The sequence below is a fragment of the Thalassovita sp. genome, from assembly GCF_034670005.1.
In the GTDB taxonomy this organism is placed as follows: domain Bacteria; phylum Pseudomonadota; class Alphaproteobacteria; order Rhodobacterales; family Rhodobacteraceae; genus Thalassobius.
The window spans coordinates 115,344-160,875 of record NZ_JAXMOH010000009.1 but is presented as its reverse complement, the minus strand read 5'-3'; the positions used below and the strand labels follow the sequence as shown (position 1 = coordinate 160,875).

The following is a 45,532-nucleotide window of genomic DNA, read 5'->3' as shown; positions in this document are numbered from 1 at the left end:
ACCGCCCCCATACGAGCCTCGACGGGCTCACCCCGTGGGAATATCATCAACGGTCGAAAGAGAACCAAAACCTGAACAGAGCTAACTTATAATCGAGGACTCTCAGGGGAGCACGTCAGGATCGATAGCTGATTTTTCGGAGTCAATAATTAGCTGACGAATGCGGCGGTGATAGTCTCGCGCGGGATCATATGGAATATTGCTTTGTCGCCAGGCTTGAAGCGCTGTTGTTGCCTTTGGTTCGCCTGTTTGTGCCACAAAATCTAGAAACTTAGTGAAGCTAACTCTAATCATATTACCTGTTTTTCAAATGAAATGCTGTTCTTTAGGACAACCTTGCAGGTTTGTGATTTTTTCATCAACTATTTTTTGTTGTATTTCACTTCCTCCGCTTCACGCCGCCCCGTTGCCCCGGCCGTCCCGCCGTTGACCGCCCGCGCGCGGCGCCTGCCGCCTCGACGGCCTGATCCACAACCGATTGCCGCGCCAGCGGGTCGTCGGAAATCGCAAGGTCGACCGCTTCCAGCCGCTTGATCTCGTCGCGCAGCCTTGCGGCTTCCTCGAATTCCAGGTTCTCGGCGGCCTTGCGCATGTCGGTGCGCAATCCGTCCAGATGCGCCTCGAGATTGGCGCCGTGCATCGGTTTGTCGATCTTGGCCGTGATCCGTGACTGATCGGTATCGCCCTTGTAGAGCCCGGCCAGAATATCCTCGACATTCTTCTTCACCGTGGCCGGGGTAATCCCGTGTTCTTCGTTATAAGCGATCTGCTTGGTCCGCCGCCGTTCGGTTTCCGACAGCGCCCGTTCCATCGACCCGGTGATCCGGTCGGCATACATGATGACGCGGCCGTCGGCGTTCCGCGCCGCCCGTCCGATGGTCTGCACCAGCGAGGTTTCGGAACGTAGGAAGCCTTCCTTGTCGGCGTCCAGAATGGCGACCAGCCCGCATTCGGGAATATCCAGTCCTTCGCGCAGCAGGTTGATGCCGATCAGCACGTCGAAAGCCCCCAGCCGCAGATCGCGCAGGATCTCGATCCGTTCGATCGTGTCGATATCCGAATGCATATAGCGCACGCGGATGCCCTGTTCATGCATGTATTCGGTCAGGTCCTCGGCCATGCGTTTGGTCAGGGTCGTCACCAAGGTGCGCATGCCATCGGCGGCCACTTTGCGCACTTCGTCCAGCAGGTCGTCCACCTGCATATCGACGGGACGGATTTCCACCACCGGGTCCAGCAGGCCGGTCGGGCGGATCACCTGTTCGGTGAACACGCCGCCGGTCTGTTCCAGTTCCCACGCCGCCGGGGTGGCCGAAACGAACACCGATTGCGGCCGCATCGCGTCCCATTCCTCGAACTTCAGCGGCCGGTTATCCATGCAGGACGGCAACCGGAACCCGTGTTCGGCCAGCGTCATCTTGCGCCGGAAGTCACCTTTGTACATGCCGCCGATCTGCGGCACGGAAACGTGGGATTCATCGGCGAAAACGATCGCCTCGTCAGGGATGAATTCGAACAGGGTGGGCGGCGGTTCGCCCGGGGCGCGGCCGGTCAGGTAGCGCGAATAATTCTCGATACCGTTGCAGACCCCGGTGGCTTCCAGCATTTCCAGATCGAAATTGGTGCGTTGTTCCAGCCGCTGCGCCTCCAGCAGCTTGGCCTCGCCCACGAGTTGATCCAGCCGCTGGCGCAGTTCCTTCTTGATGCCCTGGATGGCCTGTTGCATCGTGGGCTTCGGGGTCACGTAATGCGAATTCGCATAGATACGGATGCGATCGAACGTGTCGGTTTTTTCTCCCGTAAGCGGATCGAATTCGGTGATCGTTTCCAGCTCTTCGCCAAAAAACGACAGTTTCCAGGCCCGGTCATCCAGGTGGGCGGGCCAGATTTCCAGAACGTCGCCGCGCACCCGGAAGCTGCCACGCTGAAACCCTGCATCGTTGCGGCGGTATTGCTGGGCAACCAGATCGGTGATGATCTGACGCTGGTCATAGTCGTTCCCGGCCATCAGGTCCTGCGTCATCGCGCCATAGGTTTCCACCGACCCGATGCCATAAATGCAACTAACTGAGGCGACGATGATCACGTCATCGCGTTCCAACAGCGCCCGTGTGGCCGAATGGCGCATGCGGTCGATCTGTTCGTTGATCTGGGATTCTTTCTCGATATAGGTGTCGGACCGGGCCACATAGGCCTCGGGCTGGTAATAGTCGTAATAGGATACGAAATATTCCACCGCGTTTTCAGGAAAGAAGCCCTTGAATTCCCCATATAATTGCGCTGCCAGTGTCTTGTTCGGGGCAAGGATGATTGCAGGGCGTTGCGTTTCCTCAATCACTTTGGCCATGGTAAACGTCTTGCCCGTGCCAGTGGCTCCCAGCAGGACCTGATCGCGTTCACCGGCATTGACCCCCGAAGTCAGTTCGGCAATCGCCGTCGGCTGATCCCCGGCGGGGCTGAAATCGGTGTGCATCACGAACCGTTTGCCACCTTCCAGCTTGTCACGGGATTTCACATCTGGGGCTGGGGCGTGCAGCAGGGGGGACGATTTGTCGGAATGGGCATAGGGCATGGGAGTCTCCGGCGGTTGCTGCAAGATTTGATCACTTTTTGTTCTACTTCAACCCCCAACCGGTGAAACAGGATCGGAAGCTCACAGTTATGGTGCCGGTGGCAGGCAGGGTCAGGACTTGGGCGCGCGGTGGAACCGCAACCCGTGCCTGAATTATCTACACCTTGCTGAAAGCGTGTTGTCAGCAGCTTTCCTGCTCTTGCAAAAATGCCGCGTATTCACGATAAGACAGCAAAGAAGAGGAGTCGCGGATGCGAGCACGTATCTACCAACCCGCCCGCAATGCCATGCAATCGGGAATGGCCAAAACCCGGCAATGGGTTCTGGATTATGAACCGGCTGAAGCGCGCGAAGTCGACCCGCTGATGGGCTGGACGTCCAGCGCGGATACCCAGACCCAGGTCCGGCTGAAATTCGACAGCAAGGACGCGGCGCTGGATTATGCCAAGGAACACGGGTTGGACGCGGTGGTTGTCGCCCCTCATGGACGCAAAGCCAACCTGCGTGCAGGCGGCTATGGCGAAAATTTCGCTACCAATCGCCGGGCCCCTTGGACCCACTGACCTACTTAATCATTCTAGGTCTAATTGAGCCGGTATCGTGTTCATGGTCCGGCGAAACAGTCTCTCTCGAGGCATCCACTGTGGTATCACAGATAAGGATGAAACAGTCGCCAAATGTGCTTTTGCGCGCCAGGGGATTGAAATGGCATCTCGGGAGGACTTGGTAAGCGTATCAAGAGCATGACATGCTTGCCCACTGCCGCGTGACCGTTTAAACGTCGCGCGGGGATGCTCCCTTAGCTCAACTGGATAGAGCAGTCGACTTCTAATCGGTTGGTCAAGTCCAAATTTTGCTTTGAATTAAAGGTGATTAGCAAGTAGTAGATTATCGCGGACTGTTTTGCAGACCGCTTTCAGCGGCTCCGTAGCTCAACTGGATAGAGCAAGGACCTTCTAAGTCCGAGGTTGAGGGTTCAAGTCCTTCCGGGGCCGCCAAAATCTAAGCTTGTTGGGATATTAGCGTTTCATCGCGCAATGTCAAAACCCCATGTTCACGACCTCTCAATGAGAAGCGTTGTATGGAAAAACTACCTTATCTGATTTCAGCACCCGTGGGGTGAACTGCAGAAGCTGGTAGAGTGGCAGTGCATATCTGTATCTGAACTTTTTTCGATTGGTGATGTGAAGATCATCAACGTACATGAGCAGAATTTTTCCATCGTGAATGCCCCTCTTTGTGAGGGCATTCACGATGGAAAAACTGCCCGGTGAAATTCTCTGGACGTTTGGTTTATACCTGTGTCGCCCTCACTAAGGATGACCTGAAAAAAAGTCTCAACCCCAACGTGACAATTTTACGAGTAAGTCACGTGGCCGTAGAAAAAATTTGAAACCGAAAGAAGCTTAGGCTGCTTTGGACCATCCGAACTTCGGTTTCATGCGATCATCTGAGCGAGACCGCTTCGAACCGTAATCCGGGAGGGCTGGAGATCAAATAACACAGATAGCTTAAACCATATGGTCAAGGCCCACACAGGCAACACGTGTCTTTGAAAGGCTGGTAGACATGCGGCGAAGAGAATTTTGATAAGTGAAATCCAATCAGCGCTCTGGGTCACCTGATTTCCAGATCCTGCGCGGGCCCTCTTGTGAGGCCGCGCAGATCCGCAAACTCCGGTGAAGCAGAGCCAACAAATACCAACATAAGCCAGACCAATAGACGATGCTGCTGCTACAGCGTGTCTGGCCAGACAGCCTTTGGAAAGGAGGAAAACAGGCTTCTTGAGCTGCCGCTTGGAGCAGCATTTCTCGGGATGAAACCGATGACTTTCTACAGAACTTTCTCAACCAAACAAACTTTTCTCAAACTCGCACACGTCGGGCAGTTTCTCAGCGAACATGGGACTGATTTAGCTCGGGCGGCTCACAGGCTCGGAGGGCCTGCCGCCAGTGCACGCGTGTTTCTGCTCTGTGAAGCTGTTCGTCACACGAGGCACCTGACACGTGCGCAAAGCAGCCAACTTGTGGACTTTCACCAGTTACTGACGCTGGAGCATGTCAGCGATCCGGACCGGATCGAAAGCGTTCTCTTTGCACAGATCAACTCTGCCTCGGTTTTCGTCGAAGAGTGTTGTGTGCTCGCCGAGAAACTGGGCTGTTTGCTTCGGAGCATTGCCGAGAGCGAACCGAACGAGAACAAGAACAAGAACAAGAACGGCTTAATCCTGGCACCCCAAAAGATGTCAAAAGTCGCGTGATCCCCCAGAGCCGGCCCGTGCAGGGCTGGCTATCTTGAAGGGGCGGCCATCCAGGACGTCCCAATGAACGACAATTAAAAATAGGGGTATCACGACGATGCACGTACTTTACAACAAGCAAGGCATGGATGATCTGGCAGCCGAAGCCGTAGGCTTGGGAAGGCAGGTCGCAGAGCGGGCCAAGGCGCTTCACCTTGGCGACACCGCAAAGGATGTTGCTTTCGTGTCGCGCTGCCTTGCGCGCCTGAAAGATCGCCAGCCTTTCGATGAGGGAGACGAAGGTGGCTTTGATGCCGTCATGGATATTCTGGAGCGCAGTATTGCTTCAGAATTCCGGGGCAGTGAGGTGCGGTACGAGGAAACCGGCTACGATGACTTCGGCCCACGCGGCGAAACCCGTGACACTCCAGTTTATTCTGATCGCGGCAATGAACTGATCGAGCTGCAATATCTTTTTCAAGATTTTCTCAACAGCCGTGACAGTGTACTCGACCACGTCGCTGCCCACCGCTGTTTGCTTGATATCATGAGCAGTTAAGATTTTGCAGGAAACCGGATCATGTAGTTTGATCGGGTTTCCTGCCCCTCCAGGGCAGCTAAACGGTACAGCAGCACTCGCGCGCGTTGGCCAATTTCTGATTTAACGAAGGAAATAAAGCAATAAAAAACAATAGGATAAATGTTGAAGATTAAAGCATACTGGCTATGTTTGGTGTCAAGATGTGCACGATGCATGATTTCAAAAGGAAGGATATACTCAACGATCGATCAACCGAGCTGCCATTAGCTTTCCCTGGATAACCGATAGTGAAAAGCATTTTATTGGGGGAAGGAGCTTAATCTTTGGTCACTCCATCGGCCAAGCCCAAATTTCTTCAGCGTTTTTGACAGGCCATCACGGCCGTCCGGATCAAGAGAGTCCGCATCAACCAACGCACTGCTACTAAATGAAGGAGTTTCAAAATGGGTTATCAACCACGTGGAACGTCTGGCATGACACCAAAGCTCAGCCTGCGCGATTTGCATGAAATTAGGGATGTTGTTCAAGAATGCATCAGCCTTTTCATCGATCAATTTGAGCCAAAGGAGCATGCTCCTGAGCCTGAATACCTCACGACAAGGGAGGTCGCGGAAATTACCAAATACTCCAAGGCTGCCCTTGAGGCTTATCGTGGGAAAAATGATGGGCCTCCATTTTACAAACAAGGCGCGAATGTCCGTTACCGCTCGGACGAGGTGCGCAATTGGATGGAAGAAAACAGGTACGAGTAAAAATCTGGAGGGGCCTGCAGTGACGCATGCTCGTTCGGGTAGCACCAAGCATTTTCTCGGCGGTAACCGCGCCGAGAAAATGCTCGGCTGCCAATGCAATTCGCAACGGCGGTCCGTTTGGAAATCTGCCAACACCGGTAACACACTGCAGACCGAGGGGTAGGCGACCGAAGAGGAACGGTTGCGTTGATTATCGCGGTGCCCCCACCGCCGTTGGCGACAGGTTATCGGTATTGGTACCGCCGGAGGTCTTCGGAATCGCACAGGTTTGCGAGGCCATCTCCTCAGAATTCACATCTTGGCCTCAGCGCGAAAGGCGATGCAATGACATCTGATTTCAGAACGTTCTTGGACTTGCCAAAATCGATTTTACGCCCACTCACGTTGGATGAAGTCGCTGCGATTGTTGATGTCGATCGTAACCGCTCCGTTGATACCGCGGCTTATGCGGCTTGACTGTCCGGTGCGGATGCCCGAACGCGATGTGATGACCGGCATTGGTCCTGTGTCCGTGAAGGTGCCGCGCGTTCGGGATCGCGGAGCGGGCGAAGACAAGATCACCTTCACGCCCAGCATCCTGCCGCGGTATCTGCGCAAGGCGAAATCGGTCGAGGAACTGCTGCCCTGGCTTTACCTCAAGGGTGTGTCCACGGGCGATTTCACCGAGGCGCTGGAAGCACTGCTGGGCCCGAATGCCAAGGGCCTGTCGGCCAAGACGATCACGCGGCTGAAGGCCGACTGGTGGAAAGACTATGAAGCCTGGCAGAAACGCGACCTCGGTTCGCGGCGGTTTCTCTACATCTGGGCGGACGGGGTCTATTTCAAACCGCGCATGGCCGAGGAAAAACAATGCGTTCTGGTGGTTGTCGGGGCCGATGAATATGGCCGCAAGGAGCTGCTGGCCATGGCCGACGGCTTCCGCGAAAGCACGCAGAGCTGGCGCGAGGTGCTGCTCGATCTCAAGCGTCGCGGCCTGAAGCAGGCCCCCAAACTGGCCATTGGCGACGGCGCGCTCGGCTTCTGGACCGCGCTGCGCGAGGTATTTGCGACGACGCGGGAGCAGCGGTGCTGGGTCCACAAGACGATGAACGTGCTCAATGCGCTGCCGAAATCGGTGCAGGCCAGGGCGAAGGCGCATCTGCACGACATCTGGCAGGCCGAGACAAAAGCCAAAGCCAACGTCGCCTTCGACTTCTTTGTCGAAACCTACGGCGTGAAATGGGACAAGGCGGTGGCCAAGCTGGTCAAGGACCGGGAGGCGCTACTGACCTTCTACGACTACCCGGCCGAGCACTGGAAGCACATCCGGACATCAAATCCGATCGAGAGCACCTTCGCGACCGTCCGGCACCGCACGAAACGAGCCAAGGGGTGCCTCAGCCGCAAGACCGGTCTGGCCATGGCCTTCCAGCTGATGATGTCGGCGCAGAAGAAATGGCGAAAGCTCGACGGTCAAAACCGCCTGCCCGAGATCATTCAGGGGATTGAGTTCCGCGACGGGATCCGCCAACTTCAAACCGCCGCCTGATCATGCGTCACCAACTTTTGCCCATATCTCATCATGCCAGAAGCGTCGCCGCTCCGCCCCAAGAATTTCGCCACGCATCACAGGCCCCGCATAAGAGACGTCAGTAATGACGTCATTAACGACGTCTCTTAGATCATCGCCCCAGCCTCAGGCAGGCGGTGCCAATGGCGCGGTTACTGTCGATCGTAAGGTTGTGCTCCAGATGATCAAGGAAGGTGATATTCCTAAATCTGCACTTTCCAGATCCAAAAACACTGTTATTGGTTCGCAACCAATGCTCAAGCCAATCGCATGTCCAATAGTGCTGTTTCAACTGACCACTGGGCACCATTTAGGTTCTCAGCTACGCCGTCGATTGGTTCGCGAGATTGGCAATGTCGCGAAAGGCTCCTCACGTCAGGGTGTTTTTGAAGAGGGTGCCTTGCGCGTTGATCTGACCGGTGCTGTCACGAAGACGGTTTCAAGAATGGCTGCATTGGCAAGTGCCGAGGCGGCAGTCATCTTCAATCCTGATATCCGAGGAGGGCTGCCTGTAATGCGTGGTACGCGAATTGGCGTCTATGAAGCAGCTGATATCTACAAGGTTGAGGCAGTTCATTACATTCTGGAAAATTTTCCAAGCCTGACCGAAGAACGTCTCGAACAGGCAAGCATTTATACAAAAGCTCACCCACTCATAAAGATCGCAAGCTGAGTTGGCGTTCTCTGGGTATTGGTAGTGACCTGTCAAAACCTCGGCAAATTGGCCGTGATCTTTCCTACACCCCGGCAGATGCGCAAAGCCTCACAAGAATAGCGCTTGGACGCGACTCAGATCGGCATTTTGAGCATCAGCAACACGTTGTCGTTCAATGGAAAGGGCGGAAAGCCGGCATTCGCTGCAATGGCGGTGAATGGCGGCTTGCAGACCTAATGAAGGAGCGCGTCAACCGCGAATGGGACAACGCGAGTTCCTTCTCGCACCTCGCATCCATATACGACATTGCGATGTCATAATCTCCGATGCGACGACCGTCATTGGCGCTTGCCATGATAAAAAGTCGCTTGAGGCCGCTTGGCATCGAAGAATGCTTCAAGGCGTTCAGCATTTTCTTCAACTAACCTCTTCGCTTGCGCGGGCAGTTCACAACTTGCTCGCACAAAATCATCTAAACCGATTGGTTCAAGCGTCGGAGCGGATGTCAGGCGGAGCATTCGGTCTCGCCCTATTAGCAATCCGGCTTGCCCCAGAGCGTTTTGGCTTTGCAGATGCATCGCGCTTTCGATGATCGTTCTCCAGTGGAACATGCCGCCGCGTTTGGTCTGACCATCAGTCATACGGAGATCTTGATCGCCACAACCAAGGCTCAGGATTTCGATTTTGTGCCTGTCGACGTTGAAACAACTCATGGCATCCACCAGCGCCACCATGACGGGGTTGTTCGCCCAAACACCGCCATCGGCGAAGTGCCGGTTGCCGTTTCGATAGGTCGAGAAGAATGTCGGCGCAGCGGACGTCGCCAATGCCACCGTGACCAGTTCTTCCTGCCAGTCGAGGCGAAAATCAGGGTGGTGCGGGGTCTTGAGGACGGTGACCTCGTTGAACCCATCGAAGGTAGGAATGTTCAAACGCACATTGACCGAGCACAGTGTCCTGTTGCCAAAGCGATCTCGAAGAGCTCGTTCCAAGGGTTCGCGGTTGTATCGATAAACGGCAAGATCGCGGGCAAACTGATAAGCGGATCGCATCGCGCGACCAAGTCGAGTTGGCGGCGTCCAAGGCCGGGGAAATATTTCCGACCCGTGGCGCATATAGATTTCCAGAACCTCCTCGGCGCGCATTCCTGCTGCCATGCCGAGCGCGATTATTCCTCCGGTTGAAGTGCCGGCGATCATGTCGAAGTAGCTGCCTGCCGAACCGCCCTTCAAGAAACGACGCTCGCATTCCGCCAGCACCGCCGCAGGCAGAATGCCTTTTATGCCACCGCCATCAATGGACAGTATGCGAAGATCATCTGCGGGCCATTCGAGTTGATCTCGACGGTGAAAGATTGTGCCCTGCGAGCGGCGGGATTGAGGTTGTGCCATGAAATCTCTCCATAAGTACCGCCAACCTGGATCGCCCGCCTGACTGACTTCTGATGTGTTTGCCCGTCCCAAACCATTTTCCCGAAGCCAGCCAGCTTTCGTAGCAGCTCAGCCAGTTGGACGCCCAGGGAATGATAGTATTACTGATCAGGTCATCTGGCGTCCACTGATCCGCTTCGTCGTCGAAGAGGCAGAGGAATGGCCCTGTACGCTCTGTTCGCGGATGTGACACGTAAACATGCGGTAGGGACCCTTCTTTGTTACCGAAGCGCCTTTGCAATGTCGGTTCAAGAATCTCAACCAGTGGCTGCAGGTACAGGTTTGATCTGCCTTCGAGCAGTAGGGGTTCAGAATATTCTACCCGCAGCCGGTACGTCGTTTTGTGTGGCTGCAGATGCCCCTCCCAAACACAAGTTCGCTGGCTCAGCCGATCGCATGACCATTCGGGATAGACATCGGCCATGTCCGCAATCTGATCACCAACAGTTATCATCAGGTACAGTGCCCCCCATGTTCGTATTCGCGCGTGCAGGCCTCACAAGGCCTGGTGCGGATGCGATCCCAGCACCCAGAGCTGGAGCAGCCAGGGACGAAACTGGTGGCGCAGGTTTCAAATGCCCACTCGGTGTCATGCCGAGCGCGCCATGTTCGAGCTGGACAGTCTGTGCGCGATGATAGGCCTGCAGAGCGGTCTCACCGGCCTTTTCGCCGAACAGATCGTCGAATGTCGATTGGATAACCGCAGGATCGAATCCAACCCGCTTCAGGTTTTCGAGGCGTTCGATGAGGGTGAGCAAGTCCGTAGCCCAAAGCTGCTGGTCGCTCCTTTGAGCCGGCCACCGATCAGTAAAGAGATCCGGATAATGTGCGGGATTGCGAACTTCAAGTAACCGCAGGTTCTGTTCGGCATTGCGGATCTGCCAGCGCATACGCTTGGCAATCGCAATCACTTCATCGACCAGGCTATCGTTTGCAGGGCCGGCATCGATTGCAATCGCTGCTATAATGACGGCCGGGGGTTTGCGTTTACCACGGTGATCGTCGTGCTTGCGATACCGTTTGTCGCGGAACCTCTTGATCAGTTGGAGGGCAACCACGCGAGGCGATTTCTGGTCGAGGGGGACATGCACCGGCATCGGTTGGGTATCTGCCTTTTGCAACGCCAAACCAGACGTCTCATTTGACAGCCGCGTGGCCAGTTCGGTGTAGGTTTGGCCATCGACAAGGTAACGACGGGCATCGAAACGTTTCTGAAACGCTTCACTGATCTCGATGTGAGCATTGAAGTGGTTGGCAAACCCCTTCGGATTGATCTCCTTGTGGTACCGCTCGTCCGTCTCAGGCTTGTAGTGAAACAAGGTTGCCACGCGTTCGGGGGTCCCGTCGATTCGAACGACCGGCATCAGATCGACCGTGACGCCGTCCGGGTAGGTAACCGTGACACAGCGACTGTTTTTCACAATCGGATAGTCGTAGTACTTGCTGCCTTTTTCGCCCTTGATCGCTTTGTACAATTGTTCGAGCACCCACGCCGGGTCGGTGCCAGGAGCGATCGCGATTTCGAGTACTGCATCAACGTCGTGCTGGTCGGTCTTCAGGCGTGACCGCGTCGCGGCGTGAATTGCAAAGCTGCCAGAAGGGTAGATCTCAAGGACCGAGTCTTCGAGAGGGCTGCCTGGGCGATCGACATGCCGTGCGAGCCCCTGAAAATGGCGGTCGGCTTCATCGTGCATGGTGCGGGTGATCTGGATAGCACGTGCAACGTCCATTAGTGCACCCTCTACCGGATCGATCTCCAGGCTGCGGGCGAAATCTTCGAGGTTCGTCCTGATATTCATGTTCTTCTGCCTCCTTAGGCTTGACGGACTCTCTGATCTGTCCTACGTTTATTGACGGTTTCGTAGGATTAAAAGCTATAAAAGAAGCCGCGATCAAGCGGCATGTCTCCTACGATAACGTCATAGTAACAGATTCGGGAGCGTCATGTCAAACTTAACGGATTCAAATAGTGGTTTCGGAGACAGACTGCGAAAAGCCAGAGAGGCGCGGAGGATCAACCAGACGGAACTCGCAGGCAAGACCGGGCTACAACCATCCGCAATTGGCCACTTCGAAAAGGAACGAAGAAAGCCGTCATTTGCCAACATCAGGGCACTTGCAAAGGCATTAAACGTAACATCCGACTACTTGCTCGGAAGGACAAACGACATGGCGGGAGCAACGACGGTCTTTCGTGGAGAGGAAAATTTGTCCGACGGTGATCGCGATCACATCCAGATGATGATCGACCTTATGAATAAGCGAAAGTCGGAAAAATGAGCAAATTTCGAATTCAAATGGCGCGGCGCCAAGGGGAGCGCAAAACAAAAGAAAAAGGCTACGATGCTTTCCCCGTTGATCCCTTTGCGATCGCGGAGAGCGAAGACATCTTTGTCGAGCCCAAGGATCCCGGCCGGGTTGGCGTGAGCGGCGGGATCATCTTCCATGATGAGAGCGTTGGCATTTTCTACGCGACCGATATCAAGAGCGAAGGGTTTCGCAGGTTCACCGTGGCTCACGAGCTTGGCCACTATTTTCTTGAGGGGCATCCCGAAGAAATCCTGAAGACCGCCCCGATCCACATGTCCAGGGCTGGGTTTTCACAGGGTACCAGTTCAATAGAGCTTGAGGCGGATCATTTTGCATCTGGTCTGCTTATGCCATCCATCCTTGTCGGCAAAGCACTCGGGGGCAGCCGAGTCGGCTTGGACGGGATCCTTGCGCTTAGCCATTTAGCTGAGTGCTCGCTTACAGCATCTGCGATCCGGGCCGCCGAATGCTGCGACTATCCCATGGCGGTCATTGTCAGCTCAGCCGACAAGGTCGCATATGCGTTCTTGTCGGAAAGCTTCAAGAAACTCGACAAGCTCACCTTTTTCAAAAAAGGGATGCCGCTGCCCAAGACCCATACTTTGCGGTTCAATGCCGATCTGCAGAATATCCATCTGGCACGCTCCATTTGCGGACAAACGAGCCTTGCAGAGTGGTTTTCCTGTGAGCGACAACTTGCCTTGGATGAAGAAGTGATTGGGCTTGGCAGTTATGGTTTCACATTGACGGTCCTTTCGAGCGAGGAAATGGCCGATGACCCCAATGATGAATCTTACGAAGAAGAACTATCGCTGCAAAAAAGCTGGACCCCAAGGTTTGCGTACGGCAGATAGGGCGTCATCAAGTGGTTACGTCAAAAGGCAGAGCATCATAAATGAATTCACGACGGGCATGATGCCACAATGCTGTCACCCGTTCACGAGATGCTCAGTTCCAGCAATTGGCTGTTCGCGCCGATCAAAAATAAGGGTGACTTCCAGTCATTCGCTACCGGTGCGGGGCAGACATGCCAAGATGTTAGGAGTGACCTTCAAACAACATCGAAATGTTAAACTTCTGTGCAATGACGCAAGGTGGCGATGAGCTCAGAATGGAAAATGCCGCGTGATGAAAGTATCGCTCGTTTGTCAGGCTTCATACGCTAAAAAATGATAAAACTTGAAAAGTAGCTACTCCAGAACAAGCTCTCCAGACGCAATCGCCTGTTGAACAAGTTGGAAGTAGTCCTCCACCGGAATGCCTGTGCCGCCACCTTCTGCTCGCGCGACCAGTTCATATAAGACTGCGTAGTGAACTTTAACGTGGTCATTATCCAATTGCACGCGTTCTAAGTCTGGGAATATCGAGTCTTTCAGCATCCCATTGTCCAGAACGTGAGCGGTGCCTTCAAAACCTTGCGGCACTCCGTTGGTGTGGCAATGCACGACGGTACTTGCCAGAATGTCCGCAAGTTGAACCGAAGGATGGGATCGAGAATCGGCAAAATTAACTGGCTCAGACATTTCCCAGCCGAGCGGGTCATTAGGCTTCATCATTCGAGCTCTTGCTATTGCCGCATCCATTGCGTCGCCATTTAGTTCCGCCGCGATAGCCCTTAACGGCTTGCTCTCATCACAAATGACAGTAAGTGGCTCCTTGTGCCGCCCCCAGTGATTGAGGTGGCTCCAAAGCGCTGAAGCTGACAGGTCAAGAGTCCACGTTCCCTTGTCAACTGTATGATGCTGAACCTCACGGACTTCCTTGGCAATGGTTTTGCGATGAGCTGTCGCGAATCTGCGAATGAGTTCAAAAGGATGCTGTTGTGATTCTGTGACCTGAGCTTTACTGGCGAACAATGAGGGTGCTTTGGATAGGTCCTTTGATCGCATCATATTTTGGAACTCTGCGAGCGTAGCCTTCACTTCAGTGCTGTCACTTTGGAACCAGAGATAGCAGTACATTGCTATGAATAAATGAAACTCTTTTTCATAAAATATGCTTGGATCATCTTGGAAAACGGGCTCGAAAACATACTCGAAAACCCAGCCACAGAGCGCCAATAATTTGTCGTGGGCGTTTATTGCGAAGCGGCCGGAAAGGCTTTCTACCAAGTGAGTTATCAATCTCCTACCTTGATTGCTTGCCATGAGTTTTGAAGCTTTTAGCTCTGGCATCTGGACAGGATGTTCCTTGCGTGCTGCATCGATTAGTAGCCATGCTTCGTCATCGGAAATATTGATTGAAGCAAACGCAAAATATCGTTGATCGTTTGCCAATAGGTCCGGCCCGGTAAACCCGGCTTCATCGCAAGCAAGCAACATGAAAGTTTCTCCTAAGCGTTAATGCTTGATAAAGTTGACAAGTCAATTTAAGTGATCGTAGCGAGGCTCTGCTTGCAATTCTGTATAAGTATCTGTCATTTGACCACTGAACTTTGCCCGAAAATTCAGTTTTCCTCTCTTGCGCCGCCTTTCATTTGCAAGGTTCTCCGAATAGATTGATGTTGAAGTGAAATAGGACCTTGGGGCCACTGTGGGGGCAGTTAAGTTGATCCACGTTGCGGTTGCTTGCCCCTAAAATGCTGCTCTGGCTTGCTTCAAGCCTGACGATGTTGCGGAGCATATGTTTGGTATTTATGTTCAAAAAACTTGAACAGCTCATCGGTTCGGACTTCTAATTCCGCATCATCGTATTTCGCCTCGGGCAGCCCGGTGTGCTCGTCATACAAAAGATCGTAGATTTCCTGCCGAATCCCGGCTCGTGTAGACTCCTTTTGGAAAGCATCATGAACCTGCTCCATGCGGCGTTTGATCGACTCCAATATGGCTATCGACGCTGACTTAATTTGCTTTATTTCCTCCCCGGAAAGATCTTCCCGAAAGAGGACGTCAAAGATCGGCTTCTGGTCGGCCGACAATCCCATAGCCACGTGGGCTTTCGCCTCTGCCTCCATCTCCGCAGCAAGACGCATGAGAGCCTCGAATGTCGCCTCGATTGTGTTCTTGTCCTTCTCTTTGTTGTATTCCTTGATGATCTTGTCGAACCGCTCTTCGAAATCCGTCAGGGTCGGATTTGCTGCCAACATTTTTGCCAATCGATTTCTCACTACTTCACGGAGGTCCTGAGTATCGCTGGCTTTTCTCTCGCTTTTCGCAAACTCCTTACGCAGAAGATCAAAGTTCACCTTCGAAATATCAAAGATGCGATCGCCCTCGGTGTCTGGAGTTATTTGGATTGCGTCGGCGACAATGGCGTTGAGTTTCTGGATGATCGCTGTCGTATCAGCGTCCGCCTTATCATCCTGGAGGGAGCTATAAATGTAGTTGATCGCTTGGTACGATCCTTTGAAATCCTCTGCCCATGCAAAAGTTAAGCATGCCTTGTATTTCCTGAAAACAGCCCGCGCGACAATTTCAAAGCCTTTCCGGGTTTCATCGTTCTGGTTGATAGTCTCTTTTGCATCTTTAAGAGCCTTGAGCTTGTCAAAGCCTTCGGCCTTGCGCAGCCGGTCCAAATCGAACCCACCATCTTTCAGGCGTTCTCCGACCAGCGCAATTGCTTCGACGAGTTCGTTTCTCAGCTTTTCCTCTGGATTTACAGGATCGACGTCGGGCCCAGGCTCATCTGGGCCACCAAGAGTTCCACCTCCTGTATGGCCAGCAAAAGTCGCAAGGGCTTTTCGAAGGTTTTTCAGGATGCCGCAGTAGTCGACGATTAGTCCGTTGTTCTTGCCTTCCTTCACGCGGTTGGCTCGCGCAATGGCCTGCATTAGGGTGTGCGCCTGCAGAGGCTTGTCGAGGTATAGAGTCGAAAGAGAAGGCACGTCGAAGCCAGTCAGCCACATGGCGCAGACGATCACAATGCGGAAGGGATGCTCTTCCCGTTTGAACGCTGTCTCGACATCCAGCCGCTTCTCGATTTCGCGGCCACCGACTTTCTCCTTAACCGTGAAGCCATCCTTCATTCGCTTGCGATGTGGAATGATGTCGAGGCCCCAGTCTTTGAACTTCTTGATCTCATTCTGCTCGTCGCTGACAACAACGGCCATCTCGGTCTCACGCATCCAGGCAATCTTGGCCTCGCGCTGAAGCCGTTCTTGGTCGTCGGCGATGGAACCGAGTTCAGCCTCCAGCGCTGCGATCTGGGCCTCCCACTCGGCCTGAATGTAGTTGAACATTCGAACGGCCGTGACCTTGTCGATGGCGACATACATCGCCTTGCCACTTTCCCAATTGGTCGAGAAGTGCCAGGCGAAATCTTTCGCCACATGCTTCAGGCGCGGCTCTGCTGTGACGACGTGATACTCGCGTTTCAGATCATCTGACAGTTTCGCGGCCACATCTGGGTCATCCACCTCAGCTTCGGCCAGTGCATCAGCCAAGCGGCCATTCAGATCTGCCCCCGCGATCTTTAGCTTGTCGCCACGCGCGTCGTAAAACAGCGGCAAAGTCGCTCCATCCTCGATGGCATCCTGGAAGTCGTAGGTGGACAGATACCCACCAAACACCTGCCTGGTGATCTCGTCATTGGCGAACAGCGGCGTGCCGGTGAAGCCGATGAAGCTGGCGTTAGGCAGCCCCTTGCGCATGTTCAGCGCAAGCATCCCGTATTGTGTCCTGTGCGCCTCATCTGTCACGACAATCAGCTTGTCACTGGTCGAATAGACCCCGTTCCCGGCCTCATCATCGGTGAACTTCTGGATCATCGTGAAGACGACCTTCTTCTGCTGTCCCAGCAACTCGCGCAGGTTCTTTGCAGAGGACGCGCGGCAGGCGTCCTTGTCATTGTTGGCAAGCCCGACGGAGGCAAAGGTCTTGTAGATCTGGTTGTCCAGATCGGTGCGGTCGGTCAGGATCAGGAAGGTGAAATCGCCGCCCAGCTTGCGGTGGACCTTCTGGGTGAACAGCGCCATCGAGAAGGACTTGCCCGACCCCTGGGTATGCCAGAACACACCCAACTTGCGCTCCAGATCCTCCCGGGTCTTCACGGCCTCCACGGCCCGGTTCACGCCCAGATACTGGTGGTTCTTGGCGATGATCTTTGCCAGCCCGTTGGCACCGTCTGCGAACAGGATGAAATTCTCAAACAGGTCCAAGAACCGGCGTTTATCGCAGACGATCTTTAGCAGCGCTTCCATCGGCAGGCGCGCATCGCGCCGGTCACGCTCATCCAGCTTCAGCCATTCCGCGAAATGCGCGTATTCGGCGCTGATCGAGCCCATCCGCCCCTCTTCGCCATTCCCGAGGATGACGAAGGCGTTGAAGTGGAACAGATGCGGGACCGTGTCTTTGTAGTCGCTCAGGTTTTCGGCATAGGCGCGGCGCAGATCCTTGTCGGGGCGCTTGAGCTCGCAGAACATCAAAGGCAGCCCGTTGACGAAACCCACGATGTCAGCTCGCCGACGATGGGCATAGCCGCGGATCCACATCTCGCGCACACAAAGGAAATCGTTGTTCTCGGGCGTGTCGAAATCAAAGACGCGCAGGTGTTCGACGCGGGGCTCATTGTTCTGCCGGAATTTGACCTGCACGCCGTCGCGGAGCAGTTCGTATTTCTCCTGGTTGGTCTTCAGCAGGGATTGCGAGGCGAAGGTCTCGGTGATCTGGCGCAGGGCCTGAGCGTAAGCGTCGTCCGGCAGGCTTGGGTTCAGGGTGACCAGCGCGTCGGACAGGTAACGGGTCAGGATAACGTCCTTGTCGGACTTGCGGCCCAGCGTGCCCTCGGGGCCGAAGGTCTCGCTGTTCCACGCCATGACGGATCGCCAGCCATGCTCATCGGCCAGATAATCGGCCATGGTCTTTTGGACTAAAAGGTCTTCAGTGAAATCGTTCATGGTCAGATACTACTCTGGGATGGGAAGGCGTCCATCCATTAAACGCGGAAGGAGAAGATCGCGGGCTTCTGTGAGTTTTTGGTTTTGTCCCCGTAACGTTCGGACCTGATCAAAGATCGCCTTTGCTTGATCGGAGAAGATCTTCGCCATTTCTAATGTCGGAACGATAATTTCCTGTTCCTTCAGGAACTTGAAGTGGCGTGCATACGCATAATTGGATAGATCAACATTGATCAGTGAAAAATAGAACAGTTCCTGAGGAAGGCGTTCTTCGTTTGATTGGATGATCTGGGTTCCGTCCGCGCCCCGAGCGAAAGGAAAGTCTACGAATTTCAGTGCTCGGGTGTGATCCCCAAACACAATTAGTGGTAGGCCATCATGATAAATCGCCTCCCTGTTATCGGTATATCCGCCAATAAAATCCTGCCCCTGATCCACGCAAGGCCACTGGCCGTATGCTTGATATTCATCTTTTCGGACTTTGGGCTTCGATTTCAAGCGAGTGATTAGGTCTTTCACTTTCCGCACTTCCCACCCCTCAGGCAGGCCATCGACGAACTTGGTGGTCTCGGAGCCGGGGAAGCGGAAATGGACGAACCATTCGCGATACAAAAGCCGCGCCGCCTGCTCCAACAACGCAATCCGCCGCCGGTTGTTCTCGATCAGGTCATCATAGGCCGAAAGCACCCCCGCAATCCGTTCTTGAGTGGGGAGATGTTTTACGATTGTAATGCGATGACCTCGAAGTGCTGCAAGGCTGATATATTGCTGTGCGGATCCTGCTTTTAAGTTTATCAACTTCTTTTTGAAGGCAGGATTTCGAAAGAGGTAGAAAAAGTACAGTTCATTGACTATTGACCGATTAGGTCGCAACAACGCCACGTTTTTTATTGAAAAAGTATACCCATGCGGAACCTGAGCGGAATCGCCGACTGAACCAATGTTCGACATGAGGATGTCGCCCGCTTGTGGCTCGACGCGTTTAATACATAGTCTGTGATCTTCTTCAGAGATGAAATCACAGTTTTCGAAGTCAATGACCCCAGAAGATATGTGTTTTCCTTTAATGAAAGGGACGCCTGACGGCTTTAGTTTCGGCGAGTCATGCGTGCCATCTGTTACAAGCTCGCAGACCTCAGACAGAGAGATTTCAATTTGGTCGACGCTCATAAAATCAACTCTTCAAAATTCTTCGCGATGGTCTCGGCCAGTTCCCCTGCTTCGGCATTTAGGGTCTCCAGTTCATCGTGGATCTCCTTGATCGCCTCTTCGAAGTCAAAATCCTCATCATCCTCTTCGGGAGCCACACCCACATAGCGGCCCGGTGTCAAGCTGTAGTCATTCTCGGCCAGTTCGGCCTGATCGACCAGCTTCACCAGCCCTTCGACATCGCGCAGCCGCCCTTCGGGGAAGCGCGACAGCAGCCAGTCTGCCTGCCCCTCGAAATAGCGAAAGCGTTTCAGCGCCCCGCTGGCCGTCAGGTGAATTTCAGGATCGCCTGTCAGCGCCACTCGTGCCTCGGCAATCGCCTCCAGATGCTTCTTGCCGTCCGAGATAATCTTGCGCATGGCGGCCAAGGCTTTCTTGGCTTCGCCCTCATCTCTGATCGCCTCGACCTTGGCTTTCAGGGTCTCAGACGCTTTCTCCTGCGCCTTCTGGGCAAGCTTTGACAGATGGTCGATTTCCTTGATCAAGGTCTTCGCCTGATCCGCCAACGGCTGCATCGCCGTCCATGCCGCTGTCAGCGCGTCGATGGAGGCATCAGGCTGTGTCAGCGCGGCGGCAGCCTTCCCATAGGCCCGTGCATCGGCGGTCAACTTCTCGACCCCGGTTTTCAACTCGGTGGTGTCTGTATGCGCGGTGAAATGGGTGCAAGCCTTGGCCAGGACATCGAGCAGCTCGGCAAAGTCGGTCTGCTGCGCCTCGTCCCGCGCCGTGGACAGATAGCCCTGCACCAACCCCGCAAAGCGGTCTTCCTGCCCACGGTAGAGCCAGACGATGGAGGTGAGGTTCTTTTCCTGTTCAGGCGAGAAATCACAGATCTTGCGTGTCACCTTGCGGAAAACCTGGCGCGCATCCAGCATCAGCACCTTGTCGCGCAAGTGCTCGGGCTTGCCCTTGTCCATAAACCAGATCTCGCAGGGCACGGTGCGCGTGTAGAAAAAGTTGCCCCGGATCGCGAGCATGACATCCATGTCGCCGGTCTTGACCATCGCTTCGCGGACCTTGGCCTCTTGCCCGCCCGCAGAGGACGCCTGAGACGACATGACGATGCCGGCGCGGCCGGTGTCGGACAGGTAGGAATGGAAGAAGGACATCCAGACGTAGTTGCCGTTCGAGACCTTGCCCCCTTTGTTGACGCCAGGGAGGCCGAAGGAGAGGCGCTTGTCGTCCTTCATCTTCTCTGCGTCGATTTCGTCGACGTTGAAGGGCGGGTTGGCCATGACGTAGTCGAAGGGCGCATGGGATTTGTGCGGGTCTTCGTAGTAGCTGATGGCTTTCTGGATGTCGCCTTCGAGCCCGTGGACGGCGAGGTTCATCTTGGCCAGGCGGATGGTCGTGGGGTTCTTTTCCATTCCGTAGAAGGTCAGGCGTTCGTTCGGGTTGGCCTTCATCGTTTCGACGAAGTGGGCAGATTGCACGAACATGCCGCCAGAGCCGCAGGCTGGGTCGATAACCTTGCCGCGTGTGGGCTCAATGATGTTGACGATGGTTTCGACGATGCTGATCGGCGTGAAGAATTCACCGTTGTCGTGGGCCTTCTGGTCCGCGAACTGAGTCAGGAAGTATTCGTAGATCCGGCCGAAGACGTCGCCGTCGGCCTTCTGCAGGGCAGGGTCGTTGAAGATGCGCAGAACCTGGCGCAGCGCGTCTTCGTCAAGCTCGGCGTATTCCTGTTTCGGCAGGAGGCCTTGGAGGGTGGCGTAGTCTTCCTCGATCGATTTCATCGCGGCGATGACAGCCGTCGACGCGGTTTCGCTTTCTGGGAGGCTGACCAGGAAGTCGAACTGGGCGTTGTCCCGCAGAAAAATGGATGAACGCGCCGAAAAATCTTCCTTGGTCAGGGCGCGCGTCTTGCCACCGCGTGACGGCAGGGTTGGGATAATCTCATCCCGGACCTTGAGAAAGCGCGAGTACGCGTGGCGCAGGAAGATCAGACCCATGACAGGCATGAAGTATTCGTTGCTGGCGAAGTTCGAGTTGGCTCGAAGAGAGTCCGCAGCGCCCCAAAGGCGCTGTTCCAGTTTGCCGATATGCTCCAAGGTCTGCCTCGTCTAAATGTATGATTTTCCCGTATGCTATCGAAACAATCTGGTGGCTGCCAGTCTGACCTTGCCAACGTGGTCACTCATCTTATGTGGGGTTTCTTTTTCAGATCGAATGCCAGGGAGACATAGGAGTGAGAAATCGACGAAGTTACACTTTTGTCATAAATGGGATCATTCTGGGCAGTTTTCCCAATTTGCACCATGTAGTAATCCGTCAATTTTCTGAGATATCAGATTTTGATATCTGAGGCTGTCATGGCGAGATAGCGCCCCGCCAGTCAATTTATGTTCGCTTCGAATATTTAGATTTTCTTGCAAGAAGTCATCGGGAATTCCAAGATCTTTGACGATCGAAAGATATGTATTTCTTAGTACATGCCCTGTGCGTCCCATCATCTTTTTTTCACGGCAAATGACCGGTCGAGCTGAGTTTTGTGAGTTTGAGAACAAATATTTCCCGTTCGGGTAGAGTAAGGTCGAAATTTCGCATGCCTCACTTGCGAACCTTTCAAGTTGGGTGGAAAGCGGATACTCGATGGAACGATCGTCGGCAATTGCACCTAAGGGAAAGCGGATTATTGATTCCTCAGAGCATACCCAGTCTCGGTGTATTCTGACCATCGCAGATGGTTTGAGCCCTGAATATAGATGGAAAAAGTGCATTTTCTGACGATGGACGCTATGGAGGTTTTCTATATCAACGCGCCACTGGGGTAACTGACTGTGTGGGATGATATTTTCCTTGCAGAAGTCGTGCCTTTGAAGGCCGATGAAGTCCACGATACGCGCCGGTTCGATATTTGGGGAATTGTCGACATCCAGTTCAAGCAGTTTTGCCATAAGGCGAGCACAGATCTTGGCTGAAGATGCCCCCTCGCGATCTTTGATATCATTTAGAACTTGAAGCGCGTCATCAGTGTCGATCTGCACCATCTCCTTGTTTTCCCACGGTTCAAAATAGTGTTTGGCTCGACGCAGGTTGAGGTTCCGATCTGATCGGTTGGAGTTTTTGTGAATTTCTCTGATGGCTTCCTTTGCCCATTCAGGAAAGGAAACGACGCAAGGTTCGGGTTCTTCGTCGGGCAAGGGCTGCTTGATGCTCTGGATCGTACGAAGTGCTTTTTCGCGCGCGGTATCTGCGCTAAATTCAGCATGCGTACCCAAAGTGCGCCGAACCGAATGCCGACGCCCGTCTTTGGTAATGTCTACTTGAATTTTGAAGGACTTTCTTGATTCCGAAACAGATAAGAAAAAGCCCCTTATTTCTATATCCCTGATGATGAAGTCACTGCCTTTCCATTCGGAAGACGCGACGAGCTTATCGGTTATCTTAGTTTCCATATAATCATCGACCCTGATTTACACTGATTTTGATGGAATGGCTGCGTCAGAAATCATCTTGATCCCCAACGCAGCGTTCTATTTCAGCGCTTCAGCATGTGCTTTTCGATGTGATGAGAAATCAGCCTTTGATCATCAAGGAGCTGCCCAAAAAGTTGTGGCTGGTCGATGTAGCGCCCACGAATACCTTTAATTTTGTGCCCCATAAGAAGATCCCCATTGCGGTCAGACACCTTAACCAACGCCGCCATCGTGCGGAATGTCCTGCGCAAAGTATGTCCTGTTCGGTAATCCAACGCTTTCTCACTTACCGCCCCAATTGGCGTGACTTTACCGGTTTTATTAATTGTCGGAAATAACCACGGAGAACGAGGGTATATGCGTTTGCTGCAACTTGATGCCTCCTTTAAGGTTTTGAGCAATTGATCCGAAACTGGAATTGAAAGATCCTCACCGCTTTTCATTGCCCTGGCGGGGATATGCAGGCAGCTCCTGCCTTCGTCGAGCCAATCGTGTTCGATCTGGGATGCGCTGGCCGTGCGAAGGCCCGAGTAAAGCATTGTTTGGTGGAGGCCCCGGCGGATGGGGTTCTTGATGGTTTGTAGAGCTTCGTACCAGCCTGAAAGCTCATCAGTGGTCATTGTTCTTCCGTCTTTCGGTTTTGGATTATTGTATTCGAAACCTTCGAGAGGATTATGGTCGATTGTTCCTTCCGGTGTTCTGGGACGAATGTAACGGAAAGAGGACGAAAGCAGTTTGAAAGCTTTGTCGGCGGAGAGGGCACCGTGGTTATCGGTCAGTTTCTTGTGAAGGTTATACGCTTCATGCAACTTATAATCTGCGGCAAGTTCGTTGTGGATAGCCTTCAGGTAGCTGCTCGAAGTTTGGCGGTAGCTTTCCAGAGTGGCTCGGCGGCGATGCTTTTCTTGCCGTGAAGCAATGAAAGTATCTACCATTTCTTTAATACTGGTTTCGCAGGTTTCAACTGACCTGAATGGGTCGGTCCCGGCCTTAATCTGCGACAAGAAAGTCGTTGCCTGCATTCTTGCCTCGCGCAGGGATATTTGTTGGACGCTGGCAAAGGCTTGGTTGATGCTTCTTACTTTTTTCTTCTGACCTGGTGTGCCAACCCAGAGATCTGCTTTTACTTTGAAGGTTTTGGTGTGCTTGTTGATGGCGACATAGAACCCAGCCAAAGAAGCATCGACGAGCCTTACTTCTTTACCCTTCCAGTGGGTGTTTTTAATGAGGGTTTCTGTTAAGCGTGTTTTCATGTTTTCGACTTTCCTAATGTGACGCTGCCGAACGGGACGAAGACCGTTTTCTGACTGCGTGGTGCAATAGTGATATTGGCCAAAATCAAACTCAAGAAACGGAAAGATCATTTATATCAATGCGTTATGAGGTGATTTCAGGCGATATCGAAGTCGAGGCTAATAACTTCTAATCGACAGGTTGAGGGTTCGAGTCCTTCAGGGAGCGCCACAAGCTTTATATGCTATTGACCTGAAACGATAGTTTATCCGGTTCCCAAATTTCTGAGAGTGGGTTGGAAAATTTGCCCCTGTGATGACCTTCTTGGAGGCGGCGGATTTTAAGTAAGCCTCGGCCTCTGTGGCTATTCTATCGCCCAGGATTGCCTTGTGTCTGTCTTGGGCTGCACTGAATTCAGTCTGTTTACCCGTGGGTGACTGCGGTCTACCAGTCAACACAACGTCCATCACGATCTGGCCCATTGAGATATCTGGTTTTCTAGCAGAGCGGTGAGCCCCTCGCCGCAGTTCGCTTTGGCCTTTTGTCTGTGATAGAATTTTCCGCATCGAGTTGGGAAATGCATCAACGGAATATTGAAGGGATCCCGAACAGGCATCTTCTTTACAAAAAAATATGAAAACGTCGTTCAGTGTGACGGAATCCGCTGGGAGACGCGTAATGATAGTTTGGGCGAAAGTGTCGGCCTGCGACGCACCGTGGCTATGCGCTGTGTCAGGTCGGCCAGACTAAGCCTCCAAATTTGAACGAGGGACCGCGCGTGTCGAAAGAACCTGGAATGGCGCCGAAAAGTGACGAGATGGCCAAGATACTTGGTTTGGGCAGGCACAAAAAGCGATCATGGCGTTGGCTGGCGGTCGCTGTGGTTGTCGCTTTCGGTGTTGCGATCTGGGCGTTTGTTCCTTTTACCGGATCGGCGCAGAAGACAACATATGTAACAGAAACAGTCGGTCGCGCCGACATCAAGGTCACTGTGTCAGCGACCGGAACGGTTGAACCGACGGATTTTGTCGAAATTTCCAGTGAACTGTCGGGAACGATCACGAAGGTGCATGTTGATTTCAACGATGCCGTCGAAGAAGGAACCGTTCTGGCCGGACTGGACACGGCCAAGCTTGAGGCGCAATTGGCGGTGCAGAAAGCATCGCTCGCCTCTGCCGAGGCCAAGGTCGCGGTGGCCGAGGCGACGGTGAAGGAAGCGCGCGCGGAGTATGAGCGTGGTGAGCAACTGGCTCAGCGCGGGGTGGAAACACAACAGGCTTTCATCGCGCAAGAGGCGGTCTATGAGCGCGCACAGGCTGAATTGTTGTCCGCCATCGCATCGCGCGATCTGGCAAAGGCGAATGTCGATCTGGCGCAGGTGGACCTGAGCAAGGCCTGCATCTGTTCTCCGGTCAAGGGCGTGGTGCTGGACCGTGACGTCGACGAAGGACAGATCGTCGCCGCGTCGCTGTCTGCGCCGGTCCTGTTCACCATCGCCGAGGACCTGACCCGTATGGAACTTCAGGTCGATATCGACGAGGCTGATATCGGGCGTGTCAGCGTGGGCCAACCCGCAACGTTCACGGTCGAAGCCTATGATGATCAGGAATTCCCGGCCGAGATTACTGAATTGCGGCTGGCCTCGGAAACTGTCGACGGGGTAGTGACCTACAAGGGCATCCTGACGCTGGATAACGGGGACATGCTGCTGCGTCCCGGAATGACGGCAACCGCCGATATCATCGTCGCGTCGGTCGAGAATGCGCTGGTCGTTCCCAACGCCGCGCTGCGATATGTGCCTGCACAAGTTGTCGAGGAAAAGAAAAGCTCCGGCAGCGGTTTGGTGGGGATGATCATGCCGTCCGGACCGAGTGATAAGACGGCAAGAGACGACGCAACGACACTGAAATCCGTTTGGGTTCTGCGTAATGACGTCGCTGTTGAAATCCCCGTAGAGGCTGGCGAGACGGATGGCAGCTCGACCGTTATCCTGTCGGGCGATCTGAGCGAAGGCGATCAGGTGATCACGGACCGTTTCGATGCCAAATGACACGCCGTCACCATTCATCGCATTGCGCGATATCACCCGCGTCTATGGCAAGGGCGAGGCCGAAGTGCATGCGCTGGACGGTGTGAGTTTCGAAGTGAAGCGGGGTGAATTCATCACCATCATGGGGCCTTCGGGCTCTGGCAAATCCACGGCGATGAACGTTCTGGGCTGTCTCGACAGCCCGACATCGGGACAATACATGTTCAACGGTATCGAGGTGGCAAGACTTGACCGCGATCAGAGAGCCTTGCTGCGCCGCCATTACCTCGGTTTCATTTTTCAGGGGTACAACCTGCTGCCGCGCACCACGGCGTTGCAGAATGTGGAACTGCCGCTGATCTACAAGGGCCTGGGACGCGCCGAAAGGGAGGCGCGGGCGATTTCTGCGCTGGAAAAGGTCGGTCTGACGCAACGCGCCGACCATGATCCGTCAGAGCTGTCGGGGGGGCAGCAACAGCGTGTGGCAATCGCGCGGGCATTGGCAGGCGATCCGCAGGTCATTCTGGCCGACGAACCTACTGGCAATCTCGACACCATGCGATCGGTCGAAATCATGGAGCTCCTGCAGCGGCTCAATCGGGACGAAGGGCTGACCATCATTATGGTCACGCACGAAGAGGATATGGCCGAATACGCCGACCGGCTGATCTGGATGGTCGATGGCAAGGTGGAATACGACCGCAAAACAACGAAAGGGGCCGCGTGATGCTGTGGGAAACCTTCAAGCTGGCCTTGCAGGCAATTCTGCGCAACCCGATGCGGTCATTCCTGACGGTTCTTGGTGTCGTGATCGGCGTCGCGGCTGTCATCGCGATGGTCACGATCGGCAGGGGGTCGGCCGCACAGGTGACGGCAGATGTTGAAACCCTCGGCTCCAACCGGTTGATGTTGTCGCCGGGTCAGGCCCGGATGGGACCCGGAAGCGGCAGTTCTTTGGCTCAGCCCTTCGACCTCAAGGATGTCGACAAGCTCGTCGATCAGTTGTCCAGCATCACAACCGGGGCTCCGACAGCCTCGAGCCAGCTCGTCGCGGTCTACGGCAACGACAATTATCGAACCAGAGTGACGGGCACCGATTCGCGGTACCTCGTCCTGTCGAATTGGGAGCTTCAGTCAGGGCGCGCCTTCACAGATGCCGAAGAGGGGGGCAAAGCCGCCTGCATTCTAGGTCAGACGGTTGTCGAAGCGCTGTTCGGTCATTCCGACCCGCTGGGAGAAGACATCCGTCTGGAAAACGTTTCATGCGAAGTTGTCGGTGTGCTCAAGGCCAAGGGCGCCTCGACCTTTGGCACCGATCAGGACGATATCGTGCTGATCCCGTTCAAAACCTATGCCCGCCGCATCGCGGGCAGCCCTGATGTCCCGCTGATTTCGCTATCCATGCGCGACGGGGTGTCGACCGACCGCGCGGTCAACGACGTTACGGCGTTGATGCGGGAAATCCGCCGTATTGGTCCCGGCGAGGATGACGACTTCACCGTCAACACGATGGAGCAACTGTCCTCGATGCTGACTGGGATCAGCGACGTGCTGACCGGGCTTCTATCGGCGGTGGCGGCGGTTTCTTTGCTGGTCGGGGGGATTGGTATCATGAACATCATGCTGGTCTCGGTCACCGAACGCACCCGTGAGATCGGCATTCGCATGGCCGTGGGCGCGCAGGCGAACCAGGTTCTGATGCAGTTTCTGGTCGAGGCGGTCGTGCTGTCGACTTTGGGTGGGCTGCTTGGTGTTATTCTCGGGATGGGGCTTGCGGCTGTCGGCGCACAGGTTCTGAACGTTCCCTTCATTCCGGACCCGAGCATCATCGCTCTGGCTTTTGCATTCTCGGCGGCGGTGGGTGTCGTCTTCGGCTATTTTCCGGCGCGGTCGGCGGCCAGCCTCGACCCGATCGAGGCGCTTCGGCATTGAGCGAAGAACTTATCTTGACGGACAGGTCGCCGCGGCATTGCCCGGGCCAACCGCGGAACCCAAGAACTAAATCCAACTATGCGATGGCCTCATGTTCCGGCCAATGTCATTGTTGATGCAACAAAATCAGCTGCCCGGAGCGCGAGCACAAGTCGCGTCGCAACGGATGGCGGTTCCCCCTACGGGACTGGAGTAACGAACGATGAATTTCAAATCCCTGCTTTTCCTGCCGCCTGTCGCGCTTGCCGTCATTGGCTTTATATGGATGACCAAGGGCGGGGAGCCGCAATCGGAAATTCACCAAGAAACCGGTTTGGCCGTTCGCGTCACCACGGTTCACCCAAAGCGTCTGATCCTGTCAGCAACAGGCTATGGCAGGGTTGAAGCGGTCCGAAGCTGGACCGCAGTCAGTCAGGTCGACGGGCGGGTTGTCGGTCTCGTGGGCGATCTGGCAGAGGGAACTGTCATCGATCAAGGCGCGGTGCTGGTTCAGATCTACCGGACGGATTTTGAACTGGCCATCCAGAAATCGAAAGCAAATATTGCGGGGGCCGAAGCAACACTTGCCGAACTGGAACGACAAAAGGCCAATTCAAGCCGCCTGCTTGCCTTGGAAAACCGTATTCTGGAGGTTGCGCGGGCGGAATACGAAAGGGTTTCCAACCTCGTAGAGCGCGGGACCAGTACGGCCGCGTCGCTGGACACCTCGCAAAAGACCCTTCTGGCCCAAGAGAACGCCGTTACCAATCTGACCAACACGCTCGAATTATTTCCGGCGAAACGGGCCTCGGCAGAGGCAACCTTGGCGGTGCGCAGGGCGGAACTGGCAGAGGCCGAACGCGGGCTTGCAAATACAACCATTGCCGCGCCGTTCCGCGGTCGCGTAGCCGATAAGAGCGTCGAGGCGGACCAGTTTGTGCGAACTGGCGAACAATTGCTTACTTTGGAGGCCATAGATTCGGCCGAAGTCGTGGCATCGTTCCAGCCTCAGGCGTTTTCCTCTGTGATCCAGTTCGCCCTGGGGCAGACCATACAGCAGGCAGTCGAGATTGACGCGACCAAGGTCATCGAACTTCTCCGGGACAGGGGCGTGACCGCCACTGTTCAGCTTGATGTCGCAGGCTTTAACGCGGAATACCCTGCTGAAATTGTCCGGTTTCGCGGCACGATAGACAATGAGACAGGCACGATCGGTCTGGCCGTTCGCATCGACGACCCTTTCCTGGCGGGTGGTCCTGCACGGCGGCCGCCCCTTAACGTGGGCAGCTTTGTCTCGGTCGTGCTGGAAACGCAAACCCCGGAAGACGCGATCGCCATTCCGCGAACTGCGCTTCATCATGGCGATGATGGCGCGCCTTTCGTCTATCTTGCTGACAGCGACGACCGGCTCAGCATCGTGCCGGTCACTCTGGGTCCGGTCGCCGGGGACAACGTGTTGATCCGCGACAGCTTGATCGAAGACGACCGGCTTGTCCTGTCTGCCCCCCGCCCGCCAATCGAAGGGATGCGCCTGACGCCGGTTTCGGTGGACGGAGCAGTGCAATGATCAACTATTTCGTGCGCCACCCGGTGGCGGCAAACCTGTTGATGGCGCTGATTTGCATTCTCGGCGTCGCGGTGATCAGCAATATTGAACGCGAAACCTTTCCGGAATTCACCGCAGACAGCGTCGCGGTATCGGTGGTCTATCCCGGCGCGTCCGCGGTGGATGTCGACGAGGAAATCTGCAGTCCGCTCGAAGATGCGCTCAGTGGGCTCACCGGGCTTGCAGATTTCGAATGCCTGTCTGTTGACGGACGCGCTGCAGCGACGGCGGAGCTGGAGGAAAATGGCGACATAATCCAGTTTTTCAACGATGTTTTTTCCGCCGTTTCCGGCATCAACAATTTCCCCGAAGCCGCCGATACGCCGACAGTCGAGATCGCCTCGCAGACCGACCTTGTGGCGATGATCGCCATATCAGGAATTTCCGGCAAGGAAGGGCTCATTGCCTATGCCGACGAACTGGCAGATACGCTTTTGGCGCTGCCGGGGGTGGCCGATGCAACGGTGTCGGGTATCACCGACCGTGAGTTGCAGGTCACCTTCGATCAGCAGGCGCTGCGTCGTTTCGGGCTGTCCAGCCACGATCTGGTCACTGCGATCGAGGCACGCAGCCTGCGCCAACCGCTCGGCAGTGCCGGATTGAGCGAAACGAGCCTTGTTCTACGCTATGTCGGGGCCAGCCGTACCCTTGCTGAACTTGAGGACCTCATCGTGATCGAAAACGGTGACGGGGGCCTTGTACGGCTCTCTGATCTTGCGACCATCACGCTTGTAGACAGTGACGAGAACCGCCAAAGCTATATCGACGGCGTACAGACGGCCATCGTCTCGATCTCGAAATCGCGCGACGAGGACAGTATCCGTGTCTGGCAGCGGGTGGACGAGGTTCTTCAGGCGGAACGCGCCGCGTGGCCTGAACCGTTCGAGATCACGGTGATCAACAACATGACAGACCTGATAGAGGAACGCCTGACGCTGATCCTTCAAAACATCGCAATGGGCCTAGTTCTGGTCTTCGTGACCATGTGGCTGTTCTTTTCGCTGCGCGAGGCTCTTTGGATATCGGCAGCCTTGCCGGTGTCGTTCCTTGGCGGGCTGTTCGTGATGAGCGCGCTGGGCATCACCATCAACATGATAACACTCATAGCACTTCTAATGGCCGTGGGGCTGATCATGGATGACAGTATCGTGATTGCCGAAAACATCGACAAGTGGCGCCGCAAGGCCCCACCGATGGAGGCTGCGGCGAAAGGCACGCTCGAAGTGCTGCCGGGGGTCTTTTCCTCCTTTCTGACCACCGCCTGTGTCTTCGGCCCGCTGATGTTCCTGTCCGGCGAGATGGGTCAGATCCTAAAGTTCATCCCGATGGTCTTGCTGATCACGCTCTCTCTGTCGCTGGTCGAAGGTTTCCTGCTGCTGCCCAACCATCTCAGCCATGTTGCGCATGTCGATCCCGATGCCCACGAACATCGCCCGGCGGCCCGTGCGCTTGACTGGGTCAAGGAACGGGCCATCCTGCCTTTGGCAGAGGCGATGGTGCGGTATCGTTACCTGACCCTCGGGTCGGTCATTGCTGCCATGATTCTTTCCGTTGGGCTGGTCGCGTCGGGTCAGATCAAGATTATCGGCTTTCCGAGCACAGAGAGCGACACGATCATGACCCGCGTTGCGCTGACGTCAGGTATCACGCGCGAACGCACCGTCCAGACGGTTGAACAGCTTCTGAACGGTCTGGACCAGGTGAATACCGAACTGACCCCGGCCACCGAAGACGGTCAACCGCTGGTCGAGCGCGTTTTGGTTCAGTACGCCGTCAACACCGACGTCTCCGACAATGGCGCGCATACTGCGACGATAACAGTCGACCTGCTGGACAGTTCCCGACGCAATGTTCTGGCCGATGACGTTCTCGACGCGTGGCGGCTGGCGGCGGGGCCGCTGCCGGACATCGTCCAGATCAGCTTCTCACAGGCTGAACGTGGGCCGGGGGGACTCGATCTGGATGTGGAACTTCTGGGGCGCGACCTTGTCGAGATCGAAGCGGCCGCCGGGCAGCTTGTGACGGCTTTGTTGGCGCGGGCCGATGTGACCGAAGCTTTTCAGGATCTTTACGGCGGACGTGACGAAGTTCAGCTTCGTCTCAACGAATACGGCTATTCTGTGGGGCTGACGCCTCAGGCGCTGTCTGGCCAACTCCGCGACGCTTTCGAAGGGGTCGAGACGGACAGTTTTCGCTCGGGTGCCAGTGATCGAACCGTTCGGGTGCTTTTGGCCGACACCGTCGCAAGCCTGACCGAGCTGGAACGCTTCCCTATTTTCCTCGCAGGTGGCGGCCAGACCAGCCTGGCAACGGTAGCCGATCTGTCTATCGCTGCGGGTTATCCCAGCGTGACACGCGCGAACGGCATGGTATTGGCCCGCATCCAAGGCAAGATCGACCGGAACGCAACGACCTCCACGGCAATCTCAGCAGTCGTTCTGGATGAATTGGCGCCGGAATTGGAAAAAGAGTTCCCGGGCGTCCGGATCAGGATCGGAGGAGCCACGGCAGAACAACAGCAATCACAGGCGTCGATGATGTCGGCGCTGCTTTTGGGGCTTGTCGGTGTCTATATGGTGCTGGCTTTTCAATTCCGGTCCTATACCCTGCCGTTTGTCGTAATGGTATCGATACCGTTCGCACTGATCGGGACCATTCTCGGGCATTGGGCGCTTGGGCTGGACATCTCGATGCCGAGCCTGATCGGATTTGCGTCGTTGGCCGGGATTGTCGTCAACAATGCTATCTTGTTTCTGACGTTTTTCCAAACGCATCTTAAGGGTGATGACTACGTGTCGGCTTCGCTGAATGCTGTGCGCGACCGGTTTCGGCCGATCCTTCTGTCTACATCGACCACCTTCATGGGGCTGATTCCGATCATCTTGGATTCCAGCCCGCAAGTGCAGACGCTTGTTCCGCTTGTCGTATCGGTCGCTTTCGGTCTGGTCGCTGCAATGGTTCTGGTGGTGCTGGTTTTCCCCTCGGTGCTTTCCATCTATTTCGACGTTGTCAGCGTGCGCCAATGGATTTCCAAGTTTGATAGCGATAAATCACGTGCTCGCGAAACTCCGATTTTGTGATCGTCCTAGCCTTCAATATCCTGATCCAGTCAGCCGCCTTTCGGGGCGGCTTTCAATTGGAAGGCGACACAAGAATGCAAACCACAGGGGATGACCCACAGCGCGTTCTATCCGGCATCTGCACGGATCATATCGGCGGCTTTTTCGGCGATCATGATCGTGGGGGCGTTGGTGTTGCCGCCGACCAATGTCGGCATGACCGAAGCATCGACGATGCGCAGCCCCTCGATTCCGCGAACCCGCAACCGCGGATCGACCACGGCCATATCGTCTGACCCCATCTTGCAACTGCCGACGGGGTGATAAATCGTATCGGCCCGTGCCCGGATCTGACCTTCCCAATCCGCGTCCGGCATATCATCCTGAACGCCATATATTTCCCGGCCCTCATAAGTGGCAAGCGCCGGCGCCTGCATGATTGCCTGGGTCATCCGGGCCCCGTCGATCATGGTTTTCAGATCACGCGGATCAGACAGGAAGCGCGGGTCAATGCCCGGGTCCTGCAACGGATTGCCATCGGTCAGAAACACCCGGCCACGCGAATAGGGTCGCAAGGCACAGACGTGGCAGGAAAACCCATAGCCGAGGTGAAGCCTGCGGGCGTGGTCGTCAACGATGGCAATAACGAAATGCAACTGGATATCGGGTCGGTCGAGGGCGCTGTCTGTTTTCAAGAACGCGCCAGCTTCGGCAAAGGGCGTGGCGAACATGCCGATGCCGGATTTGCGCCAGCGCAGAATATGCCGGATCAGATTTGCAGTGCCTGTCAGCCCGACGCCATAGTTATCGGTATCTCGGGTTTTGTAATTCAGTACGAAATCCAGATGGTCCTGCAGGTTCTGCCCCACCCCTGGCAATTCGTGCACCATCTCGATCCCGTGCGGCTGTATATCTTCGGGCCGCCCGATGCCCGAAAGTTGCAGCAGTTGCGGCGAATTGAAGGTCCCGCCACACAGGATGACGTCGCGCCGCGCCTTGACGGTCAGGTCCTTGCGCTTGACGCGACAGGCCACGCCGGTGGCGCGCTTACCCTCGACCAAAATCCGGGTGGCACGGGTATGTGTCAGCACGGTCAGGTTGGTCCGGTGCTGTACCGGATGCAGATATCCCGCCGCCGCCGAACAGCGTTCGCCGCGTTTGGCCGGGTCATGAAACTGGGTGACCTGATACAGTCCCGCTCCTTCGTTATCCCCGGTGTTGAAATCCTGTCGCACCCGGTGCTGCATTTGGCCTGCGGCAGTAACAAAAGCCTGCGACAGCGGTCGGGGTTCGGTCTGATCCGCCACCTGAAGCGGGCCACTGCCGCCATGCAGCGCATCACTGCCGCGCTGATTATTTTCCGCGCGTTTGAAATAGGGCAGGACTTCGTCCCACGACCATCCGTCGCACCCCAGATCGGCCCAACCATCATAGTCCGACGTATGACCGCGGACATACAACATGGCGTTGATGGCGGATGATCCACCCAGAGCGCGACCGCGTGGTTGATATCCGCGCCGACCGTTCAGACCCTCCTGTGGCTCCGTCTTGAAGGCCCAATTGTTGATCTTGCCCCAACCGGGCACCATCGCCACCGCCGCCCCGGGCGCGCGGATCAGGATGCTTTTGCCGTTGCCACCCGCTTCCAGCAGGCAGACCGAAACAGTCGGGTCTTCGCTCAGCCGCGCCGCCAAAACGCTGCCCGCCGATCCACCGCCGATGATCACATAGTCGAATTCCATTCCGATCCCCCCGTCCGGCGGTCCATCCCGCCAGCCCTTTTCGGTCCAGTTCAGCAAACCTCGCTAGCCCTGTCCAGTTCCGTCATCGATGCCGTGACGGCATCCGGCGCTGGCGCGGCGAAGGCGATAACAGTCACCGATAAGGGAAGGTCGCAAAATTTGATCAAAAAGACGTAATTTGTCTTGTGGTGTCCTGATGGTTTCGTGAAACTCTGGCCAATTCGTCGACGCTGGTGAGTCTGGCTCAGGCCCGCCCGCATTGCTGTCAGGAAGGAAACAGGATGACCGTACAACCCAACTCGATCGAGGCGCGCGATGCCGCGTATCACATGCACAGCTATACCAACGCCCGCACGTTGGAAGCAGAAGGTCCGCTGATCATCGAAGAAGGCGATGGCATCTATGTCACCGACAATTCGGGCAAGCGCTATATCGAAGGCATGTCCGGTCTGTGGTCGGTCGCGGTGGGCTTCGGTGAAGACCGTTTGGCCAAGGTGGCCAACGATCAGATGCGCAAACTGCCCTATTATCATACTTTCGCGCAACGGTCGCACACGCCGTCGGCGGAACTGGCAGAGAAGCTGATCCAGATGGCACCGGTGCCGATGTCAAAGGTCTATTTCACCAATTCGGGGTCCGAGGCCAACGATACCATGGTCAAACTGCTGTGGTACCGGTCCAACGCGTTGGGCAAGCCGGAAAAGAAAAAGATCATCAGCCGGATCAAGGGCTATCACGGCATCACCGTCGCGTCCGGAAGCCTGACCGGTCTGCCCTATAACCACATGTCCTTCGATCTGCCGATCCCGCAGGTGATGCATGCTGGTTGCCCGCATTATTCGGCCTTCGCACGAGATGGCGAAACCGAGGCCGATTTCGTTGCCCGACTGGCCCGTGAACTCGATGACCTGATCCAGACCGAAGGCCCCGACACCATTGCCGGTTTCATCGGCGAACCGGTGATGGGTGCAGGCGGCGTGATCGTTCCCCCCGAAGGATATTGGAAGGCGATTCAGGATGTGTTGAAGAAATACGACATCCTGCTGATCGCCGACGAGGTGATTTGCGGGTTCGGACGTACCGGCCAGATGTTCGGCAGTCAGACAATGGGGATCGAGCCCGATATCATGGTGATGTCGAAGCAGCTGAGTTCATCCTATATTCCATTCTCGGCGTTGATGATGAATGACCGCACTTATCAGCCGATCGCCGATGAAACCGCCCGGATCGGTACCTTCGGGCACGGGTTTACCGGGTCCGGTCATCCGGTTGGCGCTGCGGTATCGCTGGAAAACCTCAAAATCATCGAAGAACGCGATCTGGTCGGGAACGCCGCCCGGTTGTCGCCGCTGTTTCTGGAACGCCTAAACAGGCTGGCCGAGCATGATCTGGCGAAAGAAATGCGCGGCATTGGATTGATCGGGGCACTGGAACTGCACCCGCAGGGGGATGCCGTGGGTGTCGCTGGTCCGGCACTGGTCAATGCCTGTATGGAACGTGGACTGATCCTGCGGCCCTTGGGCGACAGTGTGGCGTTCTGCCCGCCGCTGATCATCACCGAAGATCAGGTGAACCAGATGTTCGATATCGTCGACGACGCGATTGGAACGCTGTCATTCTGAATGCTGAACGGCGCGCCCACTGCAAGGGGCGCGCCGTTTCTTGTCGAGTATCTGGAGTATGATGAAAGGGATGGGTCAGGCAGCGGGTAGCAGCCTTGCCAAATCAGCCGTCCAGTTTGACTGCAACAGCGTCGGTAAAATCCAATCCGCGCCGCTGAAATCCTCGGCGCCGCTATACATCGACGGTGTGACCGCGACGCGGATGCCCGCCGCGCAGGCCGAATGCACCCCGTTGGCGGTATCTTCGAACGCAATGGCAGCGCTCGCGGGCAGGCCCAGGCGGGTCAGCGCCAGCTGATACACATCCGGCGCGGGTTTCTTGCGCGGTACCTGATCGCCGGCGGCAATGACGTCGAAAACCTGATCTGCCGGACGACCCCAGCAGCTTTGGCACAATCGGTCGACATTCTGCGGGCTGGTGGTGGTCGCAACGGCCAGCTTCAACCCCCGCGCCCGCGCCTTGGCAATCAAATCGGCGATCCCCGGGCGCAGGTCCAGTCCGCCCCGGTCCACCAATTCGGCATAGCGCCGGGTCTTGATCGTGTGCAGCCGCACTGCGTTTTCCGTGGTGAATTCGATGCCTTCGCGCGAGGCAAAGGCCAACATCCGTTCCTTGCCGCCGGTGGTTTTCAGCAACTCCCGGTAAGTGTCGCGGCCCCAGTTCCAGCCCAGCCCTTCGGCGGCGAAACTGTCATTGAAGGCTTGCCGGTGCAGGTCTTCGGTTTCCGCAAGCGTGCCATCGACATCGAATATCAACGCGCGCAGGGTCATGCCAGTACGGCCAGTTGCGATTGAACAAGCGCCGGCAGGTCGGCGAAATCGGCAAAAGTTGCCCGATGGGTCAACTGGTCCACCGGCGTCTTGCGATAACCTTCTGTGAACAGCAGGAATGGCACCCCGGCCCGTTCTGCCGTTTCCGCATCGACCTCGCTATCGCCGACATAAAGGCAGAGACCATCGCCCAATTCGGCAAGAGCCGCCAGCAACGGCGCCGGGTCCGGTTTACGTTGAGCCAGGCTATCGCCGCCATAGATCACGTTCCAGGGATCGTTCAGCGTCAGATGCGACAGTACCGCCCGCGTTGCGTGCATCGGCTTGTTGGTACACAGACCCAGCCGGTGCCCGTCACCGCGCAGATGCGCCAGTGCTTCACGCACATTGGGATAAGGCGCGGTCAGATCGAAATGGCTGTCATACCGGTCCTGAAACGCCTGTAGAAGCCGTGCATGATTATCGTCCGGAATCCCGCGCGTCGCGCGCATTTTTTCAACGAAGACCGAAGCGCCGTTGCCGATGAAACTGATGGTTTCGGCAAGTGAAATTGGTTCCAGCCCGTCCTCGGACAGGATCAGATTGGCGATGCTGCGGATATCTGGCGCGCTGTCGATCAGCGTGCCATCGAGGTCGAAAACAATTCTTGCCATTATGCGGTCTTCCATTTGATAGAACATCCCATTGAGGGGATCTGTTCGGCGGGGCCTCTGCCGGTTTCCGCCACTTGTTTCATCGCTTCAAAAAGGTCACGGCGCAAATCTGCCGGTCCGGCTGATTTGCGCGACGCATCGAGCCGACCACGATACTGCAGCCTCAAATTGGAATTGAAACCAAAGAAATCCGGGGTGCAGCAGGCATTATAGGCGCGGGCGACCCTCTGGCTTTCATCATAGAGATAGGGAAAGGGAAGCCTGTGTGCTTTTGCCAATTCGTTCATCTTGTCGAAACTGTCAGCCGGGTAGGTCCCGGCATCGTTGGCTGAAATCGCCGCGACCCCGATGCCGAGCGCCTGCAGGTCCTTGGCATCTCGCAGCATGCGGTCCAACACCGCCAGCACATAGGGGCAATGGTTGCACATAAAGATGATCAGGGTGCCGTTCGGGCCTTTTACATCGGACAGCCGATAGGTTTTGCCATCGGTGGCGGGCAGGGAAAAATCGGGTGCGGGCCAGCCAAAATCGCAGACCGGGGGCGACACAGCCATGTCTTCGTCCTTCCGGGGTAATCAGGCGGCCTTGAGCGACGCCACCGAGTTACGGATCGCCCGCATATTGTCGCCGTAGGGTGCCGGGTTGTCCACCGATCCGCCCTTGAACACCGCCGATCCGGCGACCAGAACATCGGCCCCCGCTTCGACTACCAAAGGTGCGGTTTCAGGCGTCACGCCGCCGTCGATTTCGATATGAATGGGCCGGTCGCCGATCATCGCGCGCAATTTCCGCACCTTCTCGATCTGGCTGTGAATGAATTTCTGCCCGCCGAAACCGGGATTTACCGTCATCACGCAGACCAGGTCGACCATGTCGAGAAGGTAGTCGATATCCTCGACCCCGGTGCCGGGGTTCAGCGCCAGACCGGCCTTGCAGCCTGCGCCGCGGATCGCCTGCAGCGTGCGATGGATATGCGGCCCGGATTCCAGATGCGCGGTCAGCACGTCGGCGCCCGCCTCGGCGAAGGCGTCGATATAGGGATCGACCGGCGCGATCATCAGATGCACGTCCATCACCGTGTTGATATGTTTGCGGATCGCCTTGCACAGCGGCGGACCGAAGGTCAGGTTGGGCACGAAATGCCCGTCCATCACATCGACATGGACCCAGTCGCAGCCCTGCGCCTCGATCGCTTCGATCTCTTGGCCGAAATTGGCGAAATCGGCGGACAGGATCGACGGCGCGATCTTGAGGGAACGGTCAAAACTCATATCAGTCTCTCCTTTTGGGCGGGCGGCGTTTTCGGGGCCGGAAAACGGTTGGGGCGGCGGTGCCGCCCCAACGGTATCAGGCAGCGGAATTGATCCGCAGCGCTTCGCGCCAGTTGGGGTACAGTTTGTCTGCATCACTGGTGAAGCTTTCGAAGGCGCGGGCGAATTCCTTGTGATCTTTGGCGAATTCGAGCGGATCAGCACCTTCTTTCCAGCACTGTTCGGCCTGACGCAGCGAAATCGCACCCGATGCTGCCCCGTCGATATGACCGAAGCTGCCGCCGCCAGCGGTCATGACCAGATTGGAATGACCGAGGTTTTCGAAGAAGCCGGGCATCCGCAGCGCATTCATCCCGCCCGAAATGATCGGGGTGGTCGGTGCCATGCCGTGCCATTCCTGATGGAAATAGGGTCCGTCGGCGCTGTCTTCGGTGATCATGTAGGCAATCGCGCGGTCGCTGTTTTCGCCCTCCATTTTACCAAAGCCCATGGTGCCGACATGAATCCCGCTTGCCCCCTGCATCCGCGCCATTTTCGACAGCACGAAGGCGGTGTAGCCGCGCTTGGCCTGCGGCGAGGTCACGGCGCCGTGGCCGGCACGGTGATAATGCAGGTACTGACGGGGGAACTGGCGCCGCGCGGTGGTGATCGCTGCCGGTCCGGTGACATAGCCATCGACCAAAAAGGCGACATGGTCGGCGTTTTCGCCGAAGGTTTCCAGAATGAATTCGGCACGCGCGATCATTTCAAACGGATCGTCAGCGGTGATATTGGCCGAAAACAGCTTGGCCTGGCCGGTCGCATCCTGCGCCCGTTTCATCGCATCGGCGACCAGCGTGATGGTTTCCTTCATCGGCGCGAAAATCTGGTTGCCCTGCGGTTCATCATTCTTGATGAAGTCGCCACCGAGCCAGAAATCGTAACAGGCATCTGCAAAGGGTTGCGGCCGCAGGCCCAGCTTGGGCTTGATGATGGTGCCGACGACGAAACCGCCATCAACATGGGGCCGGCCCAGCACCCGCCACATATCGGCGATAGTGGTCGAGGGGCCATCGAACAGGCGCAGATAGGCAGGCGGCACGTAGAAATCGTGCATTTTGGCATATTCGACGTCGCCCATGCCCTGATTGTTGCCGATTGCCAACGTCAGAAAGGAACAGATCATCGCGCGCCCGTCGATGATATTGCGGTCGAACAGGTCCACCGGATAGGCGATTTTCATCAGTTCCTTGTCCGGGTCGATTTCATAGACCAAGGCATCGACGCCGCGGGTGAAATCGTCGGTGGTCGATACATCCACATTGGTCCCGGTCGAGCTTTCGGCAGCGAAATGCGCGGCGGTTTCAAGATAGCCGCCATATCCGGGTTTTGGTTTCATATGATAGGCGACCAGAACATGACGTCCCCCGGCGATCAGGTCGGCTTCGGTCAGGTCCAGACGGGCATAACGGTTTGATTGATCCATGTTTGACTTCTCCTCGGTTAAGCGGCCGCTTGCGAGCGGGCAGTTTGGGGCGACAGGCTGCCATCGGCGTAACGTCGGGCCATGTCATCCAACGGAATGGGTTTGATCGAAGCGGCGTGACCGGCGGTGCCGAAGCGTTCGAACCGGTCGCGGCACAGATCCTCCAGCGCGTCCATCGCAGGGATCAGGAATTTGCGCGGATCGAATTCGGACGGTTTTTCCTGCGCGATCTTGCGGAACTGGCCGGTCATCGCCATCCGGCAATCGGTGTCGATATTGACCTTACGCACGCCCATCTTGATGCCTTTTTCGATTTCCTCGACCGGCACGCCATAGGTTTGCGGCATCTCGCCGCCATAGGCATTGATGATGTCCTGTAAATCCTGCGGCACCGAACTTGATCCATGCATCACCAGATGGGTGTTTGGCAGTTTGTCATGGATCGCGGCAATGGTGGCCATCGACAGGATATCGCCGGTGGGTTTGCGGCTGAACTTATAGGCTCCGTGGCTGGTGCCACAGGCGATGGCCAACGCGTCGCATTCTGTCTTCAGTACGAAATCGACCGCCTGATCGGGGTCGGTCAGCAATTGGTCCTGGCTCAGCTTGCCGACCGCGCCGGATCCGTCCTCTTCGCCCGCTTCGCCGGTTTCAAGGCTGCCCAACACGCCCAGTTCACCCTCGACGCTGGCTCCGACCCAATGGGCGGCGTCGCTGACCCGCTTGGTGATGTCGACATTGTAATCGTAGGAGGCGGGCGTCTTCATGTCCGCTTCCAGCGAGCCGTCCATCATCACCGACGTAAACCCGTGCCGGATCGCGCTCAGGCAGGTGGCTTCGTTATTGCCGTGATCCTGATGCAGGCAGACCGGTACGTCGGGGAACATTTCGACCAGTGCCGTCACCATGTGGCGCAGCATGATATCGCCGGCATAGGACCGCGCGCCACGGCTGGCCTGCAGGATCACCGGCGCGTCGGTCTTCGACGCCGCCTGCATGATCGCAAGCCCCTGTTCCATGTTGTTGATGTTGAAAGCTGGCACGCCATAGCCGTGTTCGGCGGCGTGATCCAGAAGCTGTCTGAGTGTGATAAATGCCATTGGTTTCCCTCCTTCAGATGGATTCAGGTCAAGATCCGGCCCAGATGGGCGGCGTTGTCGGCCATGCGGCAAGAGAAGCCCCATTCATTGTCATACCAGGCCAGCACCCGGACCAGACGGCCGCCCATGACTTTGGTCTGATCGCTGGCAAAGTTGCAGGAATGGGTTTCGTGATTGTAGTCGATCGAAACCTTGGGTTCGGTTTCATAGCTGATGATGTTTTGCATATGACCGTTCGCGGCTTCGGCAATGATGGCATTTATGTCGCTTGCGCTGACATCCCTGCCCGCGCGGAAGGTCAGATCGACGGCGCTGACATTGGGGGTGGGGACGCGGATAGCGGACCCGTCCAATTTGCCTTTCAGCTCGGGCAGGACCTCTCCGATTGCTTTGGCAGCGCCGGTCGAGGTGGGGATCATGCTCAAGGCAGCAGCGCGGGCGCGATAGAGATCGGGGTGGCGCCGGTCCAGCGTCGGCTGATCGCCGGTATAGGAATGCACCGTGGTCATGATGCCACTTTCGATGCCGATTGCGTCGTTGAGCACCTTTGCCATCGGGGCCAGGCAATTGGTGGTGCAGGACCCGTTGGAAATCACCGTGTCGCTGCGCAACAGGTCGCGGTGATTGACGCCGAACACCACGGTCCGGTCGACGCCCTTGGCAGGGGCCGAGATCAATACCGATTTCGCGCCCTGCTGCATGTGAACCTGGCTTTGGTCCTTGGAATTGAACTTGCCGGTGCATTCCAGCACAACGTCGACGCCGTTCCAGTCCAGTTCGCTGGGATCATAGGTGGAATAGACTTTGATCGGGCCGTTGCCGACGTCGATCGTGTCGCCCTCGACCCGGATATCGCCGGGGAATCTGCCATGGACAGAGTCGTAGCGCAGCAGATGCGCGGTGGTCTCGATCGGGCCGGTGGCGTTGATCGCCACGACCTCGATATCGTTGCGGCCGCTTTCGGCGATGTGGGAAAAGGTGCATCGCCCGATGCGACCGAACCCGTTGATGGCTACTTTGACAGTCATATCATCCTCGTCTTTTTGCGGTCACAGAAGGGCCAGCGCCGTATCGGCGGCGGCCTGCGGCGTGATGCCGAAATGTTCATAAAGCGCAGGCGCAGGGGCGGAGGCGCCGAAGCTGTCCATGCCAACGAACTCGTCCTCGGGGCGCAGCATCCGGCCCCAGCTCATCCGCACGGCGGCTTCGATCCCGACGCGGGGGGCGTCGCCCAGCACTTGCGCGCGATAGGCGTCGTCCTGCGCGGCGAACAGCTCGAAACTGGGGGCAGAGACCACCGCCGCCTGAACGCCCTTTTCGGCCAGCAGGTCGGCGGCCTTCATAGCCAGCTCAACCTCGGACCCGGTGGCGATCAGGGTGACGTCGCGCTTGGGCGTTTCACGCAGCACATATGCGCCGCGGGCGGTCAGGTTGGCATCCGTATGGGCGGTGCGCAGGGTCGGCAGCCCCTGCCGCGACAGGCACAGCACAGTGGGGGTGCTGGCGGACCCGGCGGCGATCTGCCAGGCCTCGGCGGTTTCCACCGCGTCGGCGGGTCGGATCACGTTCAGATTGGGCATGGCGCGCAAGGACGCGATGGTTTCCACCGGCTGGTGGGTCGGACCGTCTTCGCCCAAGCCGATACTGTCATGCGTCATCACATGGGTGACGGGCACCCCCATCAGCGCCGACAGGCGGATCGCCGGGCGGCAGTAATCGGCAAAGACCAGAAAGGTGCCGCCATAGGGCACGAAACCGCCATGAAGAGCGATACCGTTCATCGCAGCGGCCATGCCGTGTTCGCGAATGCCGTAATGGATGTAATCGCCACTGTAATCATCGCTGCTGACCGGGCGCATATCACTGGTGAGCGTGTTGTTCGATCCAGTCAGGTCGGCCGAGCCGCCGATGGTGTTGGGCAGGGTGGCATTGACCACCTCCAGCGCCATTTCGCTGGCCTTGCGAGTGGCGACCTTGGGCTGATCCGCCGACAGGCGGGCCTTGTAAGCGTTCATCGCGGCATCGAGCGCGGCGCTGTCCGGCGCGGCGATGGATTTGGTGAAATCGTCCTGGGCGGGGGACGCGTCGAGCCGCTCCTGCCAGCCCTTGCGAAGCCGCGCGCCATTCGCGGCGATCCGTTCCCAGGCAGCCTTGATCTCTTCGGGGACCTCGAAGGCGGGGTAGGGCCAGTCCAGTGCGGCGCGCGTCGCGGCGACCTCGTTCTCGCCCAGGGGTGATCCGTGCACCTTGTGGCTGCCACCCTTGTTGGGGGCGCCCTTGCCGATCACCGTGCGGCAGGCGATCATTGACGGCCTGTCGTCGGCGCGTGCCGCGTCGATGGCGGCGGCAATGGCGTCGTGGTCATGGCCGTCGACCGACTGCACATGCCAACCCGCCGCTGCGAACCGCGCCTGCTGATCGGTCGAGGTGGACAGGTCGGTCGACCCGTCTATGGTGATCTTGTTGTCGTCCCAGAACACGATCATCCGGCCCAGCTTCATATGCCCGGCGAAATCGATCGCTTCGTGGCTGATGCCTTCCATCAGGCAGCCGTCACCGGCGATCACGTAAGTGTAGTGATCGACCAGCGCGTCGCCAAACCGGGCATTCTGCATTCGTTCGGCCAACGCCATGCCAACGGCGGTGGCGATGCCCTGACCCAGCGGGCCGGTGGTCGTCTCGATCCCCTTGGCGTGGCCGTATTCGGGGTGACCTGCGGTGCGGTATCCCATCTGGCGGAAGTTGCGCAGCTGGTCGATGTCCATATCGTCATAGCCCAGCAGGTGATTGATCGCGTAGACCAGTATCGACCCATGCCCGGCGCTCAGCACGAAGCGGTCGCGGTCGGGCCATTTATGATCGGCAGGATCGATCCGCATGAAGCGGTTGAACAGCACGGTTGCCACATCGGCTAATCCCATCGGGGCACCGGGGTGACCGGAATTGGCCGCCTGAACGGCATCTATTGAAAGCACGCGGATGGCATTAGCCATGACCTGTTCGGATACTGAAACGGGGCTCTGCAAATTCATTTGGTATCTCCTCAGGCGCGCTTTGATTCACGGACCAGCCGGTCGATCATCGGGGTAAAGATCAACTGCATCGCCAAATCCATCTTGCCGCCGGGAATGACGATGGAATTGGCGCGGCTCATCCAGCTGCCCTGGATCATCGAGGTCAGGTAAGGGAAATCGATGCCGCGCGGGTTCTTGAAGCGGATCACCACCAGGCTTTCGTCGGCAGTCGGGATCCAGCGGGCACAGAACGGGTTCGAAGTATCGACCACCGGTACGCGCTGGAAGTTCACATCCGTCTCGACAAATTGCGGGCAGATACAGTGAACATATGCGTGCATCCGGCGCAGGATGGTGTCGGTGACGGCTTCGGTCGTGTAACCGCGTTTATCCTTGTCGCGGTGAATTTTCTGGGTCCATTCGAGGTTGATCACCGGCACCACGCCAATTTTCAGGTCGGCATGTTGCGCCAGATTTACCTCGTCATTGACCACCGCGCCATGTAGCCCTTCGTAGAACAGCAGGTCGGAATCGTCCTCGAACGGAGCCCAGTCGGTGAAAGTGCCGGGGGGCGAGCCCCAGCGTTCGGCTTCATCGTTATCATGCACATAGTGACGGGTTTCGCCCTTGCCGGTTTTGCCATAGGTGCGGAACACGTCTTCGAGCTTGGCCAATTCGTTGGCGTCATAAGAAAAATGGCTGAAGGTGGCGTCGCCCTCTGCGTAACGGCGTTCCAGTTCCGCCTTCATCGAGGCGCGGTCGTAGCGGTGGAACGCGTCACCCTCGATGGATACGGCGTTGACCCCTTCGCGGCGAAAAATCTGATCGAAGGTGCTTTTGACGGTGGTGGTGCCAGCGCCGGAAGACCCGGTCACCGAAATGATGGGATGTTTTTTAGACATTTTGCATTCCTCAGGCGCGGAACAGGCCGCGATTGCCAAACAGGGCGGAGACTTCTTGTTCCGGAAGATCGTGATAGGCGCAGACCCGGCTGACCTTGTCTGCTGATCCGAAAATCAGCGGTGTGCGGGCGTGCAGCGTTTCGGCGGATTGGCCCAGCAAACGATCGCAGCCCGAACTGGCCTGACCGCCTGCCTGTTCCACCAGCATGGCGATTGGAGCGCATTCATAGACCATGCGTAAACGACCCTGTTCGTACCCGGGGCGGTCATCGGAGGGATAGAGAAAAATACCGCCCCGGGTCAGAATGCGATGGGTTTCCGCCACCAGGGAGGCGACCCAACGCATATTGAAATTCTTGTCGCGCGGCCCTTCGACCCCTGCGAGGCAATCGTCGATATAGGCCCGGATCGGCTTCGACCAATGCCGGTAATTCGACGCATTTATTGCGAATTCACGGGCGCCTTCTGGAATGGTCAGGTTCTGAACGGTCAGTTTGAACCTGCCGTCCAGCGGGTCGCGGACATATTGCAGGACGCCATTGCCAAAGGTGACCATCAAAGTGGTTTGCGGTCCATAGATCAGATAGCCCGCCGCGATCTGTTCTTCGCTTGATCGCAGGAAGCTATCGTCGGGGATCTCGC

General features: G+C 56.5%; 33 protein-coding genes, 1 tRNA gene and 1 pseudogene (1 of these 35 running past the window's edge). 15 read left to right on the top strand and 20 right to left on the bottom strand.

Going from position 1 to position 45,532, the window contains the following annotated elements; all coding sequences use genetic code 11:
- Positions 1-379 precede the first annotated feature (379 nt).
- Entirely contained in the window at positions 380-2,572 is a 2,193-nt protein-coding gene (gene uvrB, locus VOI23_RS15080; protein WP_323785750.1) for an excinuclease ABC subunit UvrB, read from the bottom strand.
- A 251-nt stretch (positions 2,573-2,823) separates the two neighbouring features.
- Between uvrB and VOI23_RS15075 the strand changes: the two genes are divergently transcribed.
- From VOI23_RS15075 to VOI23_RS15045, 7 genes and pseudogenes are all read left to right on the top strand, one after another.
- Complete coding sequence (locus tag VOI23_RS15075; RefSeq protein WP_323785748.1) at positions 2,824-3,135, top strand: ETC complex I subunit; 312 nt, start codon at positions 2,824-2,826, stop codon at positions 3,133-3,135.
- Between the two features lie 358 nt (positions 3,136-3,493).
- A tRNA-Arg gene (locus VOI23_RS15070) sits at positions 3,494-3,570 on the top strand.
- Between the two features lie 827 nt (positions 3,571-4,397).
- Complete coding sequence (locus VOI23_RS15065; RefSeq protein WP_323785747.1) at positions 4,398-4,832, top strand: hypothetical protein; 435 nt, start codon at positions 4,398-4,400, stop codon at positions 4,830-4,832.
- A gap of 97 nt (positions 4,833-4,929) precedes the next feature.
- Positions 4,930-5,370: a hypothetical protein gene (locus tag VOI23_RS15060; protein WP_323785746.1), complete on the top strand. Its 441-nt coding sequence runs from the start codon at positions 4,930-4,932 to the stop codon at positions 5,368-5,370.
- 425 nt (positions 5,371-5,795) lie between these two features.
- Positions 5,796-6,104 (top strand): helix-turn-helix domain-containing protein, encoded by a 309-nt coding sequence (locus VOI23_RS15055; RefSeq protein WP_323785744.1) that lies wholly within the window; start codon positions 5,796-5,798, stop codon positions 6,102-6,104.
- 469 nt (positions 6,105-6,573) lie between these two features.
- Positions 6,574-7,632: pseudogene (locus VOI23_RS15050) on the top strand (IS256 family transposase); the annotation flags it as partial.
- A gap of 202 nt (positions 7,633-7,834) precedes the next feature.
- Positions 7,835-8,326 (top strand): DUF433 domain-containing protein, encoded by a 492-nt coding sequence (locus tag VOI23_RS15045; protein ID WP_323785743.1) that lies wholly within the window; start codon positions 7,835-7,837, stop codon positions 8,324-8,326.
- Between the two features lie 320 nt (positions 8,327-8,646).
- Here the strand turns inward: VOI23_RS15045 and VOI23_RS15040 are convergent, their stop codons facing one another.
- On the bottom strand, positions 8,647-9,699 hold the full coding sequence (locus tag VOI23_RS15040) for a CBASS cGAMP-activated phospholipase (RefSeq protein WP_323785742.1): 1,053 nt from the start codon (positions 9,697-9,699) through the stop codon (positions 8,647-8,649).
- 476 nt (positions 9,700-10,175) lie between these two features.
- Positions 10,176-11,537, bottom strand: a complete 1,362-nt coding sequence (locus VOI23_RS15035) for a nucleotidyltransferase (RefSeq protein WP_323785740.1) — start codon at positions 11,535-11,537, stop codon at positions 10,176-10,178.
- 145 nt (positions 11,538-11,682) lie between these two features.
- Between VOI23_RS15035 and VOI23_RS15030 the strand changes: the two genes are divergently transcribed.
- A complete protein-coding gene (locus VOI23_RS15030) occupies positions 11,683-12,018 on the top strand; it encodes a helix-turn-helix transcriptional regulator (RefSeq protein WP_323785738.1) in 336 nt (111 codons plus the stop codon).
- Positions 12,015-12,902 (top strand): ImmA/IrrE family metallo-endopeptidase, encoded by an 888-nt coding sequence (locus VOI23_RS15025; protein ID WP_323785737.1) that lies wholly within the window; start codon positions 12,015-12,017, stop codon positions 12,900-12,902. The genes VOI23_RS15030 and VOI23_RS15025 overlap by 4 nt, the downstream gene beginning before the upstream one ends.
- A gap of 336 nt (positions 12,903-13,238) precedes the next feature.
- On the opposite strand, the gene VOI23_RS15020 is transcribed toward VOI23_RS15025, so the two are convergent.
- The 6 genes from VOI23_RS15020 to VOI23_RS14995 all read right to left on the bottom strand — a co-directional run bounded on the left by VOI23_RS15020 (position 13,239) and on the right by VOI23_RS14995 (position 23,765).
- Positions 13,239-14,369 (bottom strand): DUF3800 domain-containing protein, encoded by a 1,131-nt coding sequence (locus VOI23_RS15020; protein ID WP_323785736.1) that lies wholly within the window; start codon positions 14,367-14,369, stop codon positions 13,239-13,241.
- Between the two features lie 275 nt (positions 14,370-14,644).
- Positions 14,645-17,881: a type I restriction endonuclease subunit R gene (locus VOI23_RS15015; RefSeq protein ID WP_323785735.1), complete on the bottom strand. Its 3,237-nt coding sequence runs from the start codon at positions 17,879-17,881 to the stop codon at positions 14,645-14,647.
- A gap of 9 nt (positions 17,882-17,890) precedes the next feature.
- Positions 17,891-19,051, bottom strand: coding sequence for a restriction endonuclease subunit S (locus VOI23_RS15010; RefSeq protein WP_323785733.1), 1,161 nt, complete (start codon positions 19,049-19,051; stop codon positions 17,891-17,893).
- Positions 19,048-21,144, bottom strand: coding sequence for an N-6 DNA methylase (locus VOI23_RS15005; protein WP_323785732.1), 2,097 nt, complete (start codon positions 21,142-21,144; stop codon positions 19,048-19,050). The genes VOI23_RS15010 and VOI23_RS15005 overlap by 4 nt, the downstream gene beginning before the upstream one ends.
- 177 nt (positions 21,145-21,321) lie before the next feature.
- Positions 21,322-22,491: an Arm DNA-binding domain-containing protein gene (locus tag VOI23_RS15000; RefSeq protein ID WP_323785731.1), complete on the bottom strand. Its 1,170-nt coding sequence runs from the start codon at positions 22,489-22,491 to the stop codon at positions 21,322-21,324.
- 83 nt (positions 22,492-22,574) lie between these two features.
- The gene (locus VOI23_RS14995; protein ID WP_323785730.1) at positions 22,575-23,765 is read right to left on the bottom strand and encodes a tyrosine-type recombinase/integrase; all 1,191 of its coding nucleotides are present in this window, start codon (positions 23,763-23,765) and stop codon (positions 22,575-22,577) included.
- A 776-nt stretch (positions 23,766-24,541) separates the two neighbouring features.
- Here VOI23_RS14995 and VOI23_RS14990 point away from each other — a divergent pair.
- From VOI23_RS14990 to VOI23_RS14970, 5 genes are all read left to right on the top strand, one after another.
- Positions 24,542-25,795 (top strand): efflux RND transporter periplasmic adaptor subunit, encoded by a 1,254-nt coding sequence (locus VOI23_RS14990; protein WP_323785729.1) that lies wholly within the window; start codon positions 24,542-24,544, stop codon positions 25,793-25,795.
- The gene (locus tag VOI23_RS14985; protein ID WP_323785728.1) at positions 25,785-26,501 is read left to right on the top strand and encodes an ABC transporter ATP-binding protein; all 717 of its coding nucleotides are present in this window, start codon (positions 25,785-25,787) and stop codon (positions 26,499-26,501) included. Before VOI23_RS14990 ends, VOI23_RS14985 begins: the two co-directional genes overlap by 11 nt.
- Positions 26,501-27,706, top strand: coding sequence for an ABC transporter permease (locus tag VOI23_RS14980; RefSeq protein WP_323785727.1), 1,206 nt, complete (start codon positions 26,501-26,503; stop codon positions 27,704-27,706). The genes VOI23_RS14985 and VOI23_RS14980 overlap by 1 nt, the downstream gene beginning before the upstream one ends.
- 202 nt (positions 27,707-27,908) lie before the next feature.
- Complete coding sequence (locus VOI23_RS14975; RefSeq protein ID WP_323785726.1) at positions 27,909-29,252, top strand: efflux RND transporter periplasmic adaptor subunit; 1,344 nt, start codon at positions 27,909-27,911, stop codon at positions 29,250-29,252.
- Complete coding sequence (locus VOI23_RS14970) at positions 29,249-32,371, top strand: efflux RND transporter permease subunit (protein WP_323785725.1); 3,123 nt, start codon at positions 29,249-29,251, stop codon at positions 32,369-32,371. Before VOI23_RS14975 ends, VOI23_RS14970 begins: the two co-directional genes overlap by 4 nt.
- A gap of 107 nt (positions 32,372-32,478) precedes the next feature.
- On the opposite strand, the gene VOI23_RS14965 is transcribed toward VOI23_RS14970, so the two are convergent.
- On the bottom strand, positions 32,479-34,092 hold the full coding sequence (locus VOI23_RS14965) for a GMC family oxidoreductase (RefSeq protein ID WP_323785724.1): 1,614 nt from the start codon (positions 34,090-34,092) through the stop codon (positions 32,479-32,481).
- A gap of 281 nt (positions 34,093-34,373) precedes the next feature.
- On the opposite strand from VOI23_RS14965, the gene VOI23_RS14960 reads away from it, so the two are divergent.
- Entirely contained in the window at positions 34,374-35,714 is a 1,341-nt protein-coding gene (locus VOI23_RS14960) for an aspartate aminotransferase family protein (protein ID WP_323785722.1), read from the top strand.
- Between the two features lie 75 nt (positions 35,715-35,789).
- On the opposite strand, the gene VOI23_RS14955 is transcribed toward VOI23_RS14960, so the two are convergent.
- The 10 genes from VOI23_RS14955 to VOI23_RS14910 form a co-directional block, all read right to left on the bottom strand.
- The gene (locus VOI23_RS14955) at positions 35,790-36,485 is read right to left on the bottom strand and encodes an HAD-IA family hydrolase (RefSeq protein WP_323785720.1); all 696 of its coding nucleotides are present in this window, start codon (positions 36,483-36,485) and stop codon (positions 35,790-35,792) included.
- Entirely contained in the window at positions 36,482-37,138 is a 657-nt protein-coding gene (gph, locus tag VOI23_RS14950; protein WP_323785719.1) for a phosphoglycolate phosphatase, read from the bottom strand. The genes VOI23_RS14955 and gph overlap by 4 nt, the downstream gene beginning before the upstream one ends.
- The gene (locus tag VOI23_RS14945) at positions 37,138-37,692 is read right to left on the bottom strand and encodes a thioredoxin family protein (protein ID WP_323785718.1); all 555 of its coding nucleotides are present in this window, start codon (positions 37,690-37,692) and stop codon (positions 37,138-37,140) included. The genes gph and VOI23_RS14945 overlap by 1 nt, the downstream gene beginning before the upstream one ends.
- 21 nt (positions 37,693-37,713) lie before the next feature.
- On the bottom strand, positions 37,714-38,409 hold the full coding sequence (rpe, locus tag VOI23_RS14940; RefSeq protein WP_323785717.1) for a ribulose-phosphate 3-epimerase: 696 nt from the start codon (positions 38,407-38,409) through the stop codon (positions 37,714-37,716).
- 76 nt (positions 38,410-38,485) lie between these two features.
- Positions 38,486-39,874 (bottom strand): ribulose-bisphosphate carboxylase, encoded by a 1,389-nt coding sequence (locus VOI23_RS14935; protein ID WP_323785716.1) that lies wholly within the window; start codon positions 39,872-39,874, stop codon positions 38,486-38,488.
- Between the two features lie 17 nt (positions 39,875-39,891).
- Entirely contained in the window at positions 39,892-40,974 is a 1,083-nt protein-coding gene (gene fba, locus VOI23_RS14930; protein WP_323785715.1) for a class II fructose-bisphosphate aldolase, read from the bottom strand.
- Positions 40,975-40,997: 23 nt separating this feature from the next.
- Entirely contained in the window at positions 40,998-42,002 is a 1,005-nt protein-coding gene (gene gap, locus VOI23_RS14925) for a type I glyceraldehyde-3-phosphate dehydrogenase (RefSeq protein WP_323785714.1), read from the bottom strand.
- A 21-nt stretch (positions 42,003-42,023) separates the two neighbouring features.
- Positions 42,024-44,006: a transketolase gene (gene tkt, locus VOI23_RS14920; protein WP_323785713.1), complete on the bottom strand. Its 1,983-nt coding sequence runs from the start codon at positions 44,004-44,006 to the stop codon at positions 42,024-42,026.
- 11 nt (positions 44,007-44,017) lie between these two features.
- Positions 44,018-44,890 (bottom strand): phosphoribulokinase, encoded by an 873-nt coding sequence (locus VOI23_RS14915; protein ID WP_323785712.1) that lies wholly within the window; start codon positions 44,888-44,890, stop codon positions 44,018-44,020.
- Positions 44,891-44,900: 10 nt separating this feature from the next.
- Positions 44,901-45,532: the 3' portion of a class 1 fructose-bisphosphatase gene (locus VOI23_RS14910; protein WP_323785711.1), read on the bottom strand. The gene runs 373 nt beyond the window's last position; only the last 632 of its 1,005 coding nucleotides appear in the window; the start codon falls outside the window, past its right edge; the stop codon is at positions 44,901-44,903.

What these genes read in the sequence shown, in the direction of transcription:
- uvrB (WP_323785750.1), bottom strand. Translation starts at nt 2,572, where the DNA reads ATGCCCTATGCCCATTCCGACAAATCGTCCCCCCTGCTGCACGCCCCA.
- VOI23_RS15010 (WP_323785733.1), bottom strand. Translation starts at nt 19,051, where the DNA reads ATGAGCGTCGACCAAATTGAAATCTCTCTGTCTGAGGTCTGCGAGCTT.
- VOI23_RS14965 (WP_323785724.1), bottom strand. Translation starts at nt 34,092, where the DNA reads ATGGAATTCGACTATGTGATCATCGGCGGTGGATCGGCGGGCAGCGTT.
- VOI23_RS15075 (WP_323785748.1), top strand. Translation starts at nt 2,824, where the DNA reads ATGCGAGCACGTATCTACCAACCCGCCCGCAATGCCATGCAATCGGGA.
- VOI23_RS14995 (WP_323785730.1), bottom strand. Translation starts at nt 23,765, where the DNA reads ATGAAAACACGCTTAACAGAAACCCTCATTAAAAACACCCACTGGAAG.
- VOI23_RS15040 (WP_323785742.1), bottom strand. Translation starts at nt 9,699, where the DNA reads ATGGCACAACCTCAATCCCGCCGCTCGCAGGGCACAATCTTTCACCGT.
- VOI23_RS14985 (WP_323785728.1), top strand. Translation starts at nt 25,785, where the DNA reads ATGCCAAATGACACGCCGTCACCATTCATCGCATTGCGCGATATCACC.
- VOI23_RS15000 (WP_323785731.1), bottom strand. Translation starts at nt 22,491, where the DNA reads ATGGAAACTAAGATAACCGATAAGCTCGTCGCGTCTTCCGAATGGAAA.
- VOI23_RS14915 (WP_323785712.1), bottom strand. Translation starts at nt 44,890, where the DNA reads ATGTCTAAAAAACATCCCATCATTTCGGTGACCGGGTCTTCCGGCGCT.
- VOI23_RS14960 (WP_323785722.1), top strand. Translation starts at nt 34,374, where the DNA reads ATGACCGTACAACCCAACTCGATCGAGGCGCGCGATGCCGCGTATCAC.
- gph (WP_323785719.1), bottom strand. Translation starts at nt 37,138, where the DNA reads ATGGCAAGAATTGTTTTCGACCTCGATGGCACGCTGATCGACAGCGCG.
- VOI23_RS15055 (WP_323785744.1), top strand. Translation starts at nt 5,796, where the DNA reads ATGGGTTATCAACCACGTGGAACGTCTGGCATGACACCAAAGCTCAGC.
- fba (WP_323785715.1), bottom strand. Translation starts at nt 40,974, where the DNA reads ATGGCATTTATCACACTCAGACAGCTTCTGGATCACGCCGCCGAACAC.
- tkt (WP_323785713.1), bottom strand. Translation starts at nt 44,006, where the DNA reads ATGAATTTGCAGAGCCCCGTTTCAGTATCCGAACAGGTCATGGCTAAT.
- VOI23_RS14955 (WP_323785720.1), bottom strand. Translation starts at nt 36,485, where the DNA reads ATGACCCTGCGCGCGTTGATATTCGATGTCGATGGCACGCTTGCGGAA.
- VOI23_RS15065 (WP_323785747.1), top strand. Translation starts at nt 4,398, where the DNA reads ATGACTTTCTACAGAACTTTCTCAACCAAACAAACTTTTCTCAAACTC.
- VOI23_RS14975 (WP_323785726.1), top strand. Translation starts at nt 27,909, where the DNA reads ATGAATTTCAAATCCCTGCTTTTCCTGCCGCCTGTCGCGCTTGCCGTC.
- VOI23_RS14970 (WP_323785725.1), top strand. Translation starts at nt 29,249, where the DNA reads ATGATCAACTATTTCGTGCGCCACCCGGTGGCGGCAAACCTGTTGATG.
- VOI23_RS15025 (WP_323785737.1), top strand. Translation starts at nt 12,015, where the DNA reads ATGAGCAAATTTCGAATTCAAATGGCGCGGCGCCAAGGGGAGCGCAAA.
- VOI23_RS15045 (WP_323785743.1), top strand. Translation starts at nt 7,835, where the DNA reads ATGATCAAGGAAGGTGATATTCCTAAATCTGCACTTTCCAGATCCAAA.
- rpe (WP_323785717.1), bottom strand. Translation starts at nt 38,409, where the DNA reads ATGAGTTTTGACCGTTCCCTCAAGATCGCGCCGTCGATCCTGTCCGCC.
- VOI23_RS14945 (WP_323785718.1), bottom strand. Translation starts at nt 37,692, where the DNA reads ATGGCTGTGTCGCCCCCGGTCTGCGATTTTGGCTGGCCCGCACCCGAT.
- VOI23_RS14980 (WP_323785727.1), top strand. Translation starts at nt 26,501, where the DNA reads ATGCTGTGGGAAACCTTCAAGCTGGCCTTGCAGGCAATTCTGCGCAAC.
- VOI23_RS15015 (WP_323785735.1), bottom strand. Translation starts at nt 17,881, where the DNA reads ATGAACGATTTCACTGAAGACCTTTTAGTCCAAAAGACCATGGCCGAT.
- VOI23_RS14990 (WP_323785729.1), top strand. Translation starts at nt 24,542, where the DNA reads ATGGCGCCGAAAAGTGACGAGATGGCCAAGATACTTGGTTTGGGCAGG.
- VOI23_RS15030 (WP_323785738.1), top strand. Translation starts at nt 11,683, where the DNA reads ATGTCAAACTTAACGGATTCAAATAGTGGTTTCGGAGACAGACTGCGA.
- VOI23_RS15020 (WP_323785736.1), bottom strand. Translation starts at nt 14,369, where the DNA reads ATGTTGCTTGCTTGCGATGAAGCCGGGTTTACCGGGCCGGACCTATTG.
- gap (WP_323785714.1), bottom strand. Translation starts at nt 42,002, where the DNA reads ATGACTGTCAAAGTAGCCATCAACGGGTTCGGTCGCATCGGGCGATGC.
- VOI23_RS14935 (WP_323785716.1), bottom strand. Translation starts at nt 39,874, where the DNA reads ATGGATCAATCAAACCGTTATGCCCGTCTGGACCTGACCGAAGCCGAC.
- VOI23_RS15060 (WP_323785746.1), top strand. Translation starts at nt 4,930, where the DNA reads ATGCACGTACTTTACAACAAGCAAGGCATGGATGATCTGGCAGCCGAA.
- VOI23_RS15035 (WP_323785740.1), bottom strand. Translation starts at nt 11,537, where the DNA reads ATGAATATCAGGACGAACCTCGAAGATTTCGCCCGCAGCCTGGAGATC.